The organism is Mycobacterium sp. SMC-16 (assembly GCF_046250085.1).
GTDB classification, from domain to species: domain Bacteria; phylum Actinomycetota; class Actinomycetes; order Mycobacteriales; family Mycobacteriaceae; genus Mycobacterium; species Mycobacterium phocaicum.
Window position 1 is genome coordinate 3,299,539 of the sequence record NZ_CP176427.1, and the last position, 57,671, is coordinate 3,357,209.

A 57,671-nucleotide genomic window follows, 5' to 3' on the forward strand; every position below is an offset into this window, starting at 1 on the left:
CGCCGTTCCAGCCGGTGTTGCCGATCTGCGGGGCGGTGGCCACCACGATCTGCCGGTGGTAGCTCGGGTCGGTCAGCGTCTCCTGGTAACCGGACATGCCGGTGGAGAACACTGCCTCACCCAGCGTCTCGCCCACGGCGCCGAACGGCGTGCCGGTGAACACCCGGCCGTCCTCCAGCACCAGCACGGCGGTCTGATCGCTCGTCACTTACTGTCCTCCTCAACCCATTTGGCCAGTTCGCGACGGTCGTCGCTGCGGAATCCGGTATCGATCTCGGTGCCCGACGGCAGCCGCCACCGGATGGCGAGAATCCCGTCGTACGTGAGCACCTTGCCGGCGATGGCCCGCTCGGTGCGGATCGCGGTGATGGATTCGTCGGGAATCCAGATCGGGCTGCCGCCCGTGAGCTGCAGCATGATGCCCTCGGGATACCGCGTCATCACGGCCTTGCTGCGAAATCCGAGGGAGCCCACCGCAATTCGGTCCTGCCAGCTCGGTGCCAGGGTACTGCCGACGTACAAGCCCTTGGTGGCCGACACGATCGCCGGCCCCACGGTGTCGGGCAGCGCGGGCAGCAGTCCGACGGCGCCGGCCTGCCGCTGCACCCGGTGCATCCAGCCCTTGAGCATCTGCCGGATCGCGAACCCGGCCAGCACCACCACGACCGCGGCCAGTACCAGGTAAGTGATCAGCGTCCCGGTGTTCATGCGGGGCTGACTCCGTCCCGCGCGGTGACCTTGCCGCGCAGCATCGTCAGGGTGACGGTGGCGGGCAGCGTCATCGACTCGTACGGCGTGTTGTCCGAGCGACTGGCCAGGCCGGTGCCCTGCACCGTCCAGGTCGCCTCAGGGTCCACCACGGTCAGGTTGGCAGGTTCGCCGACCGCGAGCGGGCGACCCTGGTCGGGCAGGCCGACGATGGCGGCCGGGGCCTCGCTCATCACGCGGGCGACGTCGCGCCAGCTGAGCAGTCCGGGCGCCACCATGGTCTCGACCAACACAGACAGCGCGGTCTGCAGGCCGAGCATGCCGGGACGGGCGTGGGCGAACTCGCACATCTTCTCGTGCTCCGCATGCGGCGCGTGATCGGTTGCGACGCAGTCGATCACGCCATCGGCCAGCGCCTGCCGCAGCGCCTCGGCGTCACTGGCCTCGCGCAGCGGCGGGTTGACGCGGTTACGGCCGTCGTAGTCCGCGAGCCGGCTGTCGTCGAGCAGCAGGTGGTGCGGGGTGACCTCGGCGGTGATCGAAATACCCTGCGCCTTGGCCCATTTGATCAGCTCGACGGTGCCCGCGGTGGAGGCGTGGCAGATGTGCACCCGGGCACCGGCATCGCGGGCCAGGATCGCGTCGCGGGCCACGATGGACTCCTCGGCCGAGCGCGGCCAGCCGGCCAGTCCCAGCCGGGCGGCGTTCGGGCCCTCGTGGGCGACGGCGCCCACGGTCAGGCGCGGTTCCTCGGCGTGCTGGGCGATCAGAACCCCAAGTCCCGCAGCGTATTCCAATGCCCGGCGCATCACCAGCGGGTCATCGACGCAGATGCCGTCGTCGGAGAACATCCGGACCTGACCGGCGCCGGCGGCCATCAGGCCCATCTCGGTGAGCTGCTTGCCGTCTAGCCCGACGGTGACGGCGCCGACCGGGTGCACGTCGACCAGGCCGACCTGCTGTCCGCGGTGCCAGACGTGGTCGGTGACCACCACGGTGTCGGCGACCGGATCGGTGTTGGCCATCGCGAACACCGCGGTGTAACCACCGAGTGCGGCTGCTGCCGAACCCGTTTCGATGTCCTCGGCGTACTCGCGGCCCGGCTCGCGCAGGTGCGTGTGCAGGTCGACGAAACCGGGCAGCATGATCTGGCCGGCGGCGTCGATGACCTCGTCGGCCGTCAGACCGCTACCGATTTCGGCGATCTGCCCATCGGCGATCAACACATCGACCGGATCACCCTCGCCGTACAGCCGGACGCCGCGAATGAGCGTGCTCACGCGATCACCTCCCGGCCCGCGCCGACGAGAAGCTGGAACAGCACTGCCATACGAACATGCACCCCATTCGAAACCTGTTGCAGTACAGCTGATTGCGACGAATCGGCGACCGACGAGGCGATCTCCATGCCGCGCAGCATCGGACCGGGGTGCAGCACCACCGTGTCCTCGCTCAAGCCGGCCAGGCGCTTCTCGGACAGTCCGTAGCGCACCGAGTACTCGCGCGCCGACGGGAAGAAGGCGCCGTTCATCCGCTCGGCCTGCACCCGCAGCATCAGTACCGCGTCGGCGGCCGGTAGTTCGGCGTCCAGGTCGTGCGAGACGGTCACCGGCCAGTCCCCGACCCCGACCGGCAGCAGTGTCGGCGGCGCCACCAGCACGACCTCGGCGCCCAGCGTCGACAGCAGCGAGACGTTGGAGCGCGCCACCCGGCTGTGCAGGATGTCGCCGACGATCACCACGCGCCGGCCCTCGAGACCGCCCAGGCGCTGGCGGATGGTCAACGCGTCGAGCAGCGCCTGCGTCGGGTGCTCGTGGGTGCCGTCACCCGCGTTGATCACCGACGGCCCGCCGTGTTCGTCGCGGGTCCATGCCGCAAGTTGTTGTGCCGCACCGGAAGCCGGGTGCCGGATGATCAGCGCATCGGCACCCGCGGCGCGCAGGGTCAGCGCGGTGTCCCGCAGCGACTCGCCCTTGGCCACCGACGAACCGGAGGCGCTGACGTTGATGACGTCGGCGCTCATCCACTTGCCGGCCACCTCGAACGACACCCGCGTGCGGGTGGAGTTCTCGTAGAACATCGTGATGACGGTGCGGCCACGCAGCGTCGGGAGCTTCTTGACGTCGCGGCCCAGCAGCGCTTCGCGGAACTTGTCGGCGTCATCGAGAATGGCCGTCGCCGCGTCGCGGCTCAGGTCCGAGGCGGACAACAGGTGTTTCACCGGGTGGGTCCTCCATAGGGCGCAATGGAGACGTGATCGTCTCCGCCGTCGGTCTCTGACAGCCGCACCTTGACGTTCTCGGTGCGCGACGTCGGGACGTTCTTGCCGACGTAGTCGGCGCGGATGGGCAGTTCGCGGTGACCGCGGTCGACGAGGACGGCCAGCTGCACCATGCGGGGGCGGCCGATGTCGCGCAGCGCGTCGAGGGCCGAGCGCACGGAGCGGCCCGAGTACAGGACGTCGTCGACGAGGATCACCGTCGCGTTGTCGATGCCGCCCTCCGGAATCGAGGTCGAGGCGAGCGCCCGCGGCGGTTTGAAGTTCAGGTCGTCGCGGTAGAGCGTGATGTCGAGGGCGCCGGCCGGCAGCTCGACGCCGGAGAATTCCTTGACCTTTTCGGCGATCCGGGTGGCCAGGGTGACGCCGCGGGTCGGGATGCCGAGCAGCACCACGCGCGGGGCGTCGGCCGCGTCGAGCGCGGTCTTTTCGATGATCTGGTGCGCGATGCGCGAGATGGTCCGGCCGACATCAGCGGCGGACAACAGTTCCCGGTCCGAGCCGCCGGGCACGCCAGTTGCATCGTTGCCTGTGACAGCCACGAGTACCTGACCTCCTTCTCCGCCTCTCTGGACGGGTCGTTAAAGGACGTCTAACTAGCCGCGTAGCTTAGCAGGCCGCCAGGGCGTCCTCGTCGGGCATGTCGCCCGCCGTATCGTCGAGCTCCGTCCCCCGGGTTTCGGGCAACACCAGCGTGCACACGATGCTGACCAGCACGAAGACGGCGATCATCAGCCCAACGGCCCAGCTCCCGAGGGCGGCGACGAGCGGGCCGGCGACCAGCGGCGGCAACGCGCCGCCGACGATTCCGGCGAGATTGAAGGCCATGCCGGCCCCGGTGTAGCGGTACCGCGTGGCGAACGTCTCAGGCAGGAACGCGCCGATGGGTCCGTAAGCGAGCCCGAAGATGCAGAAGATGGCGGCGATCGCCACCGCGAACCCGACCGGCGAGCCGGAGTCGATGAGCGGCATGACGAGGAATGCCCACGGCAGCGCCAACCCGAACCCGACCAGGATGACGCGCCGTCGCCCGTACCGGTCGCACAGCACCGCCGAGATCGCCGAGAACAGCATGAGCGACACCCCGGCCAGCACGCCGACCGACAGGATCAGCGTCCGCGGATGGTGGATGCGGGTGCTGGCGTAACTCATCAGATAGGTGCCGCCGAGGAAGCTCATGGTGAAGATGCCGACCATGCACCCGGCCCCGAGCAGCACCTGCTTGCCCTGCCGGCGCACCAGCTCCGAGAACGGCGCGCGGGGCACCGTGCCCCGCTTCTGCTCGGCGACGAAGACGGGAGTCTCGTCGATGGTCAGCCGCACGTACAGCGCCACGGCCAGCAGCACCGCGCTGAACAGGAACGGCAGCCGCCAGCCCCAGTCCAGGAACACCGGGCTCTTCTCCCCGATCGTCACGTTGGCGATCAGCACCACCAGATTGCTGACGGCCAGGCCGGCACCGGCGCCCAGCTGGGTGAACATGCCGTAGGTGCCGCGCTTGCCTACCGGCGCGTACTCGGCGCTCAGCAGGGCCGAACCGGCCCACTCCCCACCGACGGCGAAGCCCTGGAACACGCGCAGGATCAACAGGATGATCGGCGCTGCCAGGCCGATCGTGGCCGAGCTGGGCACCAGCCCGACGCCGACGGTGGACAGCCCCATGATCAGCAGCGTCGCGACCAGAGTCTTCTTGCGGCCCAGGCGATCTCCGTAGTGCCCGAAGACGGCGGCGCCGATCGGGCGGGCCAGGAATGCGACCGCGAAGGTGGCCAGCGACGAGATGGTCGCCATGGCGGGCGGCAGGTTCGGGAAGAACACCTGCGGGAAGATCAGCGCCGCTGCCGTCCCGTAGATGTAGAAGTCGTAGAACTCGATCGCGGTGCCGATGAAACTGGCGAACGCCACCTTGTTCATCGGTGTGCTCGGGGTCGACGGGTCTGCAGCCACGTTAGGCAGGCTAACGTGACCGGGGTGAATCTCGACGCGAACACCGAATCGGTCAGCGCGGCGATCGACACCGGCCTGCTGGCCGGCGCGGTCACGCTGGTGTGGCAGGACGGCGCGGTGCGGCAGGTCAACACGCTCGGCCACCGCGACGTGGAAGCGAAGCTGCCGATGGAGCGCGACACCGTCTTCCGCATCGCGTCGATGTCCAAGCCGATCACGGTCGCGGCGGCCATGACACTGGTCGACGAGGGCCGGCTGGCCTTGAGCGATCCCATCGCGAACTGGATTCCCGAGCTGGCCAACCCGCGCGTGATGACCAGCCTCGAGGGGCCGTTGGACCGGTCCGTGCCCGCGCGGCGGCCCATCACCGTCGAGGACCTGATGACGCATCGCGGCGGCCTGGCCTACGGGTTCACGGTGCCGCCGCCACTGGGCAAGGCCTACAACAAGCTGCAGTCGCTGCAGGATCCGGACCGCTGGCTGGCCGAGCTGGGACAGCTACCGCTGGCTCATCAGCCCGGTGACGCGCTGACCTACAGCCAGTCGACCGACGTGCTGGGTTTCCTGCTGGCCCGCGTCGAGGGCAAGCCGCTGCCAGATGTATTGGCGGAACGCATCTTCAAACCGCTGAACATGGTGGACACCGGATTCGCGGTGACGCACTCCGGCCGGCGCCGCGCGGCGACCATGTACCAGCTGGCCGCCGACGGCGATGCCCTGCGCCTGCAGCCCGGGAAGATGGGCCCGCCGCAGGTGATGCCGCCGACCTTCTGCGCCGGCGGCGGCGGACTCTGGTCGACCGTCGACGACTATCTGACGTTCGCGCGGATGCTGCTGGCCGGCGGCGAGGTCGACGGAGTGCGGGTGCTGTCGGAGGAATCGGCGCGGGCCATGCGCACCGACCGGTTGACGGCCGAGCAGAAGTCACAGAACTTCCTGGGCGCGCCGTTCTGGATCGGTCGCGGCTTCGGGCTGAACCTGTCGCTGGTCACCGACGAGGCCAAGGCCACGCCGTTCTTCGGTCCGGGCGGCCCCGGCACGTTCAGTTGGCCGGGCGCCTTCGGCACGTGGTGGCAGGCCGACCCGAACGCGAACCTGATCCTGATCTACCTGATCCAGAATCAGCCGGAGCTCAGCGTGGATGCCGCGGCTGCCGTCGCCGGCAACGCCTCGCAGGCCAAACTCCGTTCGGCGCGGCCGAAATTCGCGAAGCGCACGTACCAGGCGCTGGGCTTGTAGCTAACCTGCGCGGGCTGCGGTCAGCCGTTGCATGTCGGCCATCCCCTGCTCCTGGGCGTCGTGCATCCAGGCCGGCAGTGGTGCCCGCAACTCGGGCAGCACCTCGCCCTCGAGCAATCCCTGCAGCGTGGCCTGCTTGCCGCTGCGGCCCGCCTGGTTGTCGAGTTCGTGTGCGCCCGCGGGCGATTCGTAGTCGTAGAGCTCGTAGTCGATGCGGCGGGTGCGGTCGGCCTCCATGCTGCCGGGCTGCCAGTACGAGTAGCGGCCGAGCTTCGCGTCGGGTGTCCGCACAGCGACGATGTGGCTGGGTGCCGACGTCGGGATCTCGGTGGGCACCGCGCCACCGCCGAACATCTTCTGCACCGCAGGCGATTTCATCAGCGTCGCCATCTCTTCGACGGACATGTCGTCGGTCGCGTGGGCCACCCACGGGCGGCCCGTCGCACCGGGGTCGGCCGCGATGGCGGCGATGTCGCCGCGCGCCTGCAGGTAGGCGTAGCGGCTGTCCGACCGCCAGCCGTTGCCGCCCGCGGCGATGGTGAGCAGCAGCGGCGCGATGTCCACGCTGGAGGTGAGTTGACGCCGGCGCTCGCCTGGTTTGGGGGTCAGGTGACCGGCCGGGTCGTGGATGTACAGCGGCACCCGGATGGACTCCTCATAGATCGCCGCACCCTTGCCGCGCAGACCGTGCGATCCGGCGTACTCGCCGTGGTCGGAGGTGAACACGACGATGGTGTCGCGCTCGATGTCGGGACGGGAGGCCAGGGTGTCGAGGACGCGGCCGATCTGGACGTCCACCTGCTGGTGCAGCCACAGGTAGTTGTCGAGGCACCGGGCCCATTGCGCTGCCATGTCGGGACCCGAATACGGCACCGGGCCGGTCATCAGCGGCGACATGAAGTTCATGTAGTCGATCTGCAGTTGCGGCTTGCCGCGCCGTCGGAGGTCGTCGGCGTTCTCGAAGTTGACGGGCGTCCCGGAGAATACGTGCGGAACGTCGTCCGGCAGTGGGTTTCTCGGCCACCAGCAGATGTCGTGCGGGTTCACCAGGGACACCGTGGTGCACCACGGGCCGCTGCCGGCGTGGTCGGCGAACCAGCCGTCGAACTGGTCGACGATGCTGTGGTCGACCTTGAGCCCCTGGTTGGGGCCACCGTTGGGTGACGGGTACGTACCGCCGGAAAAGCCATGGGCGTCAAGGCCGTCCGGGTTGGTGTCGGCGATGTGACCCAGGTGCCACTTCCCCCACCACCAGGTCCGGTAGCCCTGGTCGCGCAGCATGGTGCCCCACGTCGGAAACCGGGGCGCCAGTGTGGATTCGGTGGGTCCTTCCCCGGTGTACAGGCACCCCGTCTGGTGCGAGTACAGCCCGGTGGTGAGGACGCCGCGCGACGGCGTGCACATGTTGGATGCCGAGTAGTGCGAGTCGAAAGACACGCTGCGCTGCCGCAGCCGGTCCAGGTTGGGCAGCAGTTCGCCGAGCTGTTTGGCATCGGGAAACCATTGGGGCGACCGCATCTGGTCGACGATGATCACCAGGATGTTGGGTCTGCCTGCCGACTGGCCCCGGCCCGCCCGCGACAGGAACTGGTAACCACCGATCCCCGCCGCCGCCACCCCTGCTGCCGCCGCCGTGCCTTTGAGGACTGTGCGCCGGTCGATGTCCGCCATGGGGCCAGCCTAGGAGCCAATGCTGTCAGTGCGCATAGGCTTTCGCACATGGGGCAACCAACGGTGTTGATCAGCGGCGCCGGAGTAGCCGGACCGGCCCTGGCCCACTGGCTGGCCGGCAACGGCTACCGGGTGGTCATCGTCGAAGCGGCGCCGGGTATCCGCCCCGGCGGGCAGACCGTCGACCTGCGGGGCGCGGGCCGTGAGGTGGTCACCCGGATGGGCCTGTTGCCGGCGATGACCGAGCGTTGTCTGTTTCAGCGCGGCATCGCCTGGGTGCGCGCCGATGGCACCCGGCGTGCGGAGATGCCGGTCGAGGCGTTCGACGGCAATGGGATCGTCTCGGCACTCGAGATCCTGCGCGGCGACCTGACCGAGGTGCTCTACCAGGCGACCCGCGACGTGGCCGAGTACCGCTTCGGCACGCGGATTTCCGCGCTCGAGGAGGACGAGTCCGGCGTGCGGGCCACGCTGACCGACGGCTGTGTGGTGGAGGCCGACCTGGTCGTCGGCGCCGACGGCCCGCATTCGGCGGTACGGCAGTTGGCATTCGGCGCCGAGGAACAGTTCATCCACCGTCTCGGCGGCTACAACGCCTGGTTCACCGCACCCGACATGATCGGGCTCGATGGCTGGTTCCTGATGTTCCAGGCCGCCGGCGGGCTCAACGCCTCACTGCGGCCGTCCCATGACGCCGCGACGGCCAAGGCGGGACTGGCTTTCCGGTCCGAGCCGCTCGAGTACGACCGCCGGGACCCGGACGCGCAGCGTGCGCTCCTGGCCGAACGCTTCCACGGCGCGGGCTGGTACTGCAACAAATTACTCAGTGCCGCAGCGCAATCCGATGATTTCTATTTCGATGATTTCGTCCAGGTACACATGGACACCTGGTCGGCGGGCCGCGTCACGCTGTGCGGTGATGCCGGGTACTGCGCATCGCCGCTGTCCGGGATGGGCACCAGCCTGGCCCTGGTCGGGGCATATGTGCTGGCCGGAGAACTCGGGCCCGCCGCGGCGCTCGACGCGGCCGGCATCGCACCCGCGTTACGGCGCTACGAGACGGTCATGCGGCCGTACGTCGACCGCTGCCAGGACCTGCCCGGCGGCCTCGACGGGTATGCGCCGATGTCCGAACGCCAGATCGCGGGCGCAGCGTCCGCCATGAAGTGGGTGCAGCGCTGGCCGCTGCGGCGGTACGCCGGCCGTAAGTGGTTCTCCACGGCCGAGTCGATCGACCTGCCGGACTACCAGCCGGCCTAACGGTCGTGCGTGGGCGGATGACCGGTCCATTTGATGTACGCCCGGCGGAATTCCCGCGGATCGGTGAATCCGACCTCAGCGGCGATGGCGTGGATCGGCATCGCGGTCTCGCGGACCAGGTACCGCGCGCGTTCGCTGCGCACCTTGTCGCGCAATGCGATGAACTGCTGGCCACCAGCACTGAGGCGCCGCCGCAACGTGCGTTCGGTGATGTTGAGCCGCTTGGCGACCTGGGCCATGGTCAGCGGATCGCGCACGCTCTCCCGCAGCATCGTCTCGACCGTCTGCACCACGTCGGTCGGCTGCTCACCCTGCGTCACCATGTCGCGGCAGGCGGCGACGGCGACGGCGTGCGTCGCCGGATCGGCGCGCGGTAGCGGCAGTGACCACAGCTGGCCCGGGAACGTCAAGCGGTTGGCGTCGGCGTTGAACAGGACCGGGCAGCCGAAGAATTCGTGATACCGCTGCGCGTAGACCGGCGGCGGGTAACTGACCTGGACGTACTCGGGTGTCTGCTGCGGCAGCTCCAGTACGGTCCGGACGGTGACCAGGACACTGCAGAACAGCTCCTCGCACAGGAACGGCAGCAGTTCCGGTTCCGGGCGGCGCTCGTAGGCACGCAGCGCGACCGTGCCACCGATCAGCTCGCCGCCGACGTCCATCAGGCTGCCGGCGCTCTGGTGCAGTTCCAGACCGACTGCCATTGCCGCGCCCAGGTTTTCGGCGGAACGGATGGCCAGGCCGAGCACGCCGAACGACACGAACATGTCACGGGCCCCGACGTCGATGCCCAGGCCGCGGTCGGGCATGGCACGCACGGCGCGCCGCAGCACGATCGCCGCCTGCCGGAACGACACCCGCGTCTCGGGCGAATTGAGTGTCGCGGCCGTCAGGCCCGCCGCCGCCAGCCACCGTTCCGTGGGCAGGCCGGCACGGTCGGCGACGTCGATGACGTTGACGAGCACCGACGTCGGGATGAGCGCCGCGCTTTCCCTGTCCACCCCACCTCCAACACGTGTCCGGTTTTCCCCCCATTGTGGTCACCGATGCCCTCGTGCGCACCCACCGACATGCGGTTAGCTCCCGAACCATGGTGTCGTCAATGCCGGTCGATCTGTCGGAATCGCTTTCCGCTGAGGGGTCGTGGGCGCTTCCGGAGACGTATTGGCCGGCATTGACCGACGCGACCGCGCATCTGGAAACGCCGCTGGCCGCGATCGACCTCGGCGCATTGCGCCGCAATGCGCACGATATGCGCCGCCGCGCGGCCGGGACACCGATCCGGGTGGCAGCCAAATCCGTCCGGTCGCGGACCATCCTGGACGCCGTCACGGCTCTCGACGGTTACGCGGGCGTACTGGCGTTCACGTTGCCCGAAGCACTGTGGCTGGCCACCGGCGACGAGGCGCACCCGCCGCAGCACGACGTCGTCGTCGGCTACCCGACGGCCGACCGCACCGCGATCGCCGAGCTGGCGTCGTCCCCGGAGTTGGCGGCTCGCGTGACGCTCATGGTCGACGACGTGGCGCAGCTCGATCTGGTCGACAGCGTCGCCGCGCCGTCGACGCGACCGCCGCTGCGGGTCTGCCTCGACCTCGACGCGTCCTGGCAGGCGCCGGTACTGGGACACCTCGGGGTGCGCCGCTCCCCCGTCCACACCGCGGCGCAGGCCGGTGCCCTGGCCAGGACCGTCGCCGCCCGCAGTGGTTTCACGCTGGTGGGCCTCATGTCCTACGAGGCCCAGATCGCCGGCGTCGGTGACGATGTCCGGGGTCAGGCCGCACGGTCGCAACTGATCCGGTGGATGCAACGACGATCCAAGGACGAGCTGCTCGAACGCCGCGGTCTCGCGGTATCCGCGGTACGGCAGGTGGCCGACCTCGAATTCGTCAACGGGGGCGGCACCGGATCGCTCGAATACACCGCCTCGGACCCGGCGGTCACCGAGATCGCCGCCGGCAGTGGACTTTTCGGTCCGCACCTGTTCGACACTTATCGCGGCTTCACGCCGGCGCCGGCCGCCGCGTTCGCGCTGTCGGTCGTGCGCAAGCCGGCCCCGCAGATCGCGACGGTACTGGGCGGCGGCTGGATCGCCTCCGGACCGCCCGCCCGGGACCGCGTGCCACTGCCGGTCTGGCCGCCGGGGCTGAGTCTGCTGCCCGCGGAGATGGCAGGCGAGGTGCAGACCCCGGTCACCGGAAAAGCCGCTGGGGCACTGAAAGTCGGCGACCGCGTGTGGTTCCGGCATTGCAAGGCCGGTGAGCTCAGCGAGCACGTCGACGCGTTCGCCATGGTCGACGACGGCACGACCGTCGGCACGGCGCCCACCTACCGAGGCGAGGGGAAGACGTTCCTGTGACCTGGACCAACTGGGGGCGCTGCGAGACCGCGCACCCGACGGAAGTGTTGCGGCCCACGACCGTTCAGGCAGTGTGTGACGCCGTCATCCGCGCGACGGCGACCGGCAGGCTGATCAAGGTCGTCGGGTCCGGGCACAGCTTCACCGGCATCGCCGTCGCGCCCGACATCCAGTTGGACCTGGGTGCCCTGGCCGGGGTGCTCGACGTCGACCGCGAGCGCAAGCGGGTCACCGTCGGCGGCGGAACGCCGCTGTGGCAACTGACGCGGCTACTGGCACGGCACGGACTCGCGCTCGAGAACATGGGCGACATCGACCGCCAGACCATCTCCGGCGCCATCTCGACCGGCACCCACGGCACGGGGCTGGCCTTCGGGGGTCTGGCGACCCAGGTCGTCGGGCTGACCCTGGTCTCGGGCACCGGCGAGCTGGTCCGCATCGACGAGGAGCAGAGCAGCGAGTGGCTGCCCGCGGCGCGCGTCGGCCTGGGCGCGCTGGGGATCATCGTCGAGGTGACGCTGCAGTGCGTGCCCGGTTTCGCGATCCACGCTATCGAACGCGTCGAGCCGGTCGACGACGTCGTCGCGACGTTCGACGAACGCTGCACGCACACAGACCATTTCGAATTCTACTGGTTCCCGCACACCGACACCGCGTTCACCAAGGCCAACATCCGGCTGCCCGCCTACACCCCGCTCGAGTCCACCAACCGGGTGTCGCAGTGGATCGAGGAGGAACTGCTCGAGAACGGTGTGCTGGGCGCGATCTGTGCTGCCGGAAGCGCGCTGCCGGCTGCGGTGCCCACCCTGAACCGCACCGTCACCCGGTTCCTGTCCGACCGTGAACACACCCAGCGCTCCGACCGGGTGTTCACCTCGCCCCGCCGCGTGCGGTTCCGCGAGATGGAGTACGCCGTTCCCTACGAGTCGATGGGCGCCGCCTTCGACGAGGTCCGCAGCCTCATCGCCGAACGCGGTTGGCGTATCAGCTTTCCCATCGAGGTCCGCGCCGCCGCCGACGACGAGAACTGGTTGTCCACCGCGTACGGGCGCCGCAGCGCGTACATCGCGGTGCACCGATACGTGCGTGACGATCCGACCGAGTACTTCGCCGCGGTCGAGCAGATCATGCGCCGCCACGACGGGCGTCCGCACTGGGGCAAGATGCACAACCGCACGGCGGCTGATCTGCGGGACAGCTATCCGCGATTCGACGACTTCCTCGCCGTCCGCGAGAAGCTGGACCCCAGAAGAACATTCGCCAACGACTACCTACACCGAGTACTCGGAGAATGAGGCGCCCATGACCACGATCCACGCCTTCGATGACGACGCGCTCGGTGACCACGACGCCGTCGGGCTGGCCCGCCTGGTGCGCGACATGAAGGTCAGCCCGGATGAACTGGCCGCCGCGGCGATCGCCCGCGCACAACTCGTCGACCCCGAACTGCGGGCGGTGGCATGCGATCTGCCACCGCGGCACGGCACCGGCCCGGACGCCGAGTTCTTCGGTGTCCCGACCTTCATCAAGGACAACACCGACGTCGCCGGCCTGCCGACCACGCACGGTTCGGAGGCGTTCAGGGCCCGGCCCGCGAAGCAGGACGGCGCCTACGCGACGCAGCTCCTCAGCACGGGCCTGACGCTGCTCGGCAAGAGCCGGATGCCCGAGTTCGGTTTCAACGCCACCACGGAGTACATGACCGAGCCGCCGGTCCGGAACCCGTGGCACACAGAGTTTTCCGTCGGTGCCTCGTCGGGCGGATCGGCCGCCCTGGTCGCCGCGGGCGTCGTGCCGATCGCACACGCCAACGACGGCGGCGGCTCCATCCGCATCCCCGCCGCCTGCGCGGGCCTGGTCGGGCTGAAGCCCAGCCGGGGCCGGCACCGCGACGGCGAGCAGGCCAGTCATCTGCCGATCAACATGATCTCCGAGGGCGTTCTGACCCGCAGCGTCCGCGACACCGCCGCGTTCGTCGCGGCGTGCGAGAACCATTGGCGCAATCCGAAACTCGCGCCCATCGGGCGGGTGAACGGGCCGGCCCAACGGATCCTCCGCGTCGGCGTGCTGTTCGACAGCGTCACGGGCGAGCCGGTCGACGACGCCACCCGCGCCGCCGTCGAAGACACCGCGGCGGTGCTCGAGGCCGCGGGCCACATCGTCGAGCCGATCACGCTGCCGGTCACCGCCCAGTTCGCCGACGACTTCGTCCAATACTGGGCGCTGCTGGCCGATCTCGCGGTCGGCACCGGCCGGTTGATCCTGGACCGGTCGTTCGACGCTGCCAAGGCCGATGGCCTGAGCCTGGGGCTGCGGGCACACCACCGGCGGAACCTGCACCGCACGCCCGGTGCCCTGCTACGTCTGCGACGCATCGCCGATCAATACGCGCAGATGTTCGCCCGGCACGAGGTCGTGCTGTCGCCGGTGCTGTCGCACACCACGCCGCGGCTCGGCTACCTGGCGCCAACGGTCGAGTTCCCCGATCTGATCGACCGCCTGCGCCGGTATGTCGCCTACACCCCGCTCAACAACATCGCGGGCACCCCGGCGATCTCGCTGCCGCTGCACCGCTCACCCGACGGCCTACCGGTCGGCGTCCAGCTGTCTGCCGCCTACGGGGACGAGCGCACGCTGCTCGAACTGGCCTTCCTGTTGGAGGCCGAGCGGCCTTTCGCCCGGATTCAGGAGGTCGTCAGCGCGTGCCGCGCGTAGGCCCGCACGTCGGCGTCACCGTCTTCCAGTGCGATACCTAGCGCCGACCGCGCGGCTTCCTCGGAATCGGCCCACCGGGTCAGGCTGAGCACCGCGGCCTTGCGCACATCCAGATGCGGGTCGTGCAGCGCCTGCGACAGCGGTTCGACGGCGACCGCCGGTTCCGCGCCGGACAGTGCCCGCACCGCCCCCTGGCGGATCTGCCACGCTGATTCCCGCAGCGCCCGTTGCACTTCCGGCACGTCCTGCTCGGCGCAGCCGACAGCGGCCAGCGCGGCGAGCGCTGCCGCACGCACCAGCGGGTCGCGGTCGGCCAGCAGCCGGCGCACGGTGTCGGCGCCCGACCGGAGCGTGGCCAGCCCGTTGCTCGCGGCAATCCGCACCTCGCGGTTGTCGTCGGCCGCGGCCGCGGCCACCCCGTTGACGTCATCGACGGACACCAAGGCGCGTACCGCCTCGATACGTACGCGGTGATCGGGATCGGTCACCGCGGCACGGTAATCCGGGCCCGCACCGACACGGCGCGAGCTCAGGACGTACAGCGTCACGGCCCGCACGATCGGGTCGGCGGAGGGCAGGTACGGAGTCACCGCCGCTGGATCGGGCAGCACCTCGACCAGCTCCCGCAAGGCGTCGGCACTCTCCGCACGCACCGAGCCGTCCGCGTCACCGAGCGCGGCGACCAGGTCCGGCTGGTAGCCGTCCGGCAGGTTCTCCACCAGCACGGCGACAGCAGCTCGCCGGACTCCCGCGTCGGCGTCCTGCAGGTATTCGGTCAGCTCGGCGAGCGTCGGTTCCTCCAGCGCCACCACGGCGGCGATGCGCGGCGACGGTGGCGTCACCGGCTCGGTCGGGCGCAGCCGCGAGGCCGCGGTCGCCGGCGCCTTACCGCCGACCAGGTCCGGCTGGTGCACATGCTGCACAGCGTGGTCCGACGGCAGGTGGTCCAGATCGGGCACCGGCACGAAATACGGTGCCACCGGGCGCTTCAGGAACTCCATCTCACCGCCGGAGCCCTTGCGCAGGTTCAGGTGATAGCGCCACTGTTCGTCGTCGCGCTCGGGGATGTCGGCGCGATCGTGGTACAGCCCCCACCGTGATTCGGTCCGCGTGAGCGACGACCGGGCCGCCATCTCGGCGCAGTCCCGGATGAACGACACCTCGACGGTGCGCATCAGCTCGTGCGGCGTGCGGGCGCCCATCTGCTCGATCTCTTCGGCCATCCGCTCGAACGTGCGGACCGCGATGGACAACTTGGTCGCGGTCTTGGGCGGGGCCACATAGTCGTTCACGAAGCGGCGCAGCTTGTACTCGACCTGCGGCTGCGGTGGGCCGTCCGGATGCCGCAGCGGGCGGTAGATCAGCTCGTGGGCCTCGGCCAGCTGGTCCTGCGGAAGGTCCACGGGCGCTTCGACATCCGCCAGCGTCGACGCGGCGTGTTCACCGGCCAGGTCGCCGTAGACGAACGCCCCGATCATGTAGTTGTGCGGGACGCACGCCATGTCACCGGCCGCGTACAGGCCGGGCACGGTGGTGCGGGCGTGTTCGTCGACCCACACCCCGGATGCGGAATGCCCACTGCACAAACCGATCTCGGAGATGTGCATCTCGATGTCGTGGGTGCGGTAGTCGTGGCCGCGGTTGGCGTGGAAGGTACCGCGGGTCGGCCGCTCGGTGGTGTGCAGGATGTTCTCCATCGCGGTGATGGTCTCGTCCGGCAGGTGGGTGACCTTGAGGTAGATCGGGCCGCGAGCCGATTCGATCTCGCTCTTGACCTCGGCCATCATCTGGCCTGACCAGTAGTCCGAGTCGACGAACCGCTCCCCCAGCGCGTTCACCTGGTAGCCGCCGAAAGGATTGGCGACGTAGGCGCAGGCGGGCCCGTTGTAGTCCTTGATCAACGGGTTCACCTGGAAGCACTCGATGCCCGAGAGCTCGGCGCCCGCGTGGTACGCCATGGAGTAGCCGTCACCGGCGTTGGTCGGGTTCTCGTACGTGCCGTACAGGTACCCCGAGGCCGGCAGCCCGAGCCGGCCGCTGGCCCCGGTCGCCAGGATGACGGCCTTGGCCCCCACCGTGACGAATTCGCCTGTGCGCGTGTTGAATGCGGCCGCACCGACGGCGCGCCCGTTCTCGGTGAGAACGCGAACCGGCATCAGCCGGTTCTCGATGCGCAGCTTCTCCCGGATGGCCTTCTGCCGCATCACGCGGTACAGCGCCTTCTTGACGTCCTTGCCCTCGGGCATCGGCAGCACGTACGAGCCGGAGCGGTGCACACGGCGCACGGCGTATTCGCCGTGTTCGTCCTTCTCGAACTTCACGCCGTAGCGCTCGAGCCGCTGCACCATGGCGAAACCGCGCGTCGCGGTCTGGTAGATGGTGCGCTGGTTGACGATTCCGTCGTTGGCCCGGGTGATCTCGGCGACGTAGTCCTCCGGGGTGGCCTTGCCCGGGACGACGGCGTTGTTGACGCCGTCCATGCCCATGGCCAGGGCACCGGAGTGGCGGACGTGCGCCTTCTCCAGCAGTAGCACCTGGGCGCCGCTCTCGGCGGCGGTCAGGGCCGCCATGGTGCCGGCGGTGCCGCCGCCGATCACCAGGACGTCACAGTCGAGACGGACGGGATTGTCGAGGTCTGGAATGTCCAGAGTGCTCATTGGTGCAGTGCTCCAAGGATTTCGGCCCGCAGCTCGGTGCGGGGAACATCGGCATCGCGAGGACTCGGGACGTCCAGCAGCGCGCGCAGCGGCTGGCCGGCGCGGCCGAGGACCGCCACCCGGTCGCCCAGGGCGAGGGCCTCGTCGACGTCGTGCGTGACGAACACGATGGTGGTGGGATGGGCCTGCCAGGTGTCGATCAGCAGGTGCTGCATGGCATTCCGGGTTTTGGCGTCCAAGGCGCCGAACGGCTCGTCCATCAGGACCGCCCGCGGCGCCCCGGCCAGGCCGCGTGCCAGCTGGACGCGCTGGCGCATGCCGCCGGACAGGCTCTTCGGCAGGAAGTCGGCGAACCCGGTGAGCCCGACCTCGTCGATCCAGCGGTCGGCGCGCTCGCGCCGGCCGGCCCGCGGCACGCCGCGCAGCTGCAGTGCCAGTTCGATGTTGGATCGCACTGTGCGCCAGGGCAACAGCGCGCTGTCCTGGAACACCATGCCGCGGTCACGCGACGTGGTGATCACCGGTTCGCCGTCCGCCAGGACCCGCCCGGCGTCGGGCTTCAGCAGCCCGGCCAGCGCCCGCAGCACCGTCGACTTGCCGCAACCCGACGGGCCGGTCAGCACCAGGATCTCCCCCGGCTGCACCGTCAGGCTCAGCCCGTCCACGACCGGCTCGCCGGTGTAGGACAGCCGGATTCGGTCGAGTTCCAGGCGCAGGCCGGAGGTGAGTACAGCGGTCATCGTGCGTTCTCCTCACCACGCGGCAGCCAGCGCGTCAGCCGCCGGCCGATCAGTTCCACCGCGGCCGAGGTGCCGAACCCCAGCGCTCCGATGGTGATGATGCCGACGAAGACGCTCGGGTAGTCCAGCACCGTGTAGGCCTGCCACGTGCGGTAGCCGACGCCGAGCCGGCCGGAGATCATCTCCGCCGACACCACACAGATCCACGCCACACCCATACCGACCGACAGGCCGCCGAACAGCCCGGGCAGGACACCCGGAAACACGACCTGCCGCAACACATCCCAGCGGCTGCCGCCGAGGGTCCGCACCGAGTCCTCCCACAGCGTCGGCAGGGCCCGCACGGCGTGCCGGGTGCTGACCATGATCGGGAAGAACGCCGCCAGGAACGTGATGAACACGATGCCGGCCTCGTCGGTCGGGAACAGCAGGATGGCGACGGGCACCAGGGCGATGGCCGGGATCGGGCGCGCCAACTCTGTCAGCGGGCCGACGATGTCGGCGAACAGCCGCGACCGGCCCAGCGCGATACCGACGGCAGCGCCGATCACCGCCGCCAGCCCGAAGCCACTGACGATCCGGATCACCGACTGCGTCAGGTCGAGCCAGTACTGCGTGGCGCCCAGTCGCTCGATGAACTTCGCGGCGATCTGGGTCACCGTCGGCAGGTTGTCGAACCGCAACCAGAACCGGACGTGGCCCGCCGTCAGCAACTGCCAGATGCCAACGGCCGCAATGACCGACAGCGCCTTGACGGCGTAGCCGCGCCATTTGGCCGGCCCCTGGCGCCGCGACACCTCGGTCTCGGCCGGTCGCGCCGGCGCGGCGGTCACCGCGGCGATGGCTGTCATGCCACACCCACCAGCGCCTGTTGGTAGGTCACCACCGACGAACCGGGATGGGCCGCCTGGTAGCGGCGCGCGCCGGCGTCGGTGTCGAAGGGCACGAACTCCGCACCCTGCTGCACCCACACGGATTTGTCTGCCAGCCAACGGGTTCCGAGCTCGGCATCCGGTACGTAGGCAGCGCGGACCTTGGCGCCCTTGGCCTCCACCGCCCGGATCGCCTTCAACAGGCACGTCGGGTTGGCCGCCGGTTGCGTGGTGTCCGAACCGTCCTGCCACAGCTCACCGGCCAGCGCGGGGTAGTCGACCGGGATGTTGCACACCGGGTCGGTACCGTGCACGACCGACGGGTTCGCAGTGCGGGCGGCCTCGGCGTTGTAGTCGCGGCCGCGTTCCGACAAGGCCTTGCGCAGCGGTCCGTCCTCGACGAACTTGGCGACGTCCAGGTCGGCGAAGTCACCGATCGACTTCAGGTACGGCACATCACCTTTCAGTGCGTCCACGAGCGACGGCTTCAGTGTGGTGTCGAACCGGGTGCCGCCAGGGCCGTTGTACAGGTACACGACTTCCTGCGGCAGGCCGCTGCCCTGCGCGACGATCTTTGCCGCCTCCAGAGGTTTGGCGTTGAGGAAGTCGGTGGCATCGAGCTGTGCCTGTAGGAACGCGTCGAGCACCTCGGGATGTGCTGCGGCGTAGGCCCGTCGGGCGACGACGCCGTGCCAGGTCGGGTAGTTCAGCTCGGCGCCGTCGTACAGCAGGCGGGCCTTGTTCTGGAACACCAGCAGACCCGGCCAGGCGACGAACTGCGAAAGCGCCCTGACCTGACCCGATTCCAGCGCCGACGCGCCGATCTGCGGCTGCTGGTTGAGCACCTCGACGCCGGAGATCCCCTCCTTGCCCAGCGCCCGAACGAGCGTCCCGTGACCGGCCGACCCGACGCTGGCCGACACCTTCTGTCCGGCCAGCTCGCTGAGCGACTGCACCGGTGAATCCGGGCTCACCACAACCATGTTCAGCGACCCGGTCGGGCTGGAGCCCGTGGCCGCCACCAGTTCGGTCTTGGCGCGTTCGTTGCTCTGGGTCTTCGATCCGTTGATCAGCATGGGGTAGTCACCCATCGAGCCGATGTCGATCTTCTCGGCGACCATCTGCGCGGTGATCGGTGCACCGGTGTCGTAGTCCTGCCATTCGACGTGGTACTTCTTGCCGGTCTTGGCGCCGATGTCGTCGAGGCGATGCTCCAGGTAGCCCTGGGCGCGCAACAACGTTCCCGCGGTGACGGTGTTGATGGTCTTGGACTGGTAGCCGATGACCACGTTGACGGCGTTGTCGTCCGTGCCGGCCGAATCGACCGAGCAGCCGGTGGCGGCAAGGACGACGGTCGCGGCCAGGGCAGCGAGGCGAGTGGGGTTCATTGAGGTCCTTAGCGGATGAGGTAGGGCATGTTGACGGAGACGGCACCGCTTGGGCAGCGCGCGGCGCATGGCCCGCAGTACCAACATTCGTCGACGTGCATGTAGGCCTTGCCGTTGTCGGGGTTGATGGCCAGCGAGTCCAGCGGGCAGACATCGACGCACAGCGTGCAGCCCTCGATACACAGCGACTCGTCGATGGTGACCGGGACATCGGCTCGTTGGTTGTTGACCAGCGTCATGATTCACTCCGTAACAGGTTGCCGCGCATGGTGATTCGGTCACCACGCAGTCGGATGTATTCGAGGTCGACGGGACGCCCGTCGTCGAGAGTCGTGAGCCGTTCGAGCATCAGGATCGCGCCGCCGGCCGGGATGTCCAGCGTGGCCGCGGTGTGCGGATCGGCGGAAACCGCTTCCAGTGCAATGTCCGCCGAGCCCAGCCGGTGCCCGGTGACCTGCTCGATCAACGCGAACACGTCGTTGCTCTCCAGCGAGTGTTCGAGCACCGCGGCGCCGATGTCGGGTGCCAGGTACGTCAGATCCAGGCTCAGCGGCAGGTCGCCCAGGTAGCGCAGCCGCTCGATGAAGACGACGGGCTCGCCGGGGGTCAGCTGCAGCCGGCGCGCCACGGCCGCGGGAGCCGGCAGCTGGGTGACCGCGCGCACTTCGTTGCGGACGTCACCGTAATCCTTGAAGGTCTCCTTGAGCCCGACAAGCGCGTGCAGGCCGTGATCGTATTTGCGCTGCGCAACGTGGGTGCCGACGCGCGGTCCCCGGTCGATCAGCCCCTCGGCCTTGAGGATCGCCAGGGCCTCGCGCACGGTGTTGCGGGATACCGAGAACTCGGCGACCAGCTCGGCCTCACCCGGCAGGCCCGCCGCGTAGACCCCGTCGCGCACCTGGTGGCGCAGCACGTCGGCCACCTGGCGGGCGCGGTCGGCGCGCCGGCGCAGCGGCGTCGGGGAGGACTCGGGCATGCGGTTGAACCTAGGGACCTGCGCCCCTCAGGTCTGCACCCCCGAATCGGGTGGTTCGAAAGTACCCGCATTACGCCGCCTCGACATGGCCGTGAACAGGGAAAATGCCGAAATCAACCACCATTACGCCACCTCGGGAACGCGTGGCAGTTCGAATCTCGATGAATCCAAAAGGGGCGGGCCCGACTCTGCGCGGCGCTACGCCGAGCGTGGCGGATACCGGTGGCGACACGCCGCAATCATCACGCCAGGCCACACGCTCGCCGTAGGGCCGGAGAATTACGTAGCTTCAACTACGAGGCACAGGCAGCCACCTCTGATTGAAGACAGGTACTTTTTCGGGCCGTTGGCGTTCCCTGAGTTCAATCATCAGGGCAGATCACGGTCGCGATTGAACTCCTGCACTTCGTCGTCGTCTGCATTGCTCCCGCGTGGATTCGAGGGAAACCGCGACTAGCTCCCCGCCGCAGACACCGTCACCGGAATCCCGTTGAGCGCACCGTTGCCCGACGGCTCATCGAGGAAATCCGGTAGCGACAGGATGTTGGTGTTCACCCCGGGCGCGGAGTTGGCGACGCCCAGGCGGGTGCCGGGTTGGCCGTGCCCCCAGCCGTGCGGCATGGACACCACGCCCGGCTTGATGGCGTCGGTCACCTCGACGGGGACGACGATCTTCCCGGCGCCCGAGGCGACTTCGGCGTCGTCACCGTCCGCGATGCCCCGCGCGGCGGCGTCGCGGCTGTGCATCAGCAGCGTGCAGCGGTCGCGGCCCTTCATCAGCGCGCCGACGTTGTGCAGCCAGGAGTTGTTGGACCGCAGATGCCGACGGCTGACCAGCACGAGCTCGTCGGCCGGACGCTCGAGCCGCGCGGCCAGGCGCGGCAGGTCGTCGAGCAGGTACTGCGGGGCCACGCGGATCTTCTTGTCGGCGGTACCGAGAATCTCGGGCACGCGCGGCACCATCGGGCCGTAGTTGATGCCGTCCGGATGGGCCTTGAGCTTCGCGAGTGTCAGCCCGTCGGGCTTCTCGCCGTACCGGTCGCCGAATGCCGCGGTCCGGAGCGTCAGGTCGAGCATGCGCTCGGGGCCGCCGTGGTCGTACTTCGCCCGGATTTCGGCACCGTCGAGCCCCTGCGTGAAGCACAGGTAGTCGAACCAGCCGTCATCGAGCGCGGCGACGTCGACGTCCTCGGCCGGGGTGCCGGTGCACAGCCCGGTGAGCCGGATCAGGATCTCCCACTCCTCCGGTGCGGTGGGGTCCGCGCGGTGGAACACCGGCGGCGAGTACCGCGCGAAGCTGTTGATCGCCGTACCCAGGAGCAGGTCCGCGGAGTGCGCCTGCTCGAGAGCCGAGGGGCCGGGCAGGATGACGTCGGTGTGCCGGGTGGTCTCGTTGAGCCACAGGTCGACCGAGATCATCGCGTCCAGCTGCGGCAGCGCCTCATCGAGTTTGTCGCCGCCCGGCGTCGACAGCACGGGGTTTCCCGCGACGGTGATGAGGGCTCTGAGCTGGCCCGCGCCCGGGGTGGTGATCTCCTCGAGCATGCACGAGATCGGGACCTGTCCCAGCACTTCCTTGGCCCCGCGGACCCGGGTCTGGTAGCGGCCGAAGTTGGGCGCCCCGTCTTCCAGTCCCGGGATGGTCTGGCTGGTGACGGTCCATGCGGTCGGGGTGGCGAACATCGTGCCGCCGGGGACGTCGAAGTGTCCGGTGACGATGTTGACGACATCGATGAGCCAACTCGCGAGGCTGCCGAATTCCTGGTTGCAGGTACCGATCCGGCCGTAGACGACGGCGCGGGGCGTGCCGGCCAGCTCACGCGCCAGCGCCCTGATCCGTTCCGCATCGATACCCGTTGCGGCGCAGACTCTTTCGGGCGACCAGTCGGCGACGGCCCGGCACAGCTCGCCCACCCCGTCGAGGTGCTGCTCCAGTTGGCCGAGGTTGACCAGCCCTTCGTCGAACACCGCGTGGATGACGCCGAGCAGCAGCGCCGCATCGGTGCCGGGCGTGATCGGCAGCCACTCGTCGGCCTTGGCGGCGGTCTGGGTGCGCACCGGGTCGATGACGATCACCTTGCCGCGCTTACGGATTCCGCCGATGATGCCCATGATGTCGGGGGCAGCCAGCAACGAGCCCTGCGACGCCGCGGGGTTGGCGCCCATCACCACCAGCAGGTCGGTGCGCTGCACGTCCGGTGTCGGGAACGCCCACCAGCTGCCGTACATCAGGTGCGACGACAGGTTTTTCGGCCACTGATCGATGGTGCCCGGCGAATAGGTGATCGGCATACCAGACAGACCCAGCAGGATCGCGGCATACCGCGACAGCGAAAACGAATGCGCCAGTGGGTTTCCCGTGTACGCCGCGACCGCGCCGATGCCGTGCTCTGCGATGATCGGAGCGAGCAGCTCGGTGCAGCGGCGGAATGCGGTGTCCCAGTCGACCTCGTGCCATTGCCCGTCGATCTTGATCATCGGCCGGCGGATGCGGTCGGGGTCTTCGTGCAGCGCGCCGAGGGACGCGCCCTTCGGACAGATGTGGCCCGCGCTCCAGGCGTCGGCCCTGTTGGGCCGGATGCCGGCGACCTTGCCGCCGGACACCTGAATCTCCAAGCCGCACATGGCTTCACACAGGCTGCAGGCGTGCAGGTGCAGGCCGTCTTCGCCGACCTCGGCGATCACTCGCTCGGTTCCCATCATCCGACTGTAACGGCGTTACTGAGACGTGGGTCACGATTGCTCCCGATGTCCGGGACGACGGGCTACAAGGCGTGCGAAAGTTCGCGGCCGAATTGCAGCAGCCGCTGCATCTGGGCCAGGCCACCGTCGTCGACGGATTTGGTGTACCGGAACGACTCGCAGAAGAAATCGGTATCGATGGCCGACTTCTGCCGGCTACGGGTGATCAGCTGGGTGTACATCCGCAGCCGCACCTCGGCCAGGCGCCGGGTGCCGTCGGCCAGTACCTCGAACTGGGTCGTCAGGATGTGGTCGGTGATGGTGGACAACAGGATGGTCCGCACCGAGGTGTCCAACGTCCGGCGCGGGTGCTCGTCGTCACCGTTGGCGTCATCGTCGGCCCGCCACATGATGAGCCGCTCGCCGTCGGTGAGGACGACCTCCTGCCACACGGCGTCGCCCCAGGACTCCTCGGACGCGCCGCGCGACATGATGAAGGACTTGATGGACCGGAAGTCGACAACCGACCGCAACTGCTCGAGCGCCAGCTCCGGATCGCGCAGGTAGACCTTCGCCGCATCCTCGACACTCGAGTACGGCGCCCAGTCCTGCGGCTCGTCCACGGCTATTCGCCCCGGACCGCCGCCGCAGCCGCCCGGATCTGCGGCGTCACCAGCATCACCTGGCCGAGGACGCCGTTGACGAAGCCGGGCGATTCATCGGTGGACAGGCTCTTCGCCAGCTCGACCGCCTCGTCGACGGCCACCGGTTCCGGCACGTCCGTCGCGTGCAGCAGCTCCCACACCGCGACGCGCAGGATCGCCCGGTCCACCGCGGGCAGGCGATCGAGCGTCCACCCCTGCAGGTGCGCCGAGATCAGGTCGTCGATGTGCGCCGCGTGCTCGGTGACGCCGTTGGCGACGGTCACCGTGTACGGGTTCAGGACCGAGACCTCGGGGTCGCTGTCGGCGATCGCGTTGCGCAGCTTCGCGCCCTCGGCAGCGGTGATCCCGCGGGCCTCGGCCTCGAACAGCAGGTCGACGGCGCGCTTGCGCGCCTGGTGCCGACCCTTGTCGGAGCGACGGTCAGGCATTGACCCGACTGATGTAGCTGCTGTCGCGGGTGTCCACCTTGAGCTTGTCGCCGATGTTGATGAACAGCGGGACCTGGATCTCGGCGCCGGTCTCGAGGGTGGCGGGCTTGGTGCCGGCGTTCGAGCGGTCGCCCTGCAGGCCCGGCTCGGTGTGCGCGACGACGATGTCGATGCTGACGGGCAGTTCCAGGTACAGCGGTGCGCCGTTGTGGAACGCGATCTGCACCTGCAGGTTCTCCAGCAGGAAGCCGGCGGCGTTGCCGACGAGGGATTCGGGCAGCGGGTGCTGCTCGAAGTCCTCGGCGTCCATGAAGACGAAGTCACTGCCGTCGCGGTACAGGTAGGTGGCGTCCCGACGGTCGACGGTCGCGGTCTCCACCTTCACACCGGCGTTGAAGGTCTTGTCGACGACCTTGCCCGACAGCACGTTCTTGAGCTTGGTGCGCACGAAGGCCGGGCCCTTGCCGGGCTTGACGTGCTGGAACTCGGTGATCTGCCACAGCTGGCCCTCGATGTTGAGGACGAGACCATTCTTGAAGTCGGCGGTAGATGCCACGGTCGGTACTGCTCCTAGCTCTCTGTCATCAGAGGATGGCCAGTTCCTTGGGGAACCGGGTAAGTAACTCAGGTGTGGGTGTCTTGTCGCTGCCCACGACCAGCGTGTCCTCGATTCGGACGCCGCCCCGGCCGGGCAGGTAGACACCGGGCTCCACGGTGACCACAGAGCCAGCAAGCAGTGTACCGGCGGCGGCGGAGTTGATTCCCGGCGCTTCGTGAATCTGCAACCCGACGCCGTGCCCGAGCCCGTGAGAGAACTGTTCGCCATAGCCCGCATCGGCGATGACCTGGCGCGATGCCCGGTCCACCGCCGACAGCGTCGTGCCCGGCACCAGGGCTTCCCGGCCCGCCCGCTGCGACGTCGCGACCAGGTCGTAGATGTCGCGCTGCCACTGCGCCACGGGCGACAGCACGAACGTTCGGGTCATATCGGAGTGGTAGCCCGCGACCAGTGCGCCGAAGTCGATCTTGACGAAGTCACCGGCCGCCAGCACCGCGTCCGTCGGCCGGTGGTGCGGTATCGCCGAGTTGGCGCCCGTCGCGACGATGGTCTCGAACGACGGGCCGTCGGCACCGTGGTCCAGCATCCGCGCCTCCAGTTCGCGGCCGACCTCCTTCTCGGTGCGGCCGGCCCGCAGCCCGCCCGATTCGATCAGGTCTTTGAGCGCGGCATCGGCGGCCTCGCAGGCCAGTCGCAGGATCGCGATCTCGCCGGCGTCCTTGACCTCACGCAGCGCCTCGACCATGCCCGGAGCCCGGACCAGTTCGAGGTCGCCGCTGACCCGCTGCAGCGCCGCGTGGGCGTCGACGGTCATGACGTGACTTTCGAAGCCCAGCCGCTTCACGCCGGCGGCCTCCGCGGCCCGCACCAGCTGCGGCGCGCACGCCCGCTCGATGACGATCTGCGCGTCAGGGGCCTGCTGTGCCGCCTGCGTCCGATACCGCCCGTCGGTGGCGAGAAGAAACGTCTCCCCGTCCCCGTCCTGCTCACTGGGAATCAGCAATGCCGCGTTGGATCCGGTGAAGCCGGACAGATAACGGACGTTGACCAGGTCGGTTACCAGGATCGCATCCAGCTCGGCGGCCGCCAGATGGCGACGCAGAATGTGGCGCCGGTGGGAAATTGTCACGATATGTGACGCTACTCGCTACGCTGTCTGCTCATGAGTAAGTGGTTGCTGCGCGGAATCGTCTTTGCGGCGTTGATGGTGATCGTCCGACTGCTGCAGGGCGCGATGATCGGGGCCTGGGAAAAACAGTCACTGATCATCAGCGTCACGCTCGTCGTGCTGTACATCGTCGCGGCCTTCGTCTGGGGCGTTCTCGACGGCCAGAGCGACGCGAAGGCGCAGCCCGACCCCGACCGCCGCGAGGACCTGGCCATGGCGTGGCTGGTCGGCGGTCTGTTCGCCGGCGTCGTCAGCGGCTTCTTCGCGTGGCTGATCGGCCAGTTCTACGACAACATCTACGTCGACGCACTGGCCGCCGAGCTCACCACGTTCGCCGCGTTCACCGCCCTGATCGTCTTCGTGGGCGGCGTCTGCGGTGTCTCTCTCGGCCGTTGGCTGATCGACCGTAAGGCCCCGCCGGCCCCGAAGCACGACCACGCCGGTGAGGGCGAGCGCGCCGACACCGATGTGTTCGCTGCCGTCGCCGTTGCGGTCCCCACCGAAGGTGCCGAAGGCGAAACCGAGATCATCGAGACCCGCCCCAAGACCAACCCCGAGTCCTGAGACTCGGACACGAGAATCGCGGCCAGTCCTCGGACCGGCCGCGATTTTTTTCTGTCGAAAAAGTTGTAAGACTCGCGCGTCCTCACTGCTCCTACCTGTGAGAGCGGCTCAACCGGAGCCGCAAACCCGACAGAGGAGCACCCCATGAACCGCAAGAAGTCCGTCACCGCCGCCCTCGGCGCGGCAGCCGCCGCCCTGGCCGCCCCGGCAGTCCTGTTCCTCGGAACCGGAACCGCGCAGGCCGCGTCATCGCTCGATACGGCAAGCGACGCGGCGGGCGTCACGGTCCACATCACCTCCACCGGAAGCGAAGGCCTGTGCTTCTACTCCGCCGAGCCGTGGTTCGGCTGGCAGACCGTCAAGCCCCTGCCGGTGTACAAGGTGCCGTTCCAGCTGCAGGCGAACCAGAGCCACAACCTGTGGTTCCCGGGTATTCAGACCGGCACGACGTGGAAAGCCAAGGTCGAATGCCCCGTCGGCGGCACCGACTTTTTCAATCCCGTCTACTGAGCGCGGCTCAGTCCTTCGCCACCACCGAGTAGGCGGCCGCCAGCAGCGAGGGGTCCGGGCCTTCGAGTCGGCCCGGCTTGGCGAGCCCGTCGAGCACCACGAAGCGCAGCACGCCCGAACGGGTCTTCTTGTCCCCCGCCATCGACTCCAGCAGTTGCGGGAAGGCATCTGCGTCGTAGCTGACCGGCAGACCCAGGGCGGTGAGCACGCGGCGGTGGCGGTCAGCGGTGTCGTCGTCGAGACGTCCGGCAAGCCGGCCGAGCTCGGCGGCGAACACCAGGCCCACCGAGACGGCGGCGCCGTGCCGCCACTGGTAGCGCTCGCGCCGCTCGATGGCGTGCGCCAAAGTGTGTCCGTAGTTGAGGATTTCGCGCAGCGCCGACTCCTTCTCGTCGGCGGCGACCACCTCGGCCTTGACTGCGATGGCGCGGCGGATGAGTTCGGGCAACACGGTGCCGGCGGGGTCCAGCGCGGCCTCCGGGTCGGCCTCGATCAGGTCCAGGATCACCGGGTCGGCGATGAAGCCGGCCTTCACGATCTCGGCCATGCCGGCGATGATCTCGTTGCGCGGCAACGAGTCCAGCGTCGCGAGGTCGACCAGCACGGCCAGCGGCTGGTGGAAGGCGCCGACGAGGTTCTTGCCGGCGTCGGTGTTGATGCCGGTCTTGCCGCCGACGGCGGCGTCGACCATGCCGAGCAGCGTCGTGGGCACGTGCACGATGTCCACACCGCGCAGCCAGGTGGCGGCGGCGAACCCGGCGACGTCGGTCGCCGCACCGCCGCCGAGGCTGACGATGGCGTCCTTGCGGTCGATCCCGATGCGCCCCAACACTTCCCAGATGAACCCGACGACGGGCAGTTCCTTGCCCGCCTCGGCGTCCGGGATTTCGATGCGGTGCGCGTCGATTCCGTTGTCCGCCAGGTAACTACGGATCGCTTCGGCCGTCTGCGTCAGTACCGGCTGGTGCAGGATCGCCACGCGGTGCCGACCCTGCAGGACACGGCCGAGGTCGCCGAGCAGCCCCGTCCCGATGATCACCGGGTAGGGCCGGTCGACGTTCACATTCACAACTACGGGGTCGACGACAGCGTCAGTCACACTGCGAGCCTTTCAATCGTTTTGCCAGTGCCGCAGGGCTCGGCGGGGCCTCGGTGGTCGGTCCGGGGTTCAGGACCGTGGGCAGCCGGCGCCATGCCGAGCGGCGGCGGCGCCGGGAATGCTCGTCACAGCGCGGCTGCTCGAGCCGGTGCACGATGTGGCGGACCACGGCGCCGGGATTGCGTCGGTTGGTGTTGACGCGCAGCGTGGCGACCTGCCGGAACAGCGGCACGCGCTGCGCCATCAGCTCGCGGTACTTGGCGCCCGGGTCGTCGCCGGCCAGTAGCGGACGCCCGCCGCCCGCGGTGCGCCGAACACCTTCTGCCGCACTGATTTCCAGGTAGACGACGGTGTGGCCGACGAGCGCTTCGCGCACCTCCGGAGTGGTCACCGCACCGCCGCCGAGCGACACGACGCCGTCGTGTTCGGCCAGCGCGTCACGGATCACGTCGGCCTCGATCTTGCGGAACACCGGTTCACCTTCGGCGAAGATGTCGGCGATGCTGCGACCGGTGGTTTCGACGATCTTGGCGTCGGTGTCGAGCATCGGCACCTGCAGCGCCTTCGCCAACCGTCGACCGATCGTCGACTTGCCCGAACCGGGCATGCCGACCAGTACAGCCTTGGGCGCCATCGAGCTATCCGGACATCTGCGGTTCGCGCTCATGCACCGCACGCAGGTAGTTCTCGACGTTGGCGCGGGTCTCGGCCAGCGAGTCGCCGCCGAACTTGTCCAGCGCGGCCCGGGCCAGCACCAGCGCCACCATGGCCTCGACGACCACGCCGGCCGCGGGCACAGCGCACACGTCGGAGCGCTGGTGGATGGCGACGGCCTCTTCGCCGGTGGCCATGTCGACGGTCGCCAGCGCGCGCGGCACCGTCGAGATCGGCTTCATCGCGGCGCGGACGCGCAGCGGCTGGCCGTTGGTCATGCCGCCTTCCAGACCGCCGGCCCGGTTGGTGGAGCGGGTGATGCCGTCGGCGCCAGGGTAGATCTCGTCGTGCGCGACGCTGCCGCGGCGCCGTGCGGTCTCGAAGCCGTCACCGATCTCGACGCCCTTGATGGCCTGGATGCCCATGACGGCGGCGGCCAGTTGGCTGTCCAGCCGGTTGTCGCCGCTGATGAACGAGCCGAGGCCGACGGGCAGTCCACTGACCACCACTTCGACGACACCGCCGAGGGTGTCGCCGTCCTTCTTGGCAGCCTCGATCTCGGTGATCATCGATTCTTCGGCGGCCTTGTCGAAGGCACGCACCGGGCTGTCGTCGATGGCCGCCAGATCCTCGGGCTGCGGGACGGGGCCGTCGTAAGGCTTCGATGCGCCGATGGAGATGACGTGCGAGACGACCTCGACGCCGAGGGCCTGCTTGAGGAACGCGCGAGCGATGGTGCCGGCCGCGACGCGCGCCGCGGTCTCGCGGGCGCTGGCGCGCTCGAGCACCGGGCGGGCGTCGTCGAAGCCGTACTTGAGCATGCCGGCGTAGTCGGCGTGTCCGGGCCGGGGCCGGGTCAGCGGTTCGTTGCGCGCGGTGTTGGCCAGCGCCTCCGGATCGACCGGGTCGGAGGCCATGACGGTCTCCCACTTGGGCCATTCGGTGTTGCCGATCTGGATGGCGATCGGGCCACCCAGCGTCTGACCGTGCCGAACGCCACCGAGCAGCGTGACTTCGTCCTTCTCGAACTTCATCCGGGCACCGCGGCCGTAGCCGAGACGACGCCGCTGCAACTGCGTGGCGATGTCGTCCGAGGTCACCGAGAGACCGGCCACCATGCCTTCGAGCATGGCCACCAGGGCGCGGCCGTGAGATTCACCTGCTGTGGTCCATCGCAACACGGGTCCCATTGTCCCATGAGGGCCTTTACCGGCTGAAATCCGTCAGCCCAGGCTGCATTGCAGCAGCACGGTGTCGATGTCGCGACCGTGCTTGTGACCGACCTGCCGCAGTCGTCCGGCCTCGTCGAAACCCAGCTTCTTGTGCAGCGCGATGGACGACGGGTCGCCGCTGTCGGCGATCACCGCGATCACCTGACGCACGCCCGTGGCGCGGGCGCCATCCAGCAGCGCGCCCAGCAGTTCTCGGCCGGCGCCCTGTCCGGTGGCCCACGGCGCCAGGTAGATCGAGTCCTCCACCGTGCCCTGATAGGCCGGCCGGGATTTCCAGGGCAGGCAGTACGCGTACCCCGCGACCCTGCCCTCGCGCTCGACCACCAGGAACGGCAGGCCCGCGGCGGTGACCTTGGCGAACCGCGCCTGCCATTCATCGGTCGCGGGCGGCTCGAGCTCGAACGACGCCACGCTGTTCAGGACGTAGTACGCGTAGATGTCGGCGATCGCAGGCAGGTCAGCGGTGGTGGCGGCGCGGGTGGTCATGGTGAGGCAAAGGTACCGAGCGCGACGGCCGCGGCGCTCGCCAGGCACATCGACGGGCCGTGCGGGACGGTCCGGTCATGCCGCCGCAGTAGGACGACCACCGCACAGACCGCAGTCAGCAGCGGCGCCCCGATCGCGGCGAGCACCCAGACATCGGCGCCGCACATCCCGGTCAGCGCACCGAGGCCGAGCGCGAGTTTGACGTCACCGCCGCCCATGGACTTGGGGCTCAGTAGATGGATCAGAAGGTAGAGCGCGCACAGCGCTGCGGCGCCGGCCAACGCGGCGAGGCCCCGGCCGAGGACGACAGCCGCCAGCAGAATCACCGCCGCGCCGGGCAAGGTGAGCGAGTTCGGCAGCCGGCGTTCTCGGAGGTCGTAAACGCACAGCGCGGTCATCCACGTCCCAATAGCCAACGCCGCCCCCATGTTTCGAGGCTAAGTGAGCTGCGTGGGGCATCCCGACACGAATGTTCCACGTGCTGCCGCGATTATTGAAGCGAGGTACCTTTCCAGGCTTGCTGACGTCCCTGAGTTCAATCACGACTGACGGAGCACCACGTCGACTGCACTCACGTACTTCTTGGCCCAAATTTTCGGCCCTTCCAGCAGCCGGCGGCTCGCGACTGTGCAGTCAGAGCGCCGCGCACGCGGGCAGATTCAAGGGGTCGTTGCAACACCTGATTTGAGAGGTGTTGTTCGATGCATCCGAGGCGTTGGAGTCATTTGGGTAGTCATGGTGTTCCGCAGTCGGTGCGGGATGCTTTCGATGCGGCGTTGAGGTCGGGGCTGTCACCGACGGCGGCTGGAACCGTGGCAGGGGTGAGTGGTGCGACGGGTCGGCGATGGGCCAAAGAAGCTGGGTATCAAACCGATCCGCGGCATTGCGGCACGCGGTATTCGGCTGCGGTGAAAGCGTCGTTCTGGCAGGAGATGCATGCCGGTGCCACTGTGGCCGACGCCGCAGTGGTCGCGGGCGTGTCAGAGAACCAGGGCCGGCGGTGGGTCGCTCAGGCTGGATTCGTGCCGAAAACCCCCGCTCCTACCGATGATCCGTCATGCGCCGTGGTCGAACTCGATCCCGGGGTCTCGCGGGGGCCGTTGTCGTTTATCGAGCGGTGGCGCCTCGAGCAGCTGCTGACCGCCGGCGCGACCGTCACCGAGGCCGCAGCGGCTCTGGGGCGGTCCCGGACCACGATCCACCAGGAACGCAAACGTGGAGCCACGACCAGCGGATATCGGGCCTGGGTGGCTCAGGAGGTGGCCACCACCAACGCCAAACGACCCAAGACTCGCAAGTTGGAGTCCAACCCTGCCCTGCTGGAGCAGGTCGTGGCACGCTTAGAAAAGCACGACAGCCCGGCGCAGATCGCGGGCCGACTGCGCCTTGATTTTCCCGACGATCCGGAGATGTGGGTGTCCCACGAAACGATCTACCAAGCGCTGTATGTACAGCCGCGCGGTGAGCTGGCCCGCATCGTCAAAGAAGCCCTGCGCACGGGCCGGGTTCGACGGAAACCGCAGGGCCGCAATGAAACCGGAAGCAAAATCAGAGACATGGTCAGCATCAGCGACCGCCCGAAAGAGGCTGATGATCGGGCGGTCCCGGGGCACTGGGAAGGGGACCTGATCCTGGGCAGCACCGCATCAGGTTCGGCGATCGGCACCCTGGTGGAGCGCACCACCGGGTTCGTGGTGCTGCTGCACCTGCCGGGCGACCACACCGCCGCGACGTTGGCCGCCGCGATGAGCGCCAAAATCCCGGAGATTCCCGAGATCCTGCGCCGCTCACTGACCTGGGACCAAGGTAGCGAGATGGCCAAGCACGCCGACATCACCAAAGCCCTCGGCCTGCCGATCTACTTCTGCGACCCCCACAGCCCCTGGCAGCGCGGCACCAACGAGAACACCAACGGTCTTCTGCGCCAGTACTTTCCTAAAGGGACCGACCTATCGTTCTACGGACCTGGATGGCTCGACCAGGTCGCCGCTGAACTCAACGCACGACCCCGCAAACGCCACGGCTGGCGCACCCCGGCCGAGGAACTCGACCGGCTACTGTCAGACCCGTCCACATTTGTTGCGGCGACCGCTTGAATCTGCCGCGGATCTGACGATCTGTACGCACGCTCGACGCGAACCAATGGCCGCGCCCCTACGCTCAGCTCGCAGCCAGCGCCGCCGCCATCGCCGCGCGCGGCGCGGGCATCCCGGTGAACTGCTCCACCTGGGCGTAGGCCTGGTTCAGCAGCATCTGCAGGCCACTGACCACCCGGCCGCCGGCCGCGGCAACCGCGGCGGCAAGCGGCGTCGGCCACGGGTCGTAGATGGCGTCGAGCAGCACCGCCGTGTCGGCCACGGTCCCGGCGAACTCGCCGGCCACCGCGGCGGGCAGCGTATTGACCACCACGCCAAGGGAATTCAGCGGTTCACCCAGCGCCACCCACCGGGCCTCGACGCCGACCTTCTCCCCCAGCGCCACCAACGACGCCGCCTTGTCGGCATTGCGCGCGACCACCGCGATGTCCGTGATCCCCAAAGAAGCCAAGGCCACGACGGCCGCGGGCGCGGTGCCACCGGAGCCCAGTACCGCCGCCGCACCGGACACCTCACCCAGCGCGCCGACGACCCCGTCGACGTCGGTGTTGTCGGCGCGCCAGCCACCTTCGACGCGCACCAGGGTGTTGGCCGAGCCGACGAGCTCAGCGCGCTGCGTGCGTTCGGTGGCGAACCGCAGCGCCGCGAACTTGCCGGGCATCGTGACCGAGACACCGACCCATTCCGGGCCGAAACCGCCCACCAGGCCCGGCAACTGCTCCCCGGTGCACTCGATGCGGTCGTAGGTCCAGTCGGTGAGCCCGAGCTCCCGGTAGGCCGCCAGATGCAGCTGCGGGGACCGCGAATGTGCGATGGGCGAGCCCAGGACCGCGGCCCTCATCGGGCACTGTCGAGCACGCCGTTGCGTTTGGCGAGCTCGATGCTGGCGAGGTGCTGCTGGTAGTCGCGGGTGAAGACCGTCGTGCCCTGCAGGTCGATGGTCACGAAGTACAGCCAGTCGCCCGCGGCCGGATCCTGCGCCGCGACGACGGCGGGCGCCCCGGGTGAACAGATCGGCGTGACCGGAAGTCCTTCGCGCGCATAGGTGTTCCACGGCGTCGGCTGCTCGCGGTCGGCGTCGGTGGTGGCCACCTCCTGTCGGTCCAGCGGGTAGTTCACCGTCGAGTCGAACTGCAGCCGGCGATGGTCCGGGGTCGCCAGCCGGTTGTAGATGACGCGGGCCACCTTGGCGAAGTCCTGCGGGTTGGATTCGCGCTGCACCAGCGATGCCACGATCAGAATCTGGTACGGCGTCATGCCCGCGGTCGCGCCGGCGTCGAGCAGGCCGCCCTGCTCGTACTGGCGGCTGCTCGAGCTGATCAGGCCCGACAGGATCGACGTCGGCGTGCCGGCCGGGTCGACGTTCCACGTGCCGGGTGCGATGAGGCCCTCGAGCCTGCGGTGGTCGGCGCCCAGCGACTTCACCGGCCCCGCCGCCCAGCTCGGTACCAGCAACGCCGAGACGTCGGCGGCACCGGCGGCCTTCTTCAGCTCCTCGGCGGACACGCACTTGCGTTTGCCGTCCAGGTCGACGCAGGAGGCCGCCGAGATCAGGCTGAAGATGCCCTGGTTGATCTTGTTGGTCTTGACGTCGGTGGTGTCGTCGAGCTGGCGGCCCTCCGGGATCACCAGGCGGCCCACCCGGTTGTTCTTCTCGGTGAGCCGGGACACTGCGTTGGCGGCCGAAATCTCGGTCCGCAGCTTGTAGAAGCCCGGCTGAATCTCGGTCATCGCCTTGTTGCCCTCGGCGGCCTGGACGAACGTCTTCACGTTCGCGACGACGCCGTGGTCGAACAGGGTCTGCCCGATCGCGGTGGTCGAGTCGCCGTTGTGCACCTCGACGACGAGGTCGCTGCCACCGTCACCGGAGTAGTCGTTGCCCGACCCGAAGATGCCGTGCCACAGCCGCGAACCGAGGAACACCGCGGCGACCACGACAACGATGAACACCGTCAGCGCCACGACGCTGCGGCGCCGGCGGCGCTTGCGGTTGCGCTCGGCTCGGACCCGCTCGGCCCGGCTCATGCCGCGGCGGGGCCGGCCCACCGATTCGGGCTTGATGCGGGTGCTGCTGCCCCACTCGTCGTCATCGCCCGGGGCGTCGGGACGCATGTCCTCGGCCGGGGTCACTCGCCGACCTCGCGCTCCGCGGCGGCCAGCACCGACCGGCGCATGTCCAGCCAGTTCTGGAGGATGCCGACGGCTGCCACCTGATCGATCATCTGCCGCTGGCCTTTCGCACGTACTCCGGCTTCCCGCAACGAACGCTGCGCGGTGACCGTCGTCAACCGTTCGTCGGCCATCCGCACCGGGATCGGGGCCACCCGAACCGCCAGCGCGTCGGCCACCTCGATCGCATCCCGCGCCGAGGCGCTCGACTTGTCCTTCAGTGTGCGCGGCAATCCGACGACGATCTCGACCGCCTCCTGCTCACCGGCCAGCTTCACCAGCCGGCCCAGGTGCTTGTCCGTCTTGTCGCGACGCACGGTCTCCAACGGAGTCGCCAGGATGCCGTCGGGGTCGCACACCGCGACACCGATCCGCACCGTGCCGACGTCGATGCCGAGCCGTCGACCGCGACCGGGGTCACCGGTCCCGGGACGGTCGGGCATGCGGTCGGTATCGGCCAAAGCTAGCTCCGGCCCAGTTCAGCGCGTAGCGCGGCCAGACCCGCGTCGATACCCGCTGCCCCCTTACCGGAACCCTGTGCCAGATCGGCCTTTCCACCACCACGACCACCGACGGCGGTGCCCAGCTGCTGCACCAGTTCGTTGGCCTTCAATCCGAGGTCCTGCGCGGCGGGGTTGACGGCCACCACGTACGGCACCGAGTCGCCCGCGTCGGCGATGAGTGCGATCACCGCCGGCTCCGAGCCGAGCTTGCCCTTGATGTCGCCGACCAGCGTGCGCAGGTCGCCACCGGAGAAGCCGCCGGCCATCCGCTGCGCGACGACGCGCACCTTGCCGATCAGCTCGGCACCGGCCGCGGCGTTCGCGGCGGCGGCCTTGGCACCGGCCAGGCGAACCTTGTCGAGTTCCTTCTCGGCGGCCTTGAGCTTCTCGACCAGCGTGGCCACGCGGGCGGGCACCTCTTCCGAGGGCACCTTCAGCGACGAGGCCAGCCCGGCCATCAGCGCGCGCTCCTTGGCCAGGTGGCGGAACGAGTCCAGACCGACGTAGGCCTCGACGCGACGCACACCCGAACCCACCGAGGACTCGCCGAGGATGGTGACGGGGCCGATCTGCGCAGAGCGCTGCACGTGGGTACCACCGCACAGCTCCATGGAGAACGGTCCGCCGATCTCGACGACGCGGACCTCGTCCGGGTAGGACTCGCCGAACATGGCCATGGCGCCCATCGCCTTGGCCTTCTCCAGCTTCTCGTTGAAGGTGTGCACCTCGAAGTCGGCCTGCACCGCTTCGTTGGTGACCTCCTCGACCGCGGTGCGCTGCTCGTCGCTGAGCGCGCCCTGGTAGTTGAAGTCGAACCGCAGGTAGCCCGGACGGTTCAGCGAACCGGCCTGAACGGCGTTGGGGCCCAACACCTGTCGCAGCGCGGCGTGCACCATGTGCGTGCCGGAGTGGCCCTGCGTGGCGCCGCGGCGCCACGTCGGGTCGACGGCAGCGGTCACGGTGTCGCCTTCGACGAACTCACCGGACTCGACGTTGATGGTGTGCACCCACAGCGACTTGGCGATCTTCTGCACATCGGTGACGGCGGCCTTGGCGGTGGCCGACGAGCCGGTGCCGGTGATGGAGCCGGTGTCGGCGATCTGGCCACCCGACTCGGCGTACAGCGGCGTCCGATCGAGGACGAGCTCGACACGGTCGGAGCCCTCGGTGCCGTGCGTCACCACGGGAACCCGTTTGCCGTCGACGAAGATGCCGAGAATCCTTGCCTCGGAAGTCAATTCGTCGAAGCCGGTGAACTCGGTGGGGCCGGCGTCGACGAGGTCTCGGAAGGCGGACAGATCGGCGTGCGCGTGCTTGCGGGCGGCGGCGTCGGCCTTGGCCCGGGCGCGCTGCTCGGCCATCAGGCCGCGGAAGCCCTCTTCGTCGACCGACAGGCCGGCTTCGGCCGCCATCTCGAGCGTCAGCTCGACGGGGAAGCCGTAGGTGTCGTGCAGCGTGAAGGCGTCGCTACCGGAGACGACGGTCTTGCCTGCGGCTTTGGTGGCTGCCGCGGCGTCCTCGAACAGCCGCGAGCCCGCCGCGAGCGTGCGGTTGAAGGCGGCCTCCTCGGCGACCGCGATGCGGTTGATGCGCTCGAAGTCGGTGACCAGTTCCGGGTACGACGGACCCATCGTGTCGCGCACGGTGGCCATCAGGTCGGACATGATCGGCTGCTCGACGCCGAGCAGCTTGGCGGCCCGGATGATGCGGCGCAGCAGGCGGCGCAGCACGTAGCCGCGGCCCTCGTTACCCGGGGTGACGCCGTCGCCGATGATGATCGCGGCGGTGCGGCTGTGGTCGGCGATGACGCGGTAGCGCACGTCGTCCGCGTGGTTGCCGGCGCCGTAGTGCCGGGGCGCCACCGAGGCGACCTTGTCGATGACGGGACGGACCAGGTCGGTCTCGTAGACGTTGTCGACGCCCTGCAGCAGGCACGCGATGCGCTCGACACCCATGCCGGTGTCGATGTTCTGGCGCGGCAGCGGGCCGAGGATTTCGAAGTCGGTCTTGCTGGTGCCCTCGCCCCGCTCGTTCTCCATGAACACGAGGTTCCAGATTTCGATGTAGCGGTCCTCGTTGGCCTCGGGGCCACCGTCGATGCCGTATTCGGGGCCGCGGTCGTAGTAGATCTCCGAACACGGGCCGCAGGGGCCGGGAATGCCCATGGACCAGTAGTTGTCGGCCTTCCCGCGGCGCTGGATGCGCTCGGGCGGCAGCCCGGCGATCTCCTCCCAGAGCCCGATGGCCTCGTCGTCATCGAGATAGACGGTGGCCCAGAGCTTTTCGGGGTCGAAGCCGTAGCCGCCCTCGGAGACCGGGTTGGTCAGCAGATCCCAGGCGAGCGCGATGGCGCCGCGCTTGAAGTAGTCGCCGAACGAGAAGTTGCCGGCCATCTGGAAGAAGGTGTTGTGCCGGGTGGTGATTCCGACCTCGTCGATGTCCGGCGTCCGGATGCACTTCTGGACGCTGGTCGCCTTGTCGTACGGCGGGGTGCGGTCGCCCAGGAAGTAAGGCACGAACTGCACCATGCCGGCGTTGACGAACAACAGGTTCGGATCGTCCAGGATCACCGATGCGCTCGGCACCTCGGTGTGGCCCGCTTTCACGAAATGATCGAGGAATCGTTTCCTGATCTCGTGTGTCTGCACGTGCTGCTGTCCTTCATCGACCGGGTAGTTGCCCGCATAACAGTACCGGGTGCGGTTTTCGCCCCGGCCCAAGAACCATTGTGCGTCGCGGCGCCGCGGAGGACAGTTGTCTCTATCCGGTGGCGCCACCGGAGCGCCGCCCTGAATAACGAGGGGGTGGACCGTGTTCGCACGTTCTACCACGATGATGGCGCGCCCTGATCAGATCGATGCCGGCACTGCCTACATCCGCGACGAGGTCATGCCTACGCTGCAGGAACTTCCCGGGTCGATCGGCCTGTCTCTGATGGTCGACCGGGAATCCGGCCGGTGTATCGCCACCAGCGCGTGGGAGTCCGAGGACGCCCTGCATTACAGCGCCGGCGAGGGCCGCCGGCTCCGCAATCTGGCCGCCGAACGCTTCGGTGGCGGCGCCCCGCTGGTCGAGGAGTGGGAGATCGCCGTGCTGCACCGCGAACGCGGCAACGGCGCGTGTGTGCGCGCGACGTGGCTCACTGTGCCGCCGGATCTCATGGAGGCCGGCATCGACTACTACCGCGACACGGTGCTGCGCCAGATCGAGCATCTGCCCGGGTTCTGCAGCGCCAGCCTGCTGGTCGACCGCGGCTCGGGCCGTGCGGTGTCGTCGGCATCGTTCCGCACCCGCGAGTTGATGGAGGACTACTGGCCGCAGGCCACCGCACTGAAGGTCGAATCGGTGCGGACCGCCGGCGCGACGGAGATCGACGACTGCGCCTTCGATCTGGTCATCGCGCACTTGCGGGTGCCGGAGCTGGTTTAGCGCTTGCGCCGGATGATGGCGCGCAGCTTCTCCAGGCGGCCCGCGATCTCGCGTTCCGCTCCGTACGGGGTGGGCCGGTAGTAGTCGACCCCGACCAGCTCATCGGGTGGATACTGTTGCGCCGCAACACCACCCGGGTGGTCGTGCGCGTACTTGTAGCCCTGGGCGTGCCCGAGGGCGGCGGCACCCGCGTAGTGCCCGTCCCGCAGATGCGCGGGCACCATGCCGGCCTTGCCGGCCCTGATGTCGGCCATCGCCGCGCCGAGGGCGACGGTCACGGCGTTGGATTTCGGCGCCGTCGCCAGGTGCACCGTCGCGTGGGCCAGCGTCAGCTGGGCTTCCGGTAGCCCGATGAGCTGCACGGTCTGCGCGGCGGCCACCGCCGTCGGCAGTGCGGTCGGGTCGGCGATGCCGATGTCCTCGCTGGCGAGGATCATCAGCCGGCGGGCGATGAACCGCGGGTCCTCCCCCGCGGTCAGCATCCGGGCCAGGTAGTGCAGCGCGGCGTCGACGTCCGAGCCGCGCACCGATTTGATGAAGGCGCTGACGACGTCGTAGTGCTGGTCGCCGTCGCGGTCGTAGCGCACGGCAGCCTTGTCGAGGGACTGCTCGATGACGTCGACGGTGACGCGTTCGCCCGCTTCGGCCGCGACCTCCAGTGCCGTCAGCGCCCGCCGGGCGTCGCCCGCCGACAGTGTCACCAGCAGCGCGACGGCGTCGTCGTCGACCTCGACGGCACCGCCCAGGCCGCGCGGATCGGCGATCGCCCGCTGCACGACGGTCCGCACGGCGTCGGCGTTCAGGGGTTGCAGCTGCAGGATCAGGGACCGCGACAGCAGCGGCGCCACCACCGAGAACGACGGATTCTCCGTGGTCGCCGCCACCAGCAGCACTACGCGGTTCTCCACCGCGGCGAGCAGGGCGTCCTGCTGGGTCTTGGAGAAGCGGTGCACCTCGTCGATGAACAGCACGGTCTGACGGCCGTGAATCGCGCTGCGGCGGGCCTCGTCGATCACCGCGCGCACGTCCTTGACGCCGGCCGACAGCGCCGACAGCGCCTCGAAGCGGCGGCCGGTGGCCCCGGAGATCAGCGACGCCAGGGTGGTCTTGCCGGTGCCGGGCGGCCCGTACAGGATGACGCTGGCCGCGCCCGAGCCCTCGACCAGGCGGCGCAGCGGCGACCCGGGTTTGAGCAGGTGATCCTGGCCGACGACCTCGTCGAGGCCGGCCGGCCGCATCCGTACCGCCAACGGCGCCTGCACGACGGAGCCGGATGCCGGCTCGGCATCGCCTCCTACGTCGAACAGGCCATCAGACACGGTTCAGGCTTACCACGCCGCACCGACCGGCGGTTCATTCGGCAGGTGCGGTCACGAAGTCGATCAGTTCCTCGACGCGTCCGATCAGCGCGGGTTCGAGGTCGTTCCAGTCCCGCACGCGGCCGCGGATGCGCTGCCACGCCTGGGCGATGTCGGCCTGGTTGGCGTGCGGCCAGCCGAGCGCCTCACAGACGCCGTGCTTCCACTCGATGCCGCGCGGAATGACCGGCCACGCCTCGCGCCCGATCCGGGCGGGTTTGACGGCCTCCCAGATGTCGATGAACGGGTGACCCACGACCAGCGTGTGCTCACCACCCGCGCCGCGCCGCACCTGCTCGGCGATGCGCGCCTCCTTCGAGCCCGACACCAGGTGGTCGACGAGGACGCCGAGCCGGCGCCCGGGCCCCGGCTGGAACTCGCGCACGATGGCGGCCAGATCGTCGACACCGCCGAGGTACTCGACGACGACGCCCTCGACCCGCAGATCGTGTCCCCACACCTGCTCGACCAGTTCGGCGTCGTGGCGGCCTTCCACGTAGATGCGGCTCGCCAGTGCGGTGCGGGCCCGATGTCCTTGCACGGCAACAGAACCCGACGCCGTGCGGGTGGGCGCGGCCGGCACGGTGCGCTTGGGTGCGGTGAGGATGACGGGCTTGCCGTCGACCAGATAGCCCGGGCCGATGGGGAACGGTTTGCGGCAACCGTCGAAGTCTTCGAGGACCATCCGGCCGTACTCGACGGAGATCACGGCGCCCACGAAGCCGGTCGTGGCGCACTCGACCACGAGCCCCTTCTCGGCGGGCTGCTCGGTCGAACGCTTCCTGGCGTTCGGGTTGCGGGACAGCACATCGGATCCGTATCGGTCACTCACGGCACCGATCCTAGGAACGATCGCGGGCCAGATCCGGTTGCGCCACCCGTGTTTTCGTCACAGACCGGTTACGGGGCCTTCTCGACCTTGATGTCACAGGTGATGCGCTCACCGTCGACTTTCACGATCTTCATGTGCGCGACGTACTGGACCTTGCGCGGACCGGTGAAGTGACAGTCGAACTGGGCGCCCTTGGTGGCCTCCACGTCGGACGGACACTTCACATCGGTGGGGGTGAACTTGTTCTGATCCGACACCAGCTTGACGACCTGCTTGGCGGCGTCGTCCGACTTGACCGTGGTCTTTGAGCTACACGCAGCCGGCGACAGGGCCACCAGACCCATTAGCACCGCTGCCCCCACCCGTACGCGCATCATGGGCGCGATCGTGTCCTATCGCCGTGGGCCGAGTCAACGCGCCGCGCGGGAGGCACCGGCCTCGTCGACCGCCGTGTGGATGAACCGCATCTTCTCGAGCACCGCGGCCGGCAGCACGAACGGGTACAGGTCGTCCTTGCCCATCGACCGGTTGACCATGTTCAACGCCCAGGCCAGCGGTAGCCAGAGCTCGATGAGGGTGTCAAATCCGCTGGGACCCAGCACCCGCCGTTCGAAGGTGGCACCGGCGGGCGCGAAGCCGAAGGCCGCCGCGGTGTCGAGTGCGTCCCGGATGTGCAGATAGTGCGCGAACGTCTCGGCCCAGTCCTCGGCCGGGTGCATCGTCGCGTAGGAGGACACGTACTGCTCCTCCCACCCGGCGGGCGCACCGTCGCGGTAGTGCCGGTCCAGCGCCGCCTGGTAGTCGGCGTCGGGGTCCCCGAACAGTTCCGTGAACCGCGCGACGGCATCGGGCGACGGCTGCACCAGCCGGTAGAAGTAGTAGTGCCCGATCTCGTGGCGGAAATGGCCCAGCAGGGTTCGGTACGGCTCGGCCATGGCGATGCGCAGTTGTTCGCGGTGCACGTCGTCGCCCTCGGCGAGGTCCAGGGTGATGACCCCGTCCTGGTGGCCGGTGAACACCTGGTGCTGCTCGCTGGACAGCAGGTCGAAGGACAGTCCCTCCGTCGGCAGGCCCAGTTCCGACAGTTCGGCGATCAGCCGGCGCTTGGCCTGCTCGGCGACCGCGAAGGCCGCCATGGCCTTGGTGTCATCGTCGGCGGGCCGGGTCCGGGTCAACGCGCACGATGGGCACAGTTGCCGCACCGGCTCGATCGGGACCAGCCAATTGCATTGCGCCAGATGCAGATTCGCGCACAGCTGGTAGTCGGTCGAGGCCACCGCACCGGCATGGTCATTGTCTCCGGTGCCGTCCGGCGGCGCGATCACCAGCAGCGCCATGTCCCCCAGCGAGAAGCCGAGCGCGCTGCCGCAACCCAGGCACAGCGAGTTCTCGAAGGCCAGTCGCTGGCCGCAGTTGGGGCAGTTGAAGTCACGCACGCAGTTGTCCTCCCACAATTGGTGCGACGTCGACGGAGACGTCGATGATGCTGCTCTCGGAGTCGGTGTAGATGATGCCGCGCAGCGGCGGCACATCGGCGTAGTCCCGGCCGAACCCCACCACGATGTAGCGCTCGTCGACCATCTGGTCGTTGGTCGGGTCCAGCCCCAGCCACCGGTTCTGCGGCGTCCACACCGACGCCCAGGCATGGGTGGCGTCGATACCCACCATCCGTTCCTTCCCCGGCGGCGGGTCGGTCGCCAGATATCCCGAGACATAGCTCGCCGCAAGACCGTTCGCCCGCAGGCACGCGATGGCCAGGCGGGCGAAGTCCTGACATACCCCTTCGCGGGCGGCCAAAACCTCCGCGACCCGGGTGGACACCGTCGTCGACCCGGACCGGTAGGTGAAGTCGGCGAAGATGCGCGAGTTCAGCTCGCGCAGCACCTCGATCAGCGGCCGGCCGGGCGCGAAACTCGGTGCGGCGTAATCCCGCACCTCGTCGGTGATCTCCGCGGGCTGCAGATCCAGCACGAATTCGGTGGCCAGCGCACCGTCCGGCCCGGACGGCCGGGAGTCCTCCCACGGCGCCACGGCGGCTCCCGCCGCATACCACTCGGCGGGCGGCGGGTCGACCTCGACGATGCTGCGCCCGGTCACGACGAGTTCCTGATGTGGTTGTGTCACATGGAAATACGAGCTGATGTTGCCGTAGGCGTCCCGGCTCGTGGAACGGTCGGCCGGTTCGGGATCGATGTTGAGCCGATACGACTGGCAGCGCTGCTGACCGCTGTCGCGCGGCGTGAGGAATCCGCGGCCGTACGAGCTGGTGACGACGTCCGAGTAGCGATAGCGCGTGCGGTGGGTGATCTGGTACTCGCGGCTCATGGCATCTGCCGCCGTTCGTCGGGACCCCACAGCGGTTGCATGCCACTCGGCAGGGCCAGGTGGGCGGCGCGGATCAGCTCGGACAGCTCCCGCAGGTCGGTGTGCATACCGTCGAGCAGCTCGGCGAGTTCGTCGCGCCGCCCGTCGTCGGTGACGTGCTCGAGGTCGGCCGGATCCTGGCGTCGTAGCCGGGCGGCGATCTCGTCGATCATGCGCTCCGGCCGGGTGGATCCGGTCGAGGACGGCAGCGCCCGCAGGTCGGCGCGGAGGCGCTCGAACTGGAACGCCAGCGACCGCGGATTCTCCTCGTCGAACAACACCAGGTCGGCGATGGCTGCCACGCTCACCTGTCCCAGCATGCGCCTGCGGTACATCACCGCCGATTCGCACACCACGAGGACGGACTCGCTGACGGTCCGTTCGGTCTCGGCACTGTGGGCGGTGGTGAGGGTGGCCCGCAGCAGCGCGGTCAGGCCGAGACCGCGCTCGATGCGCTTGCCGATGTCCATCATCGTCCAGCCGACGTCGCGGACCATGGATTCGGCCGCCACGCCCGACAGGGCCAGCATGCCGGCCAGCGTCTGACTCGGCGCGGTGGACAGGTACGCCTCGCCCTTGGTCTTCGAATCGGGCGGCGGCAGCGTCGTGCCCTGGCGGTGCCGAGCGCGATCGGACGGCTGCAGCACCGCACGTTCGACGGCGGCCAGCACCATCCAGGTGTCGTTCGACATCTGGTCGCGGACCGCGCGCGCGGCCAGGCCCAGCCGTTCCACCGACTGCGCCAGCGAACCCGGGCGGTGCCGGTCCGCGGTGAGCGCCCACAGCGTCGTCGGCGTGATGGCCAGCTGTTCGGCGTAGTCGCCGTCGGCACCGGTGTCGGTGCCGGTGATCCGGCCCAGTGCGGTCAGCAGGACCGGCACGCAGTCGCTGCCGCCGAGGTCCCGCCGGTACCGGAATTCGTGGTAGCGCTCGCGGGTGACGGTGAGCAGCCGCGCGGTGAACTCGGCACGTTCGGCGTACCGGCCCAGCCAGAACAGGTCGGAGAGCACACGCGGCGAGCTCACGGCGCGGGTCGGGCTCGCCGTCATCCCCGGCAGCTCGACCGGCTGCGCCTGCACGACCGCGGCCCGGTCGGGCGATCGCACCCAGACATCCTTGGCCGCAGCGGTTTCCATGCCGTAGGCGGCGTGCCCCCGCGCCAGCACGTAGCCCAGGCCACCGATCATCGGCGCGTAGCCGCCACGCTGGGCGACGGTGAACAGCCGCATCCCGACGCTGCCGGCGGACAGTCCGCTCGGCAGCAGGTCCATCGGGGCCGTGGAGAACTCGGGCAGTTCCTGGCCCATCCATTGCCACGGCGCGGCGGTGATCCGGGCGGCCAGCGCGGACCGCTTGGCGGCGGACAGGGCCGGGCCGACGATCGCCGGGCCGCCGGTCACCGGCCGGATCAACAGGGTGGACAGCTTGCTCAACAGATGCGAACGCTCGGCGTCGATGCCGCCCCAGAAACATCGGGCACTCGGCAGGTCCGGCGACTCCCCGGTGAGCAGCTCGGCCAGCTCCGGCAGGAACCGGGTGATACCCGGGCTCTCGAGGATGCCGCTGCCCAGCGTGTTCACGACCGTCACCGCCCCGCGGCGCAGCACCTCGACGAGTCCGACCACGCCGAGACGGGAGTCCGGACGCAGATCCAGCGGATCGACGTACTCGGCATCCACCCGGCGAAGTACGACATCGACGCGCTTGAGGGTGCCCAGGGAGCGCATCCAGAGGTTGCCGTCGCGCACGACGAGGTCTGCGCTCTCGACCAACGGGAAGCCCAGCACACCCGCCAGGTAGGCCTGGTCGAAGGCGGTCTCGGAATGACTGCCGGGGCTGAGTACGACGACCACCGGTTCCCGCGCGGCCTCGGGCGCCGCGTCGATCAGCGCCAGCCGCAGCGCCTGCGCCCACGGCGACGCCGGACGCGGGGCCACCTTCTCGTACAGCTCGGGGACGGCGTGCGCGACGACCCGCCGGTCGGCGAGCGCGTATCCGGCCCCCGAGGGCGCCTGCGTCCAGTCCGCGTTGGCGACGAAGCCGCCGTCGCGGTGGCGGCTGACGTCGCAGCCGTGCAGGAACAGCTGGTGACGGCCCGGCACCGTGATGCCGCGGGCCGCCCGGACATAGCCGGGGTGGGCGTACACCAGCTCCGGCGGCAGCACCCCGGAGGTGATGGCGCGGCGCGCGCCGTACAGGTCGGTGAGCACCGCGTCGAGCAGCCGGGAACGCTGCACAAGTCCGGATTCGAGGGTGCGCCAGTCGGCCGCCGACAACACCAGGGGCAGGGCATCGAGCTGCCAGGTGTCCACCACCGGCGTGCCGTCGACGTCGGTGACGGTCTCGCCGTCGCGGTCGACCTGCACGTAGCTGATGCCGTCGTTGTCGACGAGCTCTCGGACTACGCCACGCAGCTGATTCAGGCCGGCCCGGCCGCGGTCGCGGACGCAGTCGGTCAGCTCCTGCCAGGCCGGCCGGATCGCGCCCGACTCATCGACCAGTTCGTCGTAACCGGCCCCGGCGACGTCCCGGACGTCGAACAACGGTTCCTGGGCCCGGTCGGCCCGATACCCGGCCAGTGGGTCGCCGACGGGCGCCGCCTCCTCGGCCAGCTCTGGGGATCTGTGTGTACGGAGAACCATTACCGCAGAACGGTACGCACCCGGCGCAGATCGAGGATGCCCGACGCACCGCCATCGGTGGATTGACGGGCCCGCTTCTCCCGGAGATCGGCCAGATCGACAGTGCCCGGGGTGAATCCGATGGCCTCGAAACGACGGCCCCGACGCGACTCGGCCTCGACGGCGTTGACCGGCGGGGTGTCGTAGGCGCGGCCGCCGGGGTGTGAGACGTGGTAGGTACAGCCACCTTTGGAGAATCCCGTGAAGCCGTCCACCAGCTCGAACCGCAGCGGCGCGTCGACGGTGATGGTGGGGTGCAGCGCGCTCGGAGGTTGCCACGCCCGGTACCGGACGCCGCCGACCTGGACGTCGGGCGAGTCGGTGGCCAGCAGCGGGATGGGATGGCCGTTGACCGTGACCACGTACCGGTTCCGGTCGGCGCCGATCAGCCGGACCTGCAGCCGTTCCACCGAGGAGTCGACGTAGCGCGCGGTGCCGGTGCCCGTCGATTCCTCCCCCAGGGTGTTCCACGGCTCGATGGCGCCGCGCAGTTCCAACTCGGCGCCGCCGGTGATGACGCTGCCGATGCGGGGAAAGCGGAACTCGGTGAACGGGTCCAGCCAGCTGGTGTCGAACGCGATGCCGTGCGCCCGCAGGTCGGCGGCGACCTCGGCGATGTCTTGAATGATGAAGTGCGGCAGCAGGTATCGCCCGTGCAGGTTCTCGCCGTGCCGGATCAGCGGGGCCCGCAGCGGCTCGTCCCAGAACCACGCGACCAGCGACCGCACCAGCAGCGACTGCACCATGGCCATCTGGAAATGCGGCGGCATCTCGAAGCCACGCAGCTCCAGCAGGCCGAGCCGGCCGCGGGCACTGTCGGGGTTGTAGAGCTTGTCGATGCAGAACTCGGCGCGGTGCGTGTTCCCGGTGATGTCGGTCAGGAGGTGCCGCAGGGCGCGGTCGATGATCCACGGGCCGTCTTGAGCGACGCGGTCGATCTCGGCGAACGCGATCTCCAGTTCGTACAGCGCCTCGAGGCGGCCTTCGTCGACACGCGGGGCCTGCGACGTGGTCCCGATGAACCGGCCGGAGAACAGGTACGACAGCGCCGGATGCCGTTGCCAGTACGTCAGCATCGACACCAGCAGGTCGGGCCGGCGCAGCAGCGGTGAGTCGGCGGGCGTGACGCCGCCGAGGGTGATGTGGTTGCCGCCACCGGTGCCACCGTGGGTGCCGTCGACGTCGAAGGACTCCGTGCCGAGCCGGGCCTGCCGGGCCGCCTCGTACAGCGTCTCCAGTTGTGCGGCCTGCTCGGCGAAGCCGGCCGTGGGCGCCACGTTGACCTCGATGACGCCGGGGTCGGGGGTGACGGTCATCTGCTGGAGCCTGGCGTCCGGCGGCGGTCCGTAGCCTTCGAGCACGACGGGCACGCCGATGTTCGCGGCGGCCTTCTCGATCCGTCCGACCAGATCGGCGAAATCGTCGAATTCCGTTGTGGGCGGCAGGAATACGTACAGCATGCCGTCACGCACCTCGGCCACCAGGGCGGTGGTGGGCGCGCCGTCGGCGCTGACGACGGTCGCCGGCCCGGCGGGGTTGTCGGCGCGCCCGGGCGCCAGCGGGTCGGCGTCGGGCACCGGCCGCGGCGGCTGCCAACTGATCGAGTTCAGCGGCAACCGCAGGCCCGCCGGCGAGTCGCCGCCCGTGAGCACCAGTCGCCCGCGGCGCATACGCCAGTCGGCGGAGACCCACCCGGTGTCGTCGTCGCTGCGGTGCAGCGGCAGGACGTGGGCCGCGGGTTCGGTGACCGCGGCATCGAGTCTGTCCGCCAGGGCTTTCCGCTGTGCCGCGCCGTCGTCGGCCAGATCGTCGGTGACCGGATCCCCGTCGGGCCGGCGGACGGCATCGGCCAGCCGGGCCAGGGCGTCCTCGTAGGCCGGACGCACCTGGCTGTCCGGCAATCCGAGTCCGGCCGCGATCTCGGCGAGCAGCCGGCGCGCCGCATCCGTTGCGGCCGCATGAGATTCACCGGACCATGGATCGGCCAGCAGCGCCGCATTTGTCCACAGCGGTGTCCCGTCGGTGCGCCACATCAGCCCGATCTGCCAGCGCGGCAACGGCTCTCCCGGATACCACTTGCCCTGGCTGCGCTGCACCAGTCCGTCCGGCGCCCAGGCGGCTTTCAGCTGCGCGGTCAGCGCGGAGGCGAGGGTGCGCTTGTGCGGTCCGTCGGCGGCCGTGGTCCATTCCTCGTCGGTCTGGTTGTCGATGGAGACGAAGGTGGGTTCGCCGCCGACGGTCAGCCGCACGTCACGCTCGGCCATCCGCTCGTCGATGACGGCGCCGAGGGCTTGGATCGATTCCCACGCCTGTTCGGTGTAGGGCAGGGTGACGCGCGGGTCTTCGTGGACCCGCGTCACCACGTTGACGAAGTCGAGGGTGGATTCGCAGGGTTCGACGGCGCCGGTGATCGGGGCGGCCGATTCCGGGTGCGGCGTCGCCGACAGCGGGATGTGCCCCTCCCCGGCGAGCAGACCAGAGGTCGGATCGAGGCCGACCCAGCCGGCGCCCGGGATGTACACCTCGGTCCAGGCGTGCAGGTCGGTGAAGTCGGCGGCGGGGCCCGAGGGGCCGTCCAGCGCCTCGATGTCGGCGCTCAGTTGTACGAGATAGCCGGACACGAAGCGGGCCGCGAAGCCCATCTTCCGCAGGATCGCGACCAGGAGCCAGGCGGAGTCCCGGCACGAGCCGATGCCGGTGCGCAGGGTGAAATCCGGTGTCTGGACGCCGGGTTCGAGGCGGACGCTGTAACCGACGTCGGCGGTGACCGCCCGGTTCAGCGACACCAGGAAGTCGATGGTGCCGGTACCCGGCACCACGTCGAAATTCCGGACCCAGGCCGCCGTCAGGTCGTCGGCGTCGTCGACGGGGCGCAGGTACGGCTTGAGGTCCTCGAGGAGATTGTCCGGGTAGGCGAACGGGACGGTTTCCGCCCATTCCTCGATGAAGAAGTCGAACGGGTTGATGACCTTGAGGTCGGCGATCAGGCCGACAGTAATGCTCAGGCGGGTGGCGCGGTTCGGAAAGACCAAGCGCCCCACGAAGTTACCGAAGGCGTCCTGTTGCCAGTTGATGAAGTGGTCGGCAGGTTCGACCTGCAGCGAGTAGGCCTCGATCGGCGTGCGTGAGTGCGGCGCGGGGCGCAGCCGGACCACGTGCGGGTACACCTTGACCAGCCGGTCGAACGTGTAGCTCGTGCGGTGCTCCAGCGCCACCTTGATTGCCATAGCGATCGATCCCACCACAAGAACCGGCAGGTCGCAGGGCGAGAAAACTAGCGGCGGCGGGCCCGGTTGTACCCGGCCAGGACCAGCACCCCCGCCGCCACGATGCCGACCATGTTGACCGCCAGCTGTCCGGCCGATGCCAGGGCCACATCCCAGTCGCGTGTGGTGGCCGCGACCACCGACATACCGGCCGCGGGAACCGTCGTCACCGAGATGAAGACCCCAACCAGCGCAGCCGATTTCGACGTCACCAGGGACAGCATCCCGGCCGCGCCGGCCAGCAGTGCCACCACGAACGAGAACGGGCCGACCTGGAAGATGAAGTCGACGTTCTGCAGCTGGTGAATGCTGCGCAGCGTCACCCAGCCCAGCGCCTCGAAGCCGAGCGTGGCCACGGCTGTGACGAGCATCGCCGCCGGGAAGCCGACGAGCAGGGCCAGCGCCGCGCGCTTGGCGAGGTAGCCCTTGCGCCGCACCACCGCCACCGCCAGCGCGGCCAGCGGCCCGAATTCGGGGCCCACCACCATGGCGCCGACGACGGTGACCGCCGAATCGGTCAGTACGCCGACCGCGGCCAGCAGACACGCGATGCACAGGAACGCCATGTAGGAGATGCCGAGGCTGCTCTGTTCCCGGGTACGCAGCACCAGCTCGTCCCAGACCACGGCGTCTTCGCCGTCGCCGTCGATCTCGTCCTCGGCGCGGTAGGCGGCCGTCGACAGCACCGTGTCGAGCACCTCCATCGTGATGGCGCCGTCCTGATCGATGCCGAGCGCCCGTAGCCCGCTGATCAGGCCGTCGGCGGCGTCGCGGGCGATGTCGGCGGTGATCACGTCACCGCGCGGATCGATCGCGGCGCCCGGATGGGCCACCACATTGGCGATGCCGCCGCGGTGGCGGTAGAGCTCGAGCACCGAATCGGCGAGTTCCGGCGGGGTGATCACGCGTAGATGCAGCACGGCCGAAGATTACCGACCGCGGCGGCGGGCCAGCTTCATCCCGAGTTCGTCGGGCGGCACCTCGTGTCCCTCCGTACAGCGAATCTCGACGGTGGCATCGGCGCCGCAGCCCAGGTGGGTCAGCCGCAGGCCGGTGTCGCCCAGGTGCTGGCGGCCCCACTCGAACATCGCCCACACGACCGGCATGAAGTCCGTGCCCGCCTGCGTCAGCACGTATTCGTCGCGGCTGCGCTGACCCGGCTCCCGGTATGGCCGTTTGGTCAGCAGTCCGGCCGCCACCAGTTCGGCGAGCCGTGCCGACGTGGCGGCCTTGGTGATCCCGACCCGCTTGGCGAAGTCGTCGAAACGCGTTGTGCCGTAGTAGGCCTCGCGCATGAGCAGCATGGCGGATTTGGTGCCCACCAACGACATCGTCTTCTCGATGGCGCACTGGCCGACCGCCGACCACTTGTCGCGTTCGGCGAGCACACCCTGCAGCGCTGTCATGCGGATCACTCTACCGCTGGGTTGCTCTTGCCATACCCAGGTGTTAGATCTGGGTATAGGAAGCAGTACTCAGCGTGGAGTTACAGGAGGATTCTCATGTCGGGATACACAGACCGCGATGCCGTGATCGTCGCGGCGGTCCGCACGCCGGTCGGCAAGGGCAAGGCGGGCGGCGCCCTGCACGACGTCCTCCCCGCCGATCTGCTCGCCCACAGCCTGCGGTCCGTGGTGGAACGCACGGGCGTCGACCCGGTACTGGTGGACGACGTCATTGCCGGCGCGGTCACCCAGGCCGGCGACCAGGCCGCCAACATCGCCCGAAACGCCTTGCTGGGCGCCGGCTTTCCCGAGAGCGTGCCCGGCACAACGGTCGACCGCCAGTGTGGCAGTTCGCAGCAGGCCATCTCGTTCGCAGCGCAAGGCGTGCTGGCCGGGTCGTACGACGCGGTGATCGCCGCGGGCGTCGAGTCGATGTCCCGCGTCCCGATGGGCGCGGCCGTCCTGCCGGGCAGCAACCCGTTCGGCGTCGGCATGGCCGAGCGCTATCCCGAGGGTCTTGTCCCCCAGGGCATCAGCGCCGAACTGATCGCGGCACGCTGGAATTTCTCCCGGACCGAGCTGGACGAATTCTCCGCCGCCAGCCACGAGAAGGCCGCCCGCGCCGCCAAGGACGGGCTGTTCGACAACGAACTCGTGCCGGTGGCGGGCCTGACCGCCGATGAGATCATCCGGCCGGGCACCTCAGTGGAGACGCTGTCCGGGCTGAAGCCCGCGTTCTACAGCGACGCCTACGCCGCTCGCTTCCCCCAAATCCGTTGGGAGATCACGCCCGGCAACTCGTCGCCGCTGTCCGACGGCAGCGCGGCGGTCATGATCACCAGTGGTGCCTTCGCCCGCAGCCACGGGCTCACGCCGCTCGCCCGGATCCACACCATGACCGCGGTGGGATCGGACCCGCTGTACATGCTGACCGGCGTCATCCCGGCGACCGAGAAGGTGCTGGCCCGGTCCGGCCTGTCACTGTCGGACATCGACCTGTTCGAGGTGAACGAGGCGTTCGCGCCCGTCGTGCTGGCATGGGCCGCCGACACCGGGGCGGACTTGGCCAAGACCAACGTCAACGGCGGCGCCATCGCCATCGGCCACCCGCTCGGCGCCAGCGGCGCCCGCATCATGAGCACGCTGGTCAATGCCCTCGACCAGCGCGGCGGACGCTACGGCCTGCAGGTGATGTGCGAAGGCGGCGGCATGGCGAACGCCACCATCATCGAGCGGCTGTAGCGCTCAGGCGCGCACGAGCTCGAACAGCGGGATGACGCGCGACGTCTTCGCCTGATACTCGGCGAAGACGGGGGCCACGGCCGTGATGAGCGGATACGTGGCCTCGCGCTCGTCATCGGGCAGTTCGCGCGCGACGACGTCGTACTCGTCGTCGCCGATCTCGATGCGGGCAGCCGGGTTGGCGCGCAGGTTGTGCACCCAGTCAGGGTGGGTGGGCGCGCCGGCCTTCGAGCCGACGATGAGAATCTTGCCGTCGACCGGCAGGTACGCCAGCGGCGACATGCGCGGTTGGCCCGACTTGGCGCCCGTGGTGTGCAACAGCAGGAGGTTGCCACCCTCGAACTGGCCACCCACCTTGCCGCCGTTGGCGCGGAACTCGTCGACGATGGCGGCATTGAAGGCATGGAAGGACGCGGCGTCCGTGAATTCGGTCATGCCTCAGCCAACCTCGTAAACCGGCCCAAATGTTCCCGTCACGGCGCGATACTTGCCTGATATTGACGGAGGTGCCGATGACGCCAGATGCGGACGCAGTTGTGGTCGGAGCCGGTTTCGCCGGCCTGTACCTGGTGCACCGGCTCAGGGAACACGGCTTCTCGGTCCGCGTCTTCGAAGCCGCCGACGACGTCGGGGGCACCTGGTACTGGAACCGCTACCCCGGCGCGCGCGTCGACATCCCCAGCCTCGACTACATGTTCAGCTTTGATCCGGACTGGCACCGCGACTGGCAATGGTCGGAGAAGTACGCCATCCAGCCGGAGATCCTGGGGTACCTGAACCATGTCGCCGACAAGTTCGACCTGCGCCGCGACATCACGTTCGGCACGCGCGTCACCAGCGCGCACTGGACCGACGGCGGCTGGCGCGTCCGCACCGACCACGGCGACGACGTCACGTGCCGTCATCTGGTGCTGGCCACCGGCTGCCTCTCGATCCCCAAGGAGCCCGACATCGCGGGCATCGAAACCTTCACGGGCGAAAGGTATTACACCAATCGCTGGCCCCACGAACCGGTCGACTTCACCGGTAAGCGCGTCGGGGTGGTCGGCACCGGGTCGTCGGGTATCCAGTCGATTCCGCTGATCGCCGCGCAGGCGGCGCAGCTGACCGTCTTCCAGCGCACGCCGTGTTTCTCCATCCCCGCACACAACGGGCCGGTGTCGGAGGAGAAGCAGGCCGCGCTGGCCGACGAGCCCGCGTACCGGGCGGCGGCGCGCGCGTCGTTCGGCGGCGTGCCCCAGGAACGCACACTGATCCCGACATTCGCGGTGCCCGAGGCCTACCGTCAGCAGCGGTACGAACGCGCCTGGGAGATCGGCGAACTCCTCGAAACGCTCAACATGTTCTCGGACCTGATGAGCAACCCGGCCGCCAACGAGTCGTTCGCCGACTTCGTCCGCGACAAGATCCGCGCCGCGGTGCATGATCCACAGACCGCGGACCTGTTGTGTCCCAAGGATTATCCGGTCGGCGCCAAACGGCTGTGCCTCGACACCGACTACTACGCCACGTTCAACCAACCCCACGTGCGGCTGGTCGACCTGCGGACCCAGCCGCTGGTCGGCGTCACCGCGAGCGGCGTCGAGACCGTGGGTGAATCGTTCGACTTCGACGCGCTGGTGTTCGCGACCGGGTTCGACGCCATCACCGGTGCGGTGACGGCCATCGACATCGTCGGACGCGACGGGCTCGCACTGAAAGACAAATGGGCACAAGGGCCGTCGACCTACCTCGGCCTCACCACCACCGGATTCCCGAACCTGTTCCTCATCACCGGACCGGGCAGTCCGTCGGTGCTCTCCAACATGGCGGTGTCCATCGAGCAGCACGTCGAACTCGTCACCGACACGATGGCATATCTGCGCGAGCACGGCTTCGACACCATCGAGCCGACGCCGACGGCCGAGGCCGGCTGGATGCAGCACGTCGCCGATGCCGGCGCCATCACCATGTTCCCGCAAGCCAATTCGTGGTACGTCGGCGCCAACATCCCCGGCAAGCCCCGCGTCTTCATGCCCTACGCGGCCGGCGTCGACTTCTACAGTGCGGCCTGCGCGGACGTCGTCGGCCGGGACTACCTGGGCTTCAAACTGTCCGGACCGGCCGGTGCGCAGTGCCACGACGGCGTCGTCCGGCGGCTGCAACCGGACGTGCAGTCGGTGCTCGACATGGTGGCGGCGCTGAATCCGCCGCCGCTGGAATCACTTCCGGTCGACGTGGCGCGCGCCGCCATGGTCGAGGCCAATGCCACCCGACCGCCGGGGCCGGATGTCGGCGAGGTCATCGACGGCCGATTCCCCGGCGCCGCAGGCGAACTCGAGTACCGGCTGTACCGCCCGGCGACGCCGCGGCCGCACCCGGTGATCGTCTACTTTCACGGCGGCGGCTGGGTGCTGGGCGACGCGACGTCCGACGATCCGCTGTGCCGCGACCTGTGCGTGCGGGCCGACGCGGTGGTCTTCTCGATGAATTACCGGCACGCGCCCGAGCATCCGTTCCCCGCGGCCTTCGACGACGGCGTCGCCGCGCTGCAGTGGGTGGCCGACAACGCCGCCGCGCTCGGCGGCCTCCCCGACCGGCTGGCCGTCGCCGGCTGGAGCGCGGGCGGCAACATCGCCGCGACCGTGTGCCAGTGGGCGCGCGACCACGGCGGCCCGCGCATCGGCGGGCAGCTCCTGCTCACGCCGGTGACCGACGCGCGGCCGTATCCGTCGTATCAGGAGAACGCCGACGGCTACGGACTGACCGCTCCGCTCATGCAGTGGTTCGCCGACCTCTACGCCGGTCCCGCCGACGATCAGCGGCGGTCACCGTTGCGCGGCGACCTCGCCGGCCTGCCCCCGGCGATGGTGGTGACGTGTGAGTTCGACCCGCTGCGCGACGAAGGCAACGCCTACGCCGCCGCGCTGGCCGCAGCAGGCGTGCCCACCGAGCACATCCAGGCCCGCGGCCACACGCACCTGTCGACGACGATGGTCGACCTCGTCGTGTCCGGGGCGCCGATCCGGGCGCAGATGGCCGAGGCCTTACGCGCCTTTTTCGGGCTTGAAGTCGATACCTGACTCCTTGCGCTGCTGCGCCGTGATCGGCGCCGGGGCGTCGGTCAGCGGGTCGACGCCGCCGCCGGACTTCGGGAACGCGATGACGTCGCGAATCGAGTCCACCCCGGCCAGCAGCGCGGTGATGCGGTCCCAGCCGAAGGCCAGACCGCCATGGGGCGGCGCGCCAAAGGTGAAGGCGTCCAACAGGAATCCGAACTTGTCCTGCGCCTCGGCTTCGTCGATACCCATCATCGCGAACACCCGCTCCTGGACGTCGCGACGGTGGATACGGATCGAGCCGCCGCCGATCTCGTTGCCGTTGCAGACGATGTCGTAGGCGTCTGCCATCGCCGAACCCGGGTCGGTGTCGAACGTCGCGATCGAGTCGGGCTGCGGCGCCGTGAACGCGTGGTGCACCGCGGTCCAGGCACCCGAACCGACGGCGACGTCGCCCGATGCGGTGGCCGCGTCGGCGGATTCGAACAGCGGCCAGTCGACCACCCAGGTGAAGGCCCAGGCGTTCGGATCGATCAGGTCGAGGCGCTTGGCGATCTCGATGCGCGTCGCGCCCAGCAGGGCACGGGCGCCCTTGGCCGGACCGGCCGCGAAGAAGATGCAGTCCCCCACCTGCGCGCCGACGTGCGCGGCGAGACCGGCCCGCTCGTCGTCGGTGAGGTTCTTGGCCACCGGGCCGCCCAGCTCGCCGTCCTCGCCGACGAGCACGTAGGCCAGGCCCTTGTGGCCGCGCTGCTTGGCGAACTCCTGCCAGCCGTCGAGGGTGCGGCGCGGCTGCGACGCCCCACCCGGCATGACGACCGCGCCGACGTACGGCGCCTGGAACACCCGGAACGGGGTGTTCTTGAAGTAGTCGGTGCACTCGACGAGCTCGACGGCGAAGCGCAGGTCCGGCTTGTCCGAACCGAAGCGGCGCATGGCCTCGTCGTAGCTGATGCGCGGCAGCGGCAACGGCAGCTCGACGCCGATCAGCTGCCACAGCGCCGCCAGCACCTCTTCCGCGACGCCCATGACGTCGTCGGCGTTGACGAAGCTCATCTCGAGGTCCAGCTGCGTGAACTCGGGCTGCCGGTCGGCGCGGAAATCCTCGTCGCGGTAGCAGCGCGCGATCTGGTAGTAACGCTCCATGCCCGCCACCATGAGCAGCTGCTTGAACAGCTGCGGGCTCTGCGGCAGCGCGTAGAACGAGCCGGGCTGCAGGCGCGCGGGCACCAGGAAGTCGCGCGCGCCCTCGGGGGTCGACCGGGTCATGGTCGGCGTCTCGATCTCGACGAAGTCGTGCTTGTCCAGCACGGCGCGGGCCGCGGCGTTGACCTTGGAGCGCAACCGGATCGCGTTGCCCGGGCCTTCCCGGCGCAGGTCCAGATAGCGGTACTTCAGACGGGCTTCCTCGCCCGGGGCCTCGTCGAGCTGGAACGGCAGCGGCGCGCTCTCGGACAGCACCTCCAGCGTCTTCGCGTTGACCTCGATGTCGCCCGTGGCGATGTCCTTGTTGGCGTTGCCGTCCGGCCGCACCTCGACGACGCCCGTGACCAGGACACAGAACTCGGCGCGCAGTCGGTGCGCCTGCTCCAGCACGGCGGCGTCGCGGAACACCACCTGGGAGACCCCGGAGGCGTCACGCAGATCGATGAAGATGACGCCGCCGTGGTCGCGCCGGCGCGCCACCCATCCGGCGAGGGTCACCGTCTGACCGGCATCGGTGGACCGCAACGAACCGGCGGCGTGGCTGCGCAACACGAAAATCTCCTCTGACGTCTGAATCGACCGCTAAGTCTAAGGGGAGCCTCGACCGGTATTTTGGCGACAGTGAGCTTTGCCCTCGTGGGACCGGGTGCCATCGGATCAACTATCGCCGCGCTGCTGTACGCCGCGGGCCATGAGGTGCTGCTGTGCGGGCGGACGCCGCGCGAGGCGATCGAGGTTCGGGTGGACGGCCGCGCGCCCATCGTCGTGCCCGGCCCGGTGCACACCGATCCCGACACCGTCGCCGGACCGGTCGACGTGGTGCTGCTGGCGGTGAAGGACACCCAGTACGCCGCGTCCGCGTCGTGGCTGGCCCGTTTGTGTGGTCCGAACACCGTGGTCTGTGCGCTGCAGAACGGTGTCGAGCAGGCGGACCGGCTGCGGCCCTACTGCCCCGAATCGGCCGTCGTACCCGCGGCGATCTGGATCGCCGCGGAGACCCGCCCCGAGGGCTGGGTGCAGGTGCTGAGCGCCCCGCGGCTGGTGCTGCCCGACAACGCGGCCGCGGCCCGTCTGGCGGCCGCGATGGCGGGCAGTGGGATCGCCGTCGAGCTGGACCCGGACTTCCTGAGCGCGGCATGGCGGAAGCTGTTGGTCAACGCCGTAGTGGGATTCATGGTGCTGTCC

At 69.2% G+C, this 57,671-nt stretch carries 51 protein-coding genes (2 of these 51 only partly in view); 12 read left to right on the forward strand and 39 right to left on the reverse strand.

The genetic code is table 11. The annotated features are described in order from the left end of the window. From carA to ACJEIK_RS15895, 6 genes are all read right to left on the reverse strand, one after another. Positions 1–208 carry the 5' end (the start) of a glutamine-hydrolyzing carbamoyl-phosphate synthase small subunit gene (gene carA, locus ACJEIK_RS15870; protein ID WP_061006662.1) on the reverse strand. The gene continues 923 nt to the left of window position 1, outside the view, so the window shows 208 of its 1,131 coding nt (coding positions 1–208); it begins with the start codon at positions 206–208; the stop codon falls past the left edge of the window. Next, on the reverse strand, positions 205–708 hold the full coding sequence (locus ACJEIK_RS15875) for a hypothetical protein (RefSeq protein WP_061006663.1): 504 nt from the start codon (positions 706–708) through the stop codon (positions 205–207). Before ACJEIK_RS15875 ends, carA begins: the two co-directional genes overlap by 4 nt. Next, on the reverse strand, positions 705–1,988 hold the full coding sequence (locus ACJEIK_RS15880; RefSeq protein ID WP_409429967.1) for a dihydroorotase: 1,284 nt from the start codon (positions 1,986–1,988) through the stop codon (positions 705–707). The genes ACJEIK_RS15875 and ACJEIK_RS15880 overlap by 4 nt, the downstream gene beginning before the upstream one ends. Further along, entirely contained in the window at positions 1,985–2,929 is a 945-nt protein-coding gene (locus tag ACJEIK_RS15885) for an aspartate carbamoyltransferase catalytic subunit (protein WP_267325448.1), read from the reverse strand. Before ACJEIK_RS15885 ends, ACJEIK_RS15880 begins: the two co-directional genes overlap by 4 nt. Further along, positions 2,926–3,498: a bifunctional pyr operon transcriptional regulator/uracil phosphoribosyltransferase PyrR gene (gene pyrR / locus ACJEIK_RS15890; RefSeq protein ID WP_133426805.1), complete on the reverse strand. Its 573-nt coding sequence runs from the start codon at positions 3,496–3,498 to the stop codon at positions 2,926–2,928. The genes ACJEIK_RS15885 and pyrR overlap by 4 nt, the downstream gene beginning before the upstream one ends. Before the next feature lie 97 nt (positions 3,499–3,595). Further along, a complete protein-coding gene (locus ACJEIK_RS15895) occupies positions 3,596–4,900 on the reverse strand; it encodes an MFS transporter (protein ID WP_409431709.1) in 1,305 nt (434 codons plus the stop codon). A 57-nt stretch (positions 4,901–4,957) separates the two neighbouring features. Here ACJEIK_RS15895 and ACJEIK_RS15900 point away from each other — a divergent pair, with 57 nt between their 5' ends. Beyond that, complete coding sequence (locus ACJEIK_RS15900; protein ID WP_409431710.1) at positions 4,958–6,172, forward strand: serine hydrolase domain-containing protein; 1,215 nt, start codon at positions 4,958–4,960, stop codon at positions 6,170–6,172. Here ACJEIK_RS15900 and ACJEIK_RS15905 read toward each other — a convergent pair whose 3' ends face one another. Further along, on the reverse strand, positions 6,173–7,843 hold the full coding sequence (locus ACJEIK_RS15905; protein WP_409429968.1) for a sulfatase-like hydrolase/transferase: 1,671 nt from the start codon (positions 7,841–7,843) through the stop codon (positions 6,173–6,175). It abuts the gene before it with no gap. 48 nt (positions 7,844–7,891) lie between these two features. Between ACJEIK_RS15905 and ACJEIK_RS15910 the strand changes: the two genes are divergently transcribed. Then, positions 7,892–9,103: an FAD-dependent monooxygenase gene (locus tag ACJEIK_RS15910; protein ID WP_406783642.1), complete on the forward strand. Its 1,212-nt coding sequence runs from the start codon at positions 7,892–7,894 to the stop codon at positions 9,101–9,103. On the opposite strand, the gene ACJEIK_RS15915 is transcribed toward ACJEIK_RS15910, so the two are convergent. Further along, on the reverse strand, positions 9,100–10,104 hold the full coding sequence (locus tag ACJEIK_RS15915) for an AraC family transcriptional regulator (protein ID WP_234789773.1): 1,005 nt from the start codon (positions 10,102–10,104) through the stop codon (positions 9,100–9,102). The two genes, ACJEIK_RS15910 and ACJEIK_RS15915, sit on opposite strands and share 4 nt — an antisense overlap. A 101-nt stretch (positions 10,105–10,205) precedes the next feature. Here ACJEIK_RS15915 and ACJEIK_RS15920 point away from each other — a divergent pair, with 101 nt between their 5' ends. Genes ACJEIK_RS15920 through ACJEIK_RS15930 form a run of 3 tightly spaced genes read left to right on the forward strand, consistent with a single transcriptional unit; the run spans position 10,206 to position 14,177 of the window. After that, positions 10,206–11,462, forward strand: coding sequence for an amino acid deaminase/aldolase (locus ACJEIK_RS15920; RefSeq protein ID WP_064860672.1), 1,257 nt, complete (start codon positions 10,206–10,208; stop codon positions 11,460–11,462). After that, positions 11,459–12,757: a D-arabinono-1,4-lactone oxidase gene (locus ACJEIK_RS15925; protein ID WP_061006670.1), complete on the forward strand. Its 1,299-nt coding sequence runs from the start codon at positions 11,459–11,461 to the stop codon at positions 12,755–12,757. Before ACJEIK_RS15920 ends, ACJEIK_RS15925 begins: the two co-directional genes overlap by 4 nt. A gap of 7 nt (positions 12,758–12,764) precedes the next feature. Further along, positions 12,765–14,177, forward strand: coding sequence for an amidase (locus tag ACJEIK_RS15930; protein WP_064860673.1), 1,413 nt, complete (start codon positions 12,765–12,767; stop codon positions 14,175–14,177). Here the strand turns inward: ACJEIK_RS15930 and ACJEIK_RS15935 are convergent. From ACJEIK_RS15935 to ACJEIK_RS15985, 11 genes are all read right to left on the reverse strand, one after another. Beyond that, positions 14,147–16,834, reverse strand: coding sequence for a fumarate reductase/succinate dehydrogenase flavoprotein subunit (locus tag ACJEIK_RS15935; protein ID WP_409429969.1), 2,688 nt, complete (start codon positions 16,832–16,834; stop codon positions 14,147–14,149). The two genes, ACJEIK_RS15930 and ACJEIK_RS15935, sit on opposite strands and share 31 nt — an antisense overlap. Continuing rightward, positions 16,831–17,574: an ABC transporter ATP-binding protein gene (locus ACJEIK_RS15940; protein ID WP_064860674.1), complete on the reverse strand. Its 744-nt coding sequence runs from the start codon at positions 17,572–17,574 to the stop codon at positions 16,831–16,833. The genes ACJEIK_RS15935 and ACJEIK_RS15940 overlap by 4 nt, the downstream gene beginning before the upstream one ends. Beyond that, positions 17,571–18,425 carry an ABC transporter permease gene (locus ACJEIK_RS15945; RefSeq protein ID WP_064860675.1) on the reverse strand — a complete coding sequence of 285 codons (855 nt, stop codon included), beginning with the start codon at positions 18,423–18,425 and terminating at the stop codon, positions 17,571–17,573. Before ACJEIK_RS15945 ends, ACJEIK_RS15940 begins: the two co-directional genes overlap by 4 nt. Continuing rightward, positions 18,422–19,834, reverse strand: coding sequence for an ABC transporter substrate-binding protein (locus ACJEIK_RS15950; protein WP_064860676.1), 1,413 nt, complete (start codon positions 19,832–19,834; stop codon positions 18,422–18,424). The genes ACJEIK_RS15945 and ACJEIK_RS15950 overlap by 4 nt, the downstream gene beginning before the upstream one ends. 8 nt (positions 19,835–19,842) lie before the next feature. Then, positions 19,843–20,073 (reverse strand): ferredoxin family protein, encoded by a 231-nt coding sequence (locus ACJEIK_RS15955; RefSeq protein ID WP_064860677.1) that lies wholly within the window; start codon positions 20,071–20,073, stop codon positions 19,843–19,845. Then, complete coding sequence (locus tag ACJEIK_RS15960; protein ID WP_061006679.1) at positions 20,070–20,810, reverse strand: GntR family transcriptional regulator; 741 nt, start codon at positions 20,808–20,810, stop codon at positions 20,070–20,072. The genes ACJEIK_RS15955 and ACJEIK_RS15960 overlap by 4 nt, the downstream gene beginning before the upstream one ends. Before the next feature lie 453 nt (positions 20,811–21,263). Continuing rightward, on the reverse strand, positions 21,264–23,510 hold the full coding sequence (locus ACJEIK_RS15965; protein ID WP_064860688.1) for a molybdopterin-dependent oxidoreductase: 2,247 nt from the start codon (positions 23,508–23,510) through the stop codon (positions 21,264–21,266). A gap of 65 nt (positions 23,511–23,575) precedes the next feature. Beyond that, positions 23,576–24,115: a hypothetical protein gene (locus ACJEIK_RS15970; RefSeq protein WP_064860678.1), complete on the reverse strand. Its 540-nt coding sequence runs from the start codon at positions 24,113–24,115 to the stop codon at positions 23,576–23,578. A 2-nt stretch (positions 24,116–24,117) separates the two neighbouring features. Beyond that, complete coding sequence (nusB, locus tag ACJEIK_RS15975) at positions 24,118–24,585, reverse strand: transcription antitermination factor NusB (RefSeq protein WP_064860679.1); 468 nt, start codon at positions 24,583–24,585, stop codon at positions 24,118–24,120. Beyond that, entirely contained in the window at positions 24,578–25,141 is a 564-nt protein-coding gene (efp, locus tag ACJEIK_RS15980) for an elongation factor P (protein WP_064860680.1), read from the reverse strand. Before efp ends, nusB begins: the two co-directional genes overlap by 8 nt. A 28-nt stretch (positions 25,142–25,169) precedes the next feature. Then, entirely contained in the window at positions 25,170–26,273 is a 1,104-nt protein-coding gene (locus tag ACJEIK_RS15985) for a M24 family metallopeptidase (RefSeq protein ID WP_064860681.1), read from the reverse strand. Positions 26,274–26,306: 33 nt separating this feature from the next. Between ACJEIK_RS15985 and ACJEIK_RS15990 the strand changes: the two genes are divergently transcribed. After that, on the forward strand, positions 26,307–26,876 hold the full coding sequence (locus ACJEIK_RS15990) for a B-4DMT family transporter (protein WP_064860682.1): 570 nt from the start codon (positions 26,307–26,309) through the stop codon (positions 26,874–26,876). 144 nt (positions 26,877–27,020) lie between these two features. Further along, positions 27,021–27,386, forward strand: coding sequence for a hypothetical protein (locus ACJEIK_RS15995; RefSeq protein ID WP_064857414.1), 366 nt, complete (start codon positions 27,021–27,023; stop codon positions 27,384–27,386). 7 nt (positions 27,387–27,393) lie between these two features. Here ACJEIK_RS15995 and aroB read toward each other — a convergent pair whose 3' ends face one another. From aroB to ACJEIK_RS16020, 5 genes are read right to left on the reverse strand one after another with little or no spacing between them, the layout of a single operon-like run. Further along, entirely contained in the window at positions 27,394–28,485 is a 1,092-nt protein-coding gene (gene aroB / locus ACJEIK_RS16000) for a 3-dehydroquinate synthase (RefSeq protein WP_061009501.1), read from the reverse strand. Then, on the reverse strand, positions 28,478–29,119 hold the full coding sequence (locus tag ACJEIK_RS16005) for a shikimate kinase (RefSeq protein WP_061006688.1): 642 nt from the start codon (positions 29,117–29,119) through the stop codon (positions 28,478–28,480). Before ACJEIK_RS16005 ends, aroB begins: the two co-directional genes overlap by 8 nt. A gap of 4 nt (positions 29,120–29,123) precedes the next feature. Next, a complete protein-coding gene (aroC, locus tag ACJEIK_RS16010; RefSeq protein ID WP_064857416.1) occupies positions 29,124–30,320 on the reverse strand; it encodes a chorismate synthase in 1,197 nt (398 codons plus the stop codon). Positions 30,321–30,362: 42 nt separating this feature from the next. Further along, positions 30,363–30,857, reverse strand: a complete 495-nt coding sequence (locus ACJEIK_RS16015; RefSeq protein WP_064857415.1) for a GNAT family N-acetyltransferase — start codon at positions 30,855–30,857, stop codon at positions 30,363–30,365. Further along, a complete protein-coding gene (locus tag ACJEIK_RS16020; protein ID WP_061006690.1) occupies positions 30,854–31,285 on the reverse strand; it encodes an A24 family peptidase in 432 nt (143 codons plus the stop codon). Before ACJEIK_RS16020 ends, ACJEIK_RS16015 begins: the two co-directional genes overlap by 4 nt. Positions 31,286–31,789: 504 nt before the next feature. On the opposite strand from ACJEIK_RS16020, the gene ACJEIK_RS16025 reads away from it, so the two are divergent. Then, positions 31,790–32,953 (forward strand): IS30 family transposase, encoded by a 1,164-nt coding sequence (locus tag ACJEIK_RS16025; protein ID WP_409431711.1) that lies wholly within the window; start codon positions 31,790–31,792, stop codon positions 32,951–32,953. Between the two features lie 64 nt (positions 32,954–33,017). Here ACJEIK_RS16025 and ACJEIK_RS16030 read toward each other — a convergent pair whose 3' ends face one another. Genes ACJEIK_RS16030 through alaS form a run of 4 tightly spaced genes read right to left on the reverse strand, consistent with a single transcriptional unit; the run spans position 33,018 to position 38,273 of the window. Further along, positions 33,018–33,794: a shikimate dehydrogenase gene (locus ACJEIK_RS16030; protein WP_064859894.1), complete on the reverse strand. Its 777-nt coding sequence runs from the start codon at positions 33,792–33,794 to the stop codon at positions 33,018–33,020. After that, on the reverse strand, positions 33,791–35,065 hold the full coding sequence (gene mltG / locus ACJEIK_RS16035) for an endolytic transglycosylase MltG (protein WP_064859895.1): 1,275 nt from the start codon (positions 35,063–35,065) through the stop codon (positions 33,791–33,793). The genes ACJEIK_RS16030 and mltG overlap by 4 nt, the downstream gene beginning before the upstream one ends. Before the next feature lie 14 nt (positions 35,066–35,079). Then, positions 35,080–35,583, reverse strand: a complete 504-nt coding sequence (gene ruvX / locus ACJEIK_RS16040) for a Holliday junction resolvase RuvX (protein ID WP_061006692.1) — start codon at positions 35,581–35,583, stop codon at positions 35,080–35,082. Between the two features lie 2 nt (positions 35,584–35,585). Beyond that, positions 35,586–38,273 carry an alanine--tRNA ligase gene (alaS, locus tag ACJEIK_RS16045; RefSeq protein ID WP_133426690.1) on the reverse strand — a complete coding sequence of 896 codons (2,688 nt, stop codon included), beginning with the start codon at positions 38,271–38,273 and terminating at the stop codon, positions 35,586–35,588. 163 nt (positions 38,274–38,436) lie between these two features. Here alaS and ACJEIK_RS16050 point away from each other — a divergent pair, with 163 nt between their 5' ends. Beyond that, positions 38,437–39,054, forward strand: coding sequence for an antibiotic biosynthesis monooxygenase (locus tag ACJEIK_RS16050; protein ID WP_064859527.1), 618 nt, complete (start codon positions 38,437–38,439; stop codon positions 39,052–39,054). On the opposite strand, the gene ACJEIK_RS16055 is transcribed toward ACJEIK_RS16050, so the two are convergent. From ACJEIK_RS16055 to ACJEIK_RS16095, 9 genes are all read right to left on the reverse strand, one after another. Next, positions 39,051–40,373, reverse strand: coding sequence for a replication-associated recombination protein A (locus tag ACJEIK_RS16055; RefSeq protein ID WP_064859526.1), 1,323 nt, complete (start codon positions 40,371–40,373; stop codon positions 39,051–39,053). The genes ACJEIK_RS16050 and ACJEIK_RS16055 overlap by 4 nt on opposite strands. Positions 40,374–40,407: 34 nt before the next feature. Then, entirely contained in the window at positions 40,408–41,244 is an 837-nt protein-coding gene (locus ACJEIK_RS16060) for a DUF3097 domain-containing protein (RefSeq protein ID WP_409429970.1), read from the reverse strand. A 68-nt stretch (positions 41,245–41,312) separates the two neighbouring features. Continuing rightward, positions 41,313–41,621: a DUF4333 domain-containing protein gene (locus tag ACJEIK_RS16065; protein WP_234785318.1), complete on the reverse strand. Its 309-nt coding sequence runs from the start codon at positions 41,619–41,621 to the stop codon at positions 41,313–41,315. A 33-nt stretch (positions 41,622–41,654) separates the two neighbouring features. Continuing rightward, entirely contained in the window at positions 41,655–42,680 is a 1,026-nt protein-coding gene (locus ACJEIK_RS16070; protein WP_406783625.1) for a putative zinc-binding metallopeptidase, read from the reverse strand. Continuing rightward, entirely contained in the window at positions 42,673–43,569 is an 897-nt protein-coding gene (locus ACJEIK_RS16075) for a transglutaminase N-terminal domain-containing protein (protein ID WP_409429971.1), read from the reverse strand. The genes ACJEIK_RS16070 and ACJEIK_RS16075 overlap by 8 nt, the downstream gene beginning before the upstream one ends. Beyond that, on the reverse strand, positions 43,566–46,250 hold the full coding sequence (locus ACJEIK_RS16080) for a circularly permuted type 2 ATP-grasp protein (RefSeq protein WP_409429972.1): 2,685 nt from the start codon (positions 46,248–46,250) through the stop codon (positions 43,566–43,568). The genes ACJEIK_RS16075 and ACJEIK_RS16080 overlap by 4 nt, the downstream gene beginning before the upstream one ends. After that, entirely contained in the window at positions 46,250–49,516 is a 3,267-nt protein-coding gene (locus ACJEIK_RS16085; protein WP_409429973.1) for a DUF2126 domain-containing protein, read from the reverse strand. The genes ACJEIK_RS16080 and ACJEIK_RS16085 overlap by 1 nt, the downstream gene beginning before the upstream one ends. Before the next feature lie 47 nt (positions 49,517–49,563). After that, on the reverse strand, positions 49,564–50,475 hold the full coding sequence (locus ACJEIK_RS16090; RefSeq protein WP_409429974.1) for a DUF389 domain-containing protein: 912 nt from the start codon (positions 50,473–50,475) through the stop codon (positions 49,564–49,566). 9 nt (positions 50,476–50,484) lie between these two features. Then, positions 50,485–50,961 (reverse strand): helix-turn-helix domain-containing protein, encoded by a 477-nt coding sequence (locus ACJEIK_RS16095; RefSeq protein WP_135356385.1) that lies wholly within the window; start codon positions 50,959–50,961, stop codon positions 50,485–50,487. A 96-nt stretch (positions 50,962–51,057) separates the two neighbouring features. Here ACJEIK_RS16095 and ACJEIK_RS16100 point away from each other — a divergent pair, with 96 nt between their 5' ends. Further along, positions 51,058–52,242: an acetyl-CoA C-acyltransferase gene (locus tag ACJEIK_RS16100; protein WP_133426697.1), complete on the forward strand. Its 1,185-nt coding sequence runs from the start codon at positions 51,058–51,060 to the stop codon at positions 52,240–52,242. Positions 52,243–52,245: 3 nt separating this feature from the next. On the opposite strand, the gene ACJEIK_RS16105 is transcribed toward ACJEIK_RS16100, so the two are convergent. Beyond that, positions 52,246–52,677: a nitroreductase family deazaflavin-dependent oxidoreductase gene (locus ACJEIK_RS16105; protein ID WP_409429975.1), complete on the reverse strand. Its 432-nt coding sequence runs from the start codon at positions 52,675–52,677 to the stop codon at positions 52,246–52,248. A 77-nt stretch (positions 52,678–52,754) separates the two neighbouring features. Here ACJEIK_RS16105 and ACJEIK_RS16110 point away from each other — a divergent pair, with 77 nt between their 5' ends. After that, positions 52,755–55,304, forward strand: coding sequence for an alpha/beta hydrolase fold domain-containing protein (locus ACJEIK_RS16110; RefSeq protein ID WP_409429976.1), 2,550 nt, complete (start codon positions 52,755–52,757; stop codon positions 55,302–55,304). On the opposite strand, the gene aspS is transcribed toward ACJEIK_RS16110, so the two are convergent. After that, complete coding sequence (gene aspS / locus ACJEIK_RS16115) at positions 55,269–57,044, reverse strand: aspartate--tRNA ligase (protein WP_409431712.1); 1,776 nt, start codon at positions 57,042–57,044, stop codon at positions 55,269–55,271. The genes ACJEIK_RS16110 and aspS overlap by 36 nt on opposite strands. Before the next feature lie 63 nt (positions 57,045–57,107). Between aspS and ACJEIK_RS16120 the strand changes: the two genes are divergently transcribed. Further along, positions 57,108–57,671, forward strand: the 5' portion of a protein-coding gene (locus tag ACJEIK_RS16120; RefSeq protein WP_409429977.1) for an oxidoreductase. The gene runs 318 nt beyond the window's last position; 564 of the gene's 882 nt are visible here — the first part of the coding sequence; its start codon is at positions 57,108–57,110; its stop codon lies beyond the right edge, outside the window.

Excerpts from the sequence above, each read along its gene's own strand:
- ACJEIK_RS15875 (WP_061006663.1), bottom strand. The coding sequence starts at position 708 with ATGAACACCGGGACGCTGATCACTTACCTGGTACTGGCCGCGGTCGTG.
- ACJEIK_RS15895 (WP_409431709.1), bottom strand. The coding sequence starts at position 4,900 with ATGAACAAGGTGGCGTTCGCCAGTTTCATCGGCACCGCGATCGAGTTC.
- ACJEIK_RS15905 (WP_409429968.1), bottom strand. The coding sequence starts at position 7,843 with ATGGCGGACATCGACCGGCGCACAGTCCTCAAAGGCACGGCGGCGGCA.
- ACJEIK_RS15910 (WP_406783642.1), top strand. The coding sequence starts at position 7,892 with ATGGGGCAACCAACGGTGTTGATCAGCGGCGCCGGAGTAGCCGGACCG.
- ACJEIK_RS15920 (WP_064860672.1), top strand. The coding sequence starts at position 10,206 with ATGCCGGTCGATCTGTCGGAATCGCTTTCCGCTGAGGGGTCGTGGGCG.
- ACJEIK_RS15930 (WP_064860673.1), top strand. The coding sequence starts at position 12,765 with ATGACCACGATCCACGCCTTCGATGACGACGCGCTCGGTGACCACGAC.
- ACJEIK_RS15935 (WP_409429969.1), bottom strand. The coding sequence starts at position 16,834 with ATGAGCACTCTGGACATTCCAGACCTCGACAATCCCGTCCGTCTCGAC.
- ACJEIK_RS15940 (WP_064860674.1), bottom strand. The coding sequence starts at position 17,574 with ATGACCGCTGTACTCACCTCCGGCCTGCGCCTGGAACTCGACCGAATC.
- ACJEIK_RS15945 (WP_064860675.1), bottom strand. The coding sequence starts at position 18,425 with ATGACAGCCATCGCCGCGGTGACCGCCGCGCCGGCGCGACCGGCCGAG.
- ACJEIK_RS15950 (WP_064860676.1), bottom strand. The coding sequence starts at position 19,834 with ATGAACCCCACTCGCCTCGCTGCCCTGGCCGCGACCGTCGTCCTTGCC.
- ACJEIK_RS15955 (WP_064860677.1), bottom strand. The coding sequence starts at position 20,073 with ATGACGCTGGTCAACAACCAACGAGCCGATGTCCCGGTCACCATCGAC.
- ACJEIK_RS15960 (WP_061006679.1), bottom strand. The coding sequence starts at position 20,810 with ATGCCCGAGTCCTCCCCGACGCCGCTGCGCCGGCGCGCCGACCGCGCC.
- ACJEIK_RS15965 (WP_064860688.1), bottom strand. The coding sequence starts at position 23,510 with ATGGGAACCGAGCGAGTGATCGCCGAGGTCGGCGAAGACGGCCTGCAC.
- nusB (WP_064860679.1), bottom strand. The coding sequence starts at position 24,585 with ATGCCTGACCGTCGCTCCGACAAGGGTCGGCACCAGGCGCGCAAGCGC.
- ACJEIK_RS15990 (WP_064860682.1), top strand. The coding sequence starts at position 26,307 with ATGAGTAAGTGGTTGCTGCGCGGAATCGTCTTTGCGGCGTTGATGGTG.
- ACJEIK_RS15995 (WP_064857414.1), top strand. The coding sequence starts at position 27,021 with ATGAACCGCAAGAAGTCCGTCACCGCCGCCCTCGGCGCGGCAGCCGCC.
- ACJEIK_RS16005 (WP_061006688.1), bottom strand. The coding sequence starts at position 29,119 with ATGGCGCCCAAGGCTGTACTGGTCGGCATGCCCGGTTCGGGCAAGTCG.
- ACJEIK_RS16015 (WP_064857415.1), bottom strand. The coding sequence starts at position 30,857 with ATGACCACCCGCGCCGCCACCACCGCTGACCTGCCTGCGATCGCCGAC.
- ACJEIK_RS16020 (WP_061006690.1), bottom strand. The coding sequence starts at position 31,285 with ATGGGGGCGGCGTTGGCTATTGGGACGTGGATGACCGCGCTGTGCGTT.
- ACJEIK_RS16025 (WP_409431711.1), top strand. The coding sequence starts at position 31,790 with ATGCATGCCGGTGCCACTGTGGCCGACGCCGCAGTGGTCGCGGGCGTG.
- ACJEIK_RS16030 (WP_064859894.1), bottom strand. The coding sequence starts at position 33,794 with ATGAGGGCCGCGGTCCTGGGCTCGCCCATCGCACATTCGCGGTCCCCG.
- mltG (WP_064859895.1), bottom strand. The coding sequence starts at position 35,065 with ATGCGTCCCGACGCCCCGGGCGATGACGACGAGTGGGGCAGCAGCACC.
- ACJEIK_RS16065 (WP_234785318.1), bottom strand. The coding sequence starts at position 41,621 with ATGATGCGCGTACGGGTGGGGGCAGCGGTGCTAATGGGTCTGGTGGCC.
- ACJEIK_RS16075 (WP_409429971.1), bottom strand. The coding sequence starts at position 43,569 with ATGAGCCGCGAGTACCAGATCACCCACCGCACGCGCTATCGCTACTCG.
- ACJEIK_RS16080 (WP_409429972.1), bottom strand. The coding sequence starts at position 46,250 with ATGGTTCTCCGTACACACAGATCCCCAGAGCTGGCCGAGGAGGCGGCG.
- ACJEIK_RS16085 (WP_409429973.1), bottom strand. The coding sequence starts at position 49,516 with ATGGCAATCAAGGTGGCGCTGGAGCACCGCACGAGCTACACGTTCGAC.
- ACJEIK_RS16095 (WP_135356385.1), bottom strand. The coding sequence starts at position 50,961 with ATGACAGCGCTGCAGGGTGTGCTCGCCGAACGCGACAAGTGGTCGGCG.
- ACJEIK_RS16100 (WP_133426697.1), top strand. The coding sequence starts at position 51,058 with ATGTCGGGATACACAGACCGCGATGCCGTGATCGTCGCGGCGGTCCGC.
- ACJEIK_RS16105 (WP_409429975.1), bottom strand. The coding sequence starts at position 52,677 with ATGACCGAATTCACGGACGCCGCGTCCTTCCATGCCTTCAATGCCGCC.
- ACJEIK_RS16110 (WP_409429976.1), top strand. The coding sequence starts at position 52,755 with ATGACGCCAGATGCGGACGCAGTTGTGGTCGGAGCCGGTTTCGCCGGC.